At 40.0% G+C, this 57671-nt stretch carries 40 protein-coding genes, 7 tRNA genes and 12 pseudogenes (2 of these 59 cut by a window edge); 43 read left to right on the top strand and 16 right to left on the bottom strand.

Annotated elements, in window-relative coordinates; genetic code table 11:
• On the top strand, positions 1-483 hold the 3' portion of the coding sequence (locus NYR89_RS00270) for a TIGR01777 family oxidoreductase (RefSeq protein WP_279445858.1). Its footprint begins 408 nt before the window's first position; 483 of the gene's 891 nt are visible here — the last part of the coding sequence; the start codon falls outside the window, past its left edge; the stop codon is at positions 481-483.
• A 37-nt stretch (positions 484-520) separates the two neighbouring features.
• On the opposite strand, the pseudogene NYR89_RS00275 reads toward NYR89_RS00270, so the two are convergent.
• A pseudogene (locus NYR89_RS00275) lies at positions 521-1916 on the bottom strand (DegQ family serine endoprotease).
• Positions 1917-2174: 258 nt separating this feature from the next.
• On the opposite strand from NYR89_RS00275, the gene mlaF reads away from it, so the two are divergent.
• From mlaF to NYR89_RS00330, 11 genes and pseudogenes are all read left to right on the top strand, one after another.
• Positions 2175-2978, top strand: a complete 804-nt coding sequence (gene mlaF, locus NYR89_RS00280) for a phospholipid ABC transporter ATP-binding protein MlaF (RefSeq protein WP_279445859.1) — start codon at positions 2175-2177, stop codon at positions 2976-2978.
• Positions 2917-3747 carry a lipid asymmetry maintenance ABC transporter permease subunit MlaE gene (gene mlaE / locus NYR89_RS00285; protein WP_279445860.1) on the top strand — a complete coding sequence of 277 codons (831 nt, stop codon included), beginning with the start codon at positions 2917-2919 and terminating at the stop codon, positions 3745-3747. The genes mlaF and mlaE overlap by 62 nt, the downstream gene beginning before the upstream one ends.
• A gap of 18 nt (positions 3748-3765) precedes the next feature.
• Positions 3766-4290 carry an outer membrane lipid asymmetry maintenance protein MlaD gene (gene mlaD, locus NYR89_RS00290; RefSeq protein ID WP_279445861.1) on the top strand — a complete coding sequence of 175 codons (525 nt, stop codon included), beginning with the start codon at positions 3766-3768 and terminating at the stop codon, positions 4288-4290.
• A gap of 71 nt (positions 4291-4361) precedes the next feature.
• Positions 4362-5000 (top strand): phospholipid-binding protein MlaC, encoded by a 639-nt coding sequence (gene mlaC / locus NYR89_RS00295; protein WP_279445862.1) that lies wholly within the window; start codon positions 4362-4364, stop codon positions 4998-5000.
• A 10-nt stretch (positions 5001-5010) separates the two neighbouring features.
• Positions 5011-5369: pseudogene (locus NYR89_RS00300) on the top strand (STAS domain-containing protein).
• A 6-nt stretch (positions 5370-5375) separates the two neighbouring features.
• Positions 5376-5636, top strand: a complete 261-nt coding sequence (locus NYR89_RS00305) for a BolA family protein (protein ID WP_279445863.1) — start codon at positions 5376-5378, stop codon at positions 5634-5636.
• Between the two features lie 132 nt (positions 5637-5768).
• A pseudogene (murA, locus tag NYR89_RS00310) lies at positions 5769-7047 on the top strand (UDP-N-acetylglucosamine 1-carboxyvinyltransferase).
• 182 nt (positions 7048-7229) lie between these two features.
• Complete coding sequence (ettA, locus tag NYR89_RS00315) at positions 7230-8900, top strand: energy-dependent translational throttle protein EttA (RefSeq protein WP_279445864.1); 1671 nt, start codon at positions 7230-7232, stop codon at positions 8898-8900.
• Between the two features lie 86 nt (positions 8901-8986).
• Positions 8987-9760 carry a DNA polymerase III subunit epsilon gene (dnaQ, locus tag NYR89_RS00320; RefSeq protein ID WP_279445865.1) on the top strand — a complete coding sequence of 258 codons (774 nt, stop codon included), beginning with the start codon at positions 8987-8989 and terminating at the stop codon, positions 9758-9760.
• A 102-nt stretch (positions 9761-9862) separates the two neighbouring features.
• Positions 9863-9939, top strand: a tRNA-Asp gene (locus tag NYR89_RS00325).
• 41 nt (positions 9940-9980) lie between these two features.
• A tRNA-Asp gene (locus NYR89_RS00330) sits at positions 9981-10057 on the top strand.
• 63 nt (positions 10058-10120) lie between these two features.
• Here the strand turns inward: NYR89_RS00330 and NYR89_RS00335 are convergent.
• Positions 10121-10513: a SufE family protein gene (locus NYR89_RS00335; RefSeq protein ID WP_279445866.1), complete on the bottom strand. Its 393-nt coding sequence runs from the start codon at positions 10511-10513 to the stop codon at positions 10121-10123.
• A gap of 124 nt (positions 10514-10637) precedes the next feature.
• Here NYR89_RS00335 and clpP point away from each other — a divergent pair, with 124 nt between their 5' ends.
• The 4 genes and pseudogenes from clpP (at position 10638) to NYR89_RS00355 (ending at position 13729) form a co-directional block, all read left to right on the top strand.
• Positions 10638-11228, top strand: coding sequence for an ATP-dependent Clp endopeptidase proteolytic subunit ClpP (gene clpP, locus NYR89_RS00340; protein WP_279445867.1), 591 nt, complete (start codon positions 10638-10640; stop codon positions 11226-11228).
• Positions 11228-12487, top strand: coding sequence for an ATP-dependent protease ATP-binding subunit ClpX (clpX, locus tag NYR89_RS00345; RefSeq protein ID WP_279445868.1), 1260 nt, complete (start codon positions 11228-11230; stop codon positions 12485-12487). The genes clpP and clpX overlap by 1 nt, the downstream gene beginning before the upstream one ends.
• Positions 12488-12580: 93 nt before the next feature.
• Positions 12581-13560 (top strand): annotated as a pseudogene (lpxK, locus tag NYR89_RS00350) (tetraacyldisaccharide 4'-kinase).
• A gap of 1 nt (position 13561) precedes the next feature.
• Positions 13562-13729 carry a Trm112 family protein gene (locus NYR89_RS00355; RefSeq protein WP_279445869.1) on the top strand — a complete coding sequence of 56 codons (168 nt, stop codon included), beginning with the start codon at positions 13562-13564 and terminating at the stop codon, positions 13727-13729.
• Positions 13730-13865: 136 nt separating this feature from the next.
• Here the strand turns inward: NYR89_RS00355 and NYR89_RS00360 are convergent.
• A tRNA-Ala gene (locus NYR89_RS00360) sits at positions 13866-13941 on the bottom strand.
• 49 nt (positions 13942-13990) lie between these two features.
• Positions 13991-15431 (bottom strand): annotated as a pseudogene (gene gltX / locus NYR89_RS00365) (glutamate--tRNA ligase).
• Positions 15432-15554: 123 nt separating this feature from the next.
• Here gltX and NYR89_RS00370 point away from each other — a divergent pair.
• From NYR89_RS00370 to NYR89_RS00415, 10 genes are all read left to right on the top strand, one after another.
• On the top strand, positions 15555-18932 hold the full coding sequence (locus NYR89_RS00370; RefSeq protein ID WP_279445870.1) for an AAA domain-containing protein: 3378 nt from the start codon (positions 15555-15557) through the stop codon (positions 18930-18932).
• Between the two features lie 110 nt (positions 18933-19042).
• Positions 19043-19118: transfer RNA gene (locus NYR89_RS00375), tRNA-Val, on the top strand.
• Positions 19119-19165: 47 nt separating this feature from the next.
• Positions 19166-19241 (top strand) — tRNA-Val (locus NYR89_RS00380).
• Positions 19242-19290: 49 nt separating this feature from the next.
• Positions 19291-19366 (top strand) — tRNA-Val (locus NYR89_RS00385).
• 51 nt (positions 19367-19417) lie between these two features.
• Positions 19418-19493: transfer RNA gene (locus NYR89_RS00390), tRNA-Val, on the top strand.
• 245 nt (positions 19494-19738) lie between these two features.
• The gene (rlmN, locus tag NYR89_RS00395; protein WP_279445871.1) at positions 19739-20920 is read left to right on the top strand and encodes a dual-specificity RNA methyltransferase RlmN; all 1182 of its coding nucleotides are present in this window, start codon (positions 19739-19741) and stop codon (positions 20918-20920) included.
• Positions 20921-20973: 53 nt separating this feature from the next.
• Positions 20974-21522, top strand: a complete 549-nt coding sequence (gene pilW / locus NYR89_RS00400) for a type IV pilus biogenesis/stability protein PilW (protein ID WP_279445872.1) — start codon at positions 20974-20976, stop codon at positions 21520-21522.
• 75 nt (positions 21523-21597) lie between these two features.
• Complete coding sequence (locus tag NYR89_RS00405) at positions 21598-23937, top strand: Tex family protein (RefSeq protein WP_279445873.1); 2340 nt, start codon at positions 21598-21600, stop codon at positions 23935-23937.
• A gap of 665 nt (positions 23938-24602) precedes the next feature.
• The gene (locus tag NYR89_RS00410) at positions 24603-24890 is read left to right on the top strand and encodes a type II toxin-antitoxin system Phd/YefM family antitoxin (RefSeq protein ID WP_279445874.1); all 288 of its coding nucleotides are present in this window, start codon (positions 24603-24605) and stop codon (positions 24888-24890) included.
• Entirely contained in the window at positions 24890-25312 is a 423-nt protein-coding gene (locus NYR89_RS00415) for a type II toxin-antitoxin system VapC family toxin (protein WP_279445875.1), read from the top strand. The genes NYR89_RS00410 and NYR89_RS00415 overlap by 1 nt, the downstream gene beginning before the upstream one ends.
• 509 nt (positions 25313-25821) lie before the next feature.
• On the opposite strand, the gene NYR89_RS00420 is transcribed toward NYR89_RS00415, so the two are convergent.
• From NYR89_RS00420 to sppA, 4 genes and pseudogenes are all read right to left on the bottom strand, one after another.
• On the bottom strand, positions 25822-27102 hold the full coding sequence (locus NYR89_RS00420) for an NAD(P)/FAD-dependent oxidoreductase (protein WP_279446679.1): 1281 nt from the start codon (positions 27100-27102) through the stop codon (positions 25822-25824).
• A gap of 109 nt (positions 27103-27211) precedes the next feature.
• Complete coding sequence (locus NYR89_RS00425; protein WP_279445876.1) at positions 27212-27730, bottom strand: SprT family zinc-dependent metalloprotease; 519 nt, start codon at positions 27728-27730, stop codon at positions 27212-27214.
• Positions 27731-28500 (bottom strand): annotated as a pseudogene (locus NYR89_RS00430) (ribonuclease T2 family protein). It lies immediately after the preceding gene.
• Positions 28501-28620: 120 nt separating this feature from the next.
• On the bottom strand, positions 28621-30477 hold the full coding sequence (gene sppA / locus NYR89_RS00435; protein WP_279445877.1) for a signal peptide peptidase SppA: 1857 nt from the start codon (positions 30475-30477) through the stop codon (positions 28621-28623).
• A gap of 113 nt (positions 30478-30590) precedes the next feature.
• On the opposite strand from sppA, the pseudogene NYR89_RS00440 reads away from it, so the two are divergent.
• Positions 30591-31153 (top strand): annotated as a pseudogene (locus NYR89_RS00440) (NAD(P)H nitroreductase).
• Between the two features lie 26 nt (positions 31154-31179).
• Complete coding sequence (locus NYR89_RS00445) at positions 31180-32001, top strand: SDR family NAD(P)-dependent oxidoreductase (protein ID WP_279445878.1); 822 nt, start codon at positions 31180-31182, stop codon at positions 31999-32001.
• 148 nt (positions 32002-32149) lie between these two features.
• Here the strand turns inward: NYR89_RS00445 and NYR89_RS00450 are convergent.
• From NYR89_RS00450 to NYR89_RS00460, 3 genes and pseudogenes are all read right to left on the bottom strand, one after another.
• A pseudogene (locus tag NYR89_RS00450) lies at positions 32150-34301 on the bottom strand (heavy metal translocating P-type ATPase).
• Positions 34302-34406: 105 nt separating this feature from the next.
• Positions 34407-34607, bottom strand: a complete 201-nt coding sequence (locus NYR89_RS00455; RefSeq protein ID WP_279445879.1) for a heavy-metal-associated domain-containing protein — start codon at positions 34605-34607, stop codon at positions 34407-34409.
• A gap of 17 nt (positions 34608-34624) precedes the next feature.
• On the bottom strand, positions 34625-35077 hold the full coding sequence (locus tag NYR89_RS00460; protein WP_279445880.1) for a DUF411 domain-containing protein: 453 nt from the start codon (positions 35075-35077) through the stop codon (positions 34625-34627).
• Between the two features lie 85 nt (positions 35078-35162).
• Here NYR89_RS00460 and NYR89_RS00465 point away from each other — a divergent pair, with 85 nt between their 5' ends.
• The 10 genes and pseudogenes from NYR89_RS00465 to NYR89_RS00510 all read left to right on the top strand — a co-directional run bounded on the left by NYR89_RS00465 (position 35163) and on the right by NYR89_RS00510 (position 45967).
• Positions 35163-35546 carry a Cu(I)-responsive transcriptional regulator gene (locus tag NYR89_RS00465; RefSeq protein WP_279445881.1) on the top strand — a complete coding sequence of 128 codons (384 nt, stop codon included), beginning with the start codon at positions 35163-35165 and terminating at the stop codon, positions 35544-35546.
• A gap of 186 nt (positions 35547-35732) precedes the next feature.
• Positions 35733-36718: pseudogene (gene pstS / locus NYR89_RS00470) on the top strand (phosphate ABC transporter substrate-binding protein PstS).
• Positions 36719-36881: 163 nt separating this feature from the next.
• Positions 36882-37835 (top strand): phosphate ABC transporter permease subunit PstC, encoded by a 954-nt coding sequence (gene pstC / locus NYR89_RS00475; RefSeq protein WP_279445882.1) that lies wholly within the window; start codon positions 36882-36884, stop codon positions 37833-37835.
• Positions 37835-38684 (top strand): annotated as a pseudogene (pstA, locus tag NYR89_RS00480) (phosphate ABC transporter permease PstA). Before pstC ends, pstA begins: the two are co-directional and overlap by 1 nt.
• Positions 38685-38693: 9 nt before the next feature.
• Positions 38694-39473, top strand: coding sequence for a phosphate ABC transporter ATP-binding protein PstB (gene pstB / locus NYR89_RS00485; RefSeq protein ID WP_279445883.1), 780 nt, complete (start codon positions 38694-38696; stop codon positions 39471-39473).
• Positions 39474-39578: 105 nt separating this feature from the next.
• On the top strand, positions 39579-40271 hold the full coding sequence (gene phoB, locus NYR89_RS00490) for a phosphate regulon transcriptional regulator PhoB (RefSeq protein WP_279445884.1): 693 nt from the start codon (positions 39579-39581) through the stop codon (positions 40269-40271).
• Positions 40268-41557 carry a phosphate regulon sensor histidine kinase PhoR gene (gene phoR / locus NYR89_RS00495; RefSeq protein WP_279445885.1) on the top strand — a complete coding sequence of 430 codons (1290 nt, stop codon included), beginning with the start codon at positions 40268-40270 and terminating at the stop codon, positions 41555-41557. Before phoB ends, phoR begins: the two co-directional genes overlap by 4 nt.
• A gap of 76 nt (positions 41558-41633) precedes the next feature.
• Positions 41634-43547 carry a DNA topoisomerase IV subunit B gene (gene parE, locus NYR89_RS00500; RefSeq protein ID WP_279445886.1) on the top strand — a complete coding sequence of 638 codons (1914 nt, stop codon included), beginning with the start codon at positions 41634-41636 and terminating at the stop codon, positions 43545-43547.
• 186 nt (positions 43548-43733) lie between these two features.
• Positions 43734-45371, top strand: coding sequence for a glutamine hydrolyzing CTP synthase (pyrG, locus tag NYR89_RS00505; RefSeq protein ID WP_279445887.1), 1638 nt, complete (start codon positions 43734-43736; stop codon positions 45369-45371).
• A gap of 89 nt (positions 45372-45460) precedes the next feature.
• Entirely contained in the window at positions 45461-45967 is a 507-nt protein-coding gene (locus NYR89_RS00510; RefSeq protein WP_279445888.1) for a DUF2301 domain-containing membrane protein, read from the top strand.
• Positions 45968-46009: 42 nt separating this feature from the next.
• Here NYR89_RS00510 and leuD read toward each other — a convergent pair whose 3' ends face one another.
• Together leuD and leuC are read right to left on the bottom strand one after the other, a co-directional pair.
• Positions 46010-46612 carry a 3-isopropylmalate dehydratase small subunit gene (gene leuD / locus NYR89_RS00515; protein ID WP_279445889.1) on the bottom strand — a complete coding sequence of 201 codons (603 nt, stop codon included), beginning with the start codon at positions 46610-46612 and terminating at the stop codon, positions 46010-46012.
• Between the two features lie 10 nt (positions 46613-46622).
• A pseudogene (gene leuC / locus NYR89_RS00520) lies at positions 46623-48033 on the bottom strand (3-isopropylmalate dehydratase large subunit).
• A 395-nt stretch (positions 48034-48428) separates the two neighbouring features.
• Between leuC and NYR89_RS00525 the strand changes: the two are divergent.
• From NYR89_RS00525 to NYR89_RS00540, 4 genes and pseudogenes are all read left to right on the top strand, one after another.
• Positions 48429-49493, top strand: a complete 1065-nt coding sequence (locus NYR89_RS00525) for a CdaR family transcriptional regulator (protein WP_279446680.1) — start codon at positions 48429-48431, stop codon at positions 49491-49493.
• 125 nt (positions 49494-49618) lie between these two features.
• Entirely contained in the window at positions 49619-50881 is a 1263-nt protein-coding gene (locus NYR89_RS00530; RefSeq protein WP_279445891.1) for a GntP family permease, read from the top strand.
• A gap of 10 nt (positions 50882-50891) precedes the next feature.
• Positions 50892-52024 (top strand): annotated as a pseudogene (locus tag NYR89_RS00535) (glycerate kinase).
• A gap of 17 nt (positions 52025-52041) precedes the next feature.
• Entirely contained in the window at positions 52042-52314 is a 273-nt protein-coding gene (locus NYR89_RS00540) for an acylphosphatase (protein WP_279445892.1), read from the top strand.
• A gap of 70 nt (positions 52315-52384) precedes the next feature.
• Here the strand turns inward: NYR89_RS00540 and NYR89_RS00545 are convergent, their stop codons facing one another.
• The 3 genes from NYR89_RS00545 to dusA all read right to left on the bottom strand — a co-directional run bounded on the left by NYR89_RS00545 (position 52385) and on the right by dusA (position 56355).
• A complete protein-coding gene (locus tag NYR89_RS00545; RefSeq protein WP_279445893.1) occupies positions 52385-53935 on the bottom strand; it encodes a DUF2813 domain-containing protein in 1551 nt (516 codons plus the stop codon).
• 11 nt (positions 53936-53946) lie between these two features.
• Entirely contained in the window at positions 53947-55320 is a 1374-nt protein-coding gene (ppnN, locus tag NYR89_RS00550) for a nucleotide 5'-monophosphate nucleosidase PpnN (protein ID WP_279445894.1), read from the bottom strand.
• A gap of 63 nt (positions 55321-55383) precedes the next feature.
• Positions 55384-56355 (bottom strand): tRNA dihydrouridine(20/20a) synthase DusA, encoded by a 972-nt coding sequence (gene dusA / locus NYR89_RS00555; protein WP_279445895.1) that lies wholly within the window; start codon positions 56353-56355, stop codon positions 55384-55386.
• A 353-nt stretch (positions 56356-56708) separates the two neighbouring features.
• Here dusA and NYR89_RS00560 point away from each other — a divergent pair, with 353 nt between their 5' ends.
• Positions 56709-57671: the 5' portion of a ribonucleotide-diphosphate reductase subunit beta gene (locus tag NYR89_RS00560; protein ID WP_279445896.1), read on the top strand. Its footprint extends 18 nt past the window's final position; 963 of the gene's 981 nt are visible here — the first part of the coding sequence; its start codon is at positions 56709-56711; the stop codon falls past the right edge of the window.

Genomic DNA, 57671 nt, shown 5'->3' on the forward strand with positions numbered 1-57671 from the left:
TTTAGTGCGATGATTTGTGAGCAATGGGAGCAACAAGCGTTATTAGCAAGCAGTAAGACTCGAGTTTGTCTATTAAGAACTGGAATAGTCTTGGCGGAATATGGTGGTGCTTTAGCAAAAATGTTGCCTTTATATCGTTTAAATTTAGCTGGTAAATTAGGGAGTGGAAAGCAGTATTGGGCTTGGATTAGCTTGGAAGATCATATTCAAGCGGTCTTATTTTTATTAAAAAATGCAAAATGTCGCGGAGCATTTAACTTAGTTGCACCCAAGCCAATTACCAATAGTGAGTTTAATCGGAAATTAGCCACTTTCTTAAAGCGATATGCGATTTTTGCCGTACCAAGTTTTATGTTAAAGCTGTTACTTGGGGAACGTTCGCAATTATTATTGGATAATCAACCGCTTGTACCGAAAAAGTTGTTGGATGCCGGTTTTAAATTTAAATGTCCGAATTTGGATGTTTCGCAAATTCTGAAATAAAAAATCCCACCATTGGTGGGATTTTTTGCTTTCTACTTTATTGAAGGATTAAATAGAAGTTTGCGTTGCCACGTAAAATATTTAATGCAACGACAGAAGGTTTTGAATCTAACACTTCACGTAATTGATTAATATTTTCCACAGCGACACGGTTTACACCAACGATAATATCACCTTCTGCCAATCCTCTATTTTCAGCTAATGAACCTTTGGCAACCTTAGCAATTTCAACCCCTTTGATACGATCTTTATCAAAGTTGGTTAATTCTGCACCTTTTAGCCCCGGAATCAGATCTTTTACATTGGTTTGTGCTGTTTTACCTTGTTCTGCCTGTAAAGTCACTTTAGCTTTTTCTTGTTTACCATCACGCAAGTAGGTTAATTCAATCTCTTTGCCTACGCCTGAAGTGGCAACTTTTGCACGTAATTCGCTGAAGTCGCGGATTTTTTGACCGTTGATTTCAGTAATCACATCACCGGCTTTTAGTCCTGCTTTAGCAGCAGACGGAATCGGTCAATACTTCACTGATAAATGCACCTTGTTGTGCGTTGATATTAAATTCTTTAGCGAGATCTGCGTTGAGTTCACCGCCTTTAATACCTAACATACCACGTTTAACTTCGCCGTATTGAATAATTTGTTGTACTAAATTATTCGCCATATTCGCCGGAATCGCAAATGCAATACCTGCATTCCCACCGCTTGGAGAGATAATCGCGGTATTAATACCGATTAATTCACCGTTTAAGTTGATTAATGGACCGCCTGAGTTACCTTGGTTTACTGCCGCATCGGTTTGGATATAACTTTCGTAACCTTCGTCAATACTGCCGGTTGAACGTCCTAATGCCGAAATAATGCCTGAAGTTACTGTTTGCCCTAAACCGAATGGGTTACCGATTGCTACGCTGAAATCGCCGACACGTAATTTATCCGAATCGGCAAATTTTAATTCGGTTAAATCTTTCGGGTTTTCCATTTGCACTAATGCTACATCGGATAACGGATCTGCACCGATTAATTTTGCTTTAAATTCACGACCGTCTTCTAATTTGATGGTAATTTTATCTGCATCTTTGATCACGTGGTTATTGGTAATCACATAACCTTTTTCGGCATTAATAATCGCACCTGAACCTTGTCCACGGAAGTTACGTGGTGTGCTTCGTTCACCAAACATATCAGGGCCGAAGAAAAATTCAAATTCTTCGGGAATATCTCGACGATATTGTGTATTTTCTGTTTTTGTTTTTCCTTCAACTGCAATGCTGACCACTGCCGGACGCACTTTTTCGATCATCGGTGCAAGACTCGGTACTGCTTGTCCTTCAACAGCGGTGGGTAATGTTGCATTGACGATGCTAGGTGTAGCAAACATCCCTAGACCAAGAACGAAAGACGCTAAAATTGATTTTTTCATTGTTTTATTCATCATAAATCCTTTGTTTTCATGGTGATGTTAATTTCTCACAAACAAGTTCGTTGTTCGTGTTCGTTAAGACCAAATAATTTTGGGGCAGTTCATTCGAAAACAAGGAAAATTGGAAAAATAATGCTGATATATTGATTTATAAGAGTTAAATTCATCATTAAATTGTGCAAAATTTGTCAAATTTTAAAAATCCTTTGACTTTAAGTTTGAGTTAATAGAGTATTGCCAACCATTTTCTATTTAATAAAGAAACTTCTCATGCGTGATAATGAATACTTAGTTGAAGTAAAAAATCTTACCTTCAAACGAGGGGAAAGAGTTATTTATGACAACTTAAATCTGCGAGTGCAGAAAGGGAAAATTACAGCGATTATGGGGCCTTCCGGTATCGGTAAAACGACATTATTACGTTTAATAGGCGGTCAGATTTTACCGGAAATCGGCGAAATATTATTTGATGGTGAAGATGTGTGTACAGCCTCGAACAGTAGGTTATATGCGATTCGCCAACGTATGGGTATGTTATTTCAATCAGGTGCGTTATTTACTGATTTATCTACCTTCGATAATGTTGCTTTCCCTATTCGTGAACACACGAAATTACCTGAAAAATTAATTCGGAAATTAGTGTTAATGAAATTAGAATCGGTCGGCTTACGCGGTGCGGCAGATCTTATGCCGGCAGAACTCTCCGGTGGTATGGCTCGTCGAGCGGCACTTGCTCGAGCGATTGCACTTGATCCAGAATTAATTATGTATGATGAACCCTTTACCGGACAAGACCCGATTAGTATGGGGGTTATTGTTGAATTAATTAAAAAACTTAATCAGGCATTAAATTTAACCTCAATCGTCGTATCACATGATGTAACGGAAGTATTAAGTATTGCTGATTATGCTTATATCGTAGCGGATAAGAGAGTCATTGCGGAAGGTACGCCGGATGCTTTAAGAGCAAGTCAAGATCCGCAAGTCGTTCAATTCTTGGCAGGGAAAGCGGATGGTCCGGTGCGTTTCCATTATCCGGCTAAAGATTATACGGAGGAGCTGTTTAGTGATTAATTTTATCAGTGGTATCGGCTCTAGCGTTATCGGATTTATCCGAGCTTTTGGGCGAGCAACTTTTATGTTGCTGGGTGCTCTTGTCGGGAAACCGCAGTTCCGTAAGCATACACCGTTATTAATTAAGCAGTTATATGTGCTAGGTGTACAATCTTTATTGATTATTATGCTCTCTGGCTTGTTTATTGGTATGGTGCTGGGACTACAAGGCTATGTTGTATTGGTTGATTTTGTCGCGGAAACTAGTCTAGGAACCTTAGTTTCTTTATCTCTACTGCGAGAACTTGGTCCGGTTGTAACCGCATTATTATTTGCTGGTCGAGCCGGTTCGGCATTAACCGCCGAAATTGGTTTAATGAAAGCAACTGAGCAACTTTCCAGCCTTGAAATGATGGCGGTTGATCCGCTAAGACGAATTATCGCACCACGTTTTTGGGCAGGTGTGATTTCAATGCCGATTTTGGTCGCGATTTTTACCGCAATCGGGATTTGGGGCGGTTCACTTGTCGGTGTGGATTGGAAAGGCGTTGACGGTGGCAGTTTTTGGTCGGTGATGCAAAATTCGGTTGATGCCAGCGATTTAATTAACGGCTTTGTAAAAAGTATTATTTTTGCATTTGCTGTTGTATGGATTGCGTTATTTAACGGTTATGACTCAACGGCAACATCGGAAGGTATTAGCCAAGCGACCACACGTACGGTAGTTCACGCTTCATTAGTCGTGTTAGGACTGGATTTTATTTTAACCGCGATTATGTTCGGTGGTTAATTCACTAAGGAAAAGACAATGCGTCAATCAATTAAATATGAATTTTGGGTAGGCTTATTCGTATTACTCGGCTTAGCGGCTTTAGTATTTTTAGGCTTAAGAGTGGCTAATGTGCAAGGATTTACTTCTGAAAAAACTTATACCCTCTATGCAACTTTTGATAATATCGGTGGACTAAAGGTTCGTGCGCCGATTAAAGTCGGAGGAGTAGTTGTAGGGCGAGTTTCTGATATTAGTTTAGATGCTCAAACTTATACACCGAAAGTGTCACTTGCTGTTAATGAGGATTTTAATAAAATTCCTGACACAAGCTCACTTTCAATTAAAACTTCGGGTTTATTAGGCGAACAATATATTGCGTTAAATATCGGCTTTATGATGGAAGGCGAAACGGAATATATGAAAGAAGGCAGTAGCTTTGCTGATACAAATTCGGCAATGGTATTGGAAGATTTAATCGGTCAGTTCTTATACGGCGATAAAAAATCGGATAAAACTGACGGAGAAAATGCAGAAGGCAAAGAAGAGCCTAAAGCACAATAATTGCAAAGTGAAATTCACGGCGTAATATTTTATTTTAGGTGGGATGACCACCTTACATTTGGAGATTTTAAATGTTAAAAAATATCAAAAAAGCAATCGTAACTGGTTTTGTAGCATTAGCAACGTTATTTTCAGCACAAGCATTTGCAGAAACTAGTCCTTATGCGTTAACTCAACAAGCGACAGATAAATTATTTGGTGATATTAAAGCGAATCAAGGTAAAATTAAGTCAAATCCAGAATATTTACGTACTATCGTACGCAATGATTTAATGCCTCATGTACACGTAAAATATGCAGGTCAGTTAGTGTTAGGTAAAAACTTATCTTCGGCGACAGATGCTCAACGTGAAGCATTCTTTAACGCATTTGGTCAATTTGTTGAGCAATCATACGCACAAGTATTAACGCAATATACTGATCAACAAGTTCAAATTGAAAATGAAAAACCGACTGATGGTAAAACAATCGTAAGCATTCGTGTGAATTTAATTCAATCAAATGGTGCTCAACCGGTTAAATTAGACTTCAAATGGCGTAAAAACAGTAAGACCGGCGAATGGCAGGCTTACGATATGGCGACTGAAGGTGTAAGTATGGTAGCAACCAAACAAAACGAATGGAGTGGTGTATTACGTCAAAAAGGTATTGACGCTCTAACTGCTCAAGTTGCACAATCAGCAAAACAACCGATTACATTAAGTAAATAATTATAGTTTTATGAAGCCGCAAAAAACATTACAATGGGGCGTTCAGCAAAATAATGAAAGCTTATTTGTAAAATTATCCGGTGAATTAACTCGAGACACGTTGCTTCCGCTTTGGAAGCGGCGTGCTTCTTTTTATCGCCGAAAGGTAATCAACATATTTATTGGGATTTAAAAGAACTCGAACGTGTTGACTCAGCCGGATTTACATTACTTGCCGAATTACTCAATCATTATCAAAAACAAACGCCAAACTGTTTAATCAATGTGCCGGATGTTGTTAAAACGTTGGCAGAATTGTTTGATTTAACCTTATGGCTAAATACATTCTTAGTGTGTGAAAGTAAACACTGTGCTAAACCTCAAGGATAGGAATAGATGGAACCAAAACAACTTGAAGAAATTTTAAAAAATGCATTATCTCATGCCAGCGAAATTCATGCTCAAGGTGAAAATTCACATTATGGCGTAATCGTCGTTAGTGATGAACTTGCACAATTATCAAAAGTAAAACAACAGCAAGCAGTATACGCACCTTTAGGCGAATATTTTGCCACTAATGCAATCCACGCCTTAACGATCAAAGTGTTTTCAACCGAACAGTGGAAAAAAGAGCGTTTACTTAATCTAGCAGGTTAACTTTTTTACAATTAATGGATAATTGATAATGAATTAAAGCGGTTAAATTTTTTGTAAAATGCACCAAAAATCGCTTATCTTTCTTCATTATTGATTGTCCATTACTTATTTCTAAATTTCTAAGGATTTATAATGGAAAAATTTCGTGTTCACGGCCCTTTCACATTAAGCGGAACCGTTGATATTTCTGGTGCTAAAAATGCGAGCACTGCCAATTCTTTTCGCGACTATTTTGGCTACTGAACCTGTGACTTTAACGAATGTACCGGATCTTAAAGATGTGGATACGACCTTTAAAATCTTACGCAAATTAGGCGTAGTAGTTGAACGTGATGAAAACGGTGCGGTACAAATTGATGCAAGCAAAATTGATCACTATATTGCACCTTATGAATTAGTTAAAACCATGCGAGCTTCAATTTGGGCATTAGCACCGTTAGTTGCTCGTTTCCACGAAGGTCAAGTGTCACTACCGGGAGGCTGTACAATCGGTGCTCGTCCGGTGGATATGCATATTTCTGGTTTAGAAAAAATGGGTGCGGTTATCGAATTAGATGACGGCTATGTGAAAGCAACTTCAAACGGTCGTTTACACGGTGCACGTATTTATATGGATAAAGTGAGTGTCGGTGCGACTTTATCCGTGATGATGGCGGGTACATTGGCAGAAGGTACGACTGTAATTGAAAATGCGGCACGTGAACCTGAAATTGTTGATACAGCATTATTCTTAAATGCAATGGGAGCGAAAATCTCCGGAGCAGGTACGGATACGATTACGGTTGAAGGTGTAGAACGTTTAACCGGCTGTCAACATCGCATTGTTGCCGACCGTATTGAAACCGGTACATTCTTAGTCGCTGCGGCGGTGTCAGGGGGTAAAATTACTTGTCGTGGTACTAAAGCGGATACAATGGATGCCGTTATCGAGAAATTACGTGAAGCCGGTATGGAAGTAACCGTAACAGAAGATACCATTACTTTAGATTCAAAAGGTCAGCGCCCGAAAGCAGTAAATATTCGCACAATGCCGCACCCAGGATTCCCAACCGATATGCAGGCACAATTTACTTTGCTAAATGTTGTGGCAGAAGGTACAAGCCGTATTACCGAAACGATTTTTGAAAATCGCTTTATGCACATTCCTGAATTGAATCGTATGGGAGCCAAAGGTGAAATTGAAGGTAATACAGCGATTTGTCATGGCGTGGAAAAATTAAAACCGGCAGAAGTAATGGCAACAGACTTACGTGCATCAATCAGCTTAGTATTGGCAGGTTGTATTGCTTCCGGTGAAACTGTTGTTGATCGTATTTATCATATCGATCGTGGTTATGAACATATTGAAGAAAAATTACGTGGAATCGGTGCAAAAATTGAACGTTTTTCAGAACCGTTTACAGGTGAATAGTTTTTTATAAAATGGGAAAGGTCGCTTTATGCGACCTTTTTTATATCAAGAGGCATATATCGGTTTAAATATCTTACAGTAAGCGGTTGAATTTTGTGGATTATTTACAAATATAGGAATCCCTATATTTCGCCCCTGTTTTCAAGTAAAATAGATAAGATTTTTTCTATGAGGAATACATAATGTCAACTCAATTTGTTTATACGATGCATCGTGTCGGCAAAGTCGTGCCGCCGAAGCGTCATATTCTTAAGGATATTTCTTTAAGCTTTTTCCCGGGCGCAAAAATCGGGGTACTTGGTTTAAATGGTGCGGGTAAATCAACCTTATTACGTATCATGGCGGGCGTGGATAAAGAGTTTGAAGGTGAAGCTCGTCCACAACCGGGTATTAAAATCGGTTATTTACCGCAAGAGCCAAAATTAGATCCGCAACAAACCGTGCGTGAAGCAATTGAAGAAGCGGTTTCGGAAGTAAAAAATGCGTTAACGCGTTTAGATGAAGTTTATGCGTTATATGCGGATCCGGATGCAGATTTTGATAAGTTAGGCGCAGAGCAAGCTAACTTAGAAGCGATTATTCAAGCACATGACGGTCACAATCTTGATAACCAATTAGAGCGTGCGGCGGATGCGTTACGTTTACCGGAATGGGATGCGAAAATCGAACATTTATCGGGTGGTGAACGTCGTCGTGTGGCGCTTTGCCGTTTATTACTCGAAAAACCGGATATGTTATTGTTAGACGAACCGACTAACCACTTAGATGCGGAATCGGTAGCGTGGTTAGAACGCTTCTTACATGACTATGAAGGTACAGTCGTCGCAATTACCCACGACCGTTACTTCTTAGATAACGTAGCAGGCTGGATCTTAGAGCTTGACCGTGGTGAAGGTATTCCTTGGGAAGGCAACTATTCTTCTTGGTTAGAGCAAAAAGAGAAACGTTTAGAACAAGAAGCCGCGACTGAATCTGCACGACAAAAATCGATTGCGAAAGAGTTGGAATGGGTACGTCAAAACCCGAAAGGTCGCCAAGCGAAAAGTAAAGCGCGTATGGCTCGTTTTGATGAGCTTAATTCGGGTGAATATCAAAAACGTAACGAAACCAACGAACTCTTTATTCCGCCTGGTCCACGTTTAGGTGATAAAGTTATTGAGGTAAGTAACTTAAGCAAATCTTACGGCGACCGCACTTTAATTGATGATTTGTCATTCTCAATTCCAAAAGGTGCGATTGTAGGGATTATCGGTGCCAACGGTGCGGGTAAATCGACCTTATTCCGTATGCTTTCAGGTCAAGAACAGCCTGATTCAGGCTCAATCGTAATGGGTGAAACGGTAGTGTTAGCCTCTGTAGATCAGTTCCGTGATTCGATGGACGATAAGAAAACCGTATGGGAAGAAGTGTCGAACGGTCAAGATATTTTGAATATTGGTAATTTTGAAATTCCAAGCCGTGCTTACGTTGGTCGTTTCAACTTTAAAGGTGTGGATCAGCAAAAACGTGTCGGTGAGTTATCCGGTGGTGAACGTGGTCGTTTACACTTGGCGAAACTTCTACAACGTGGCGGTAACGTATTATTATTAGACGAACCAACCAATGATTTGGACGTTGAAACTTTACGTGCGTTAGAAAATGCGATCTTAGAATTCCCAGGCTGTGCAATGGTTATCTCGCACGACCGTTGGTTCTTAGACCGTATCGCAACTCACATCTTGGATTACGGTGATGAAGGTAAAGTGACCTTCTACGAAGGTAACTTCTCTGATTACGAAGAGTGGAAGAAGAAAACTTTAGGTGATGCGGCAACGCAACCTCACCGTATCAAATATAAACGTATTGCGAAGTAATACTTGAATAAGCGGTCGGATTTTGTTGGGAATTTGCAAATTTCCCTTGAAATTCGACCGCTTGCATCTTTTGATTAGGCAATAAAATGAGTGAACAACCGATAGTAAGACAGGTGGTGCTGGATACCGAAACAACCGGTATGAGTTTTAGTGGACCACCACAAATTGGGCATAATATTATTGAAATCGGTGCGGTCGAAGTGATTAACCGTCGCTTAACCGAACGTACTTTTCACGTCTATGTTAAACCGCCGCGAGAAGTGGAAGAAGAAGCGATTAAAGTTCACGGCATTACCAATGAGTTTTTGCAAGATAAGCCTGTGTTTGCCGAAGTTGCGGACGAATTTATTGAATTTATTAAAGGTGCAGAGCTAATCATTCATAATGCCCCCTTCGATGTGGCGTTTATGGATCAAGAGTTTTCTTATTTAGAAAACCCTCCGCCAAAGACGGCTGAAATGTGCAGTGTGACCGATAGTCTTGCGGTTGCTCGAAAAATGTATCCGGGCAAGCGTAATAACTTAGATGCATTATGCGATCGTTTAGGCATTGATAACAGTAAACGTGTGCTTCACGGGGCGTTACTGGATGCGGAGATTCTGGCGGATGTATTCCTGATGATGACCGGCGGACAGCTGGCGTTATTAGGTGAAGATGATGCGACCGTTAATCACGAAAGTGTTGCGGATCTTGGTTTAGGTACGATAACGAAGTTTGAAACAAGCGGTTTAGTTGTGTTGCAATTGACTGAAGAAGAACAGAGCGCACACGAAGAATATCTCAAACTGATTGATAAGAAATCCAAAGGGAATTGTATTTGGACACGTCCGAATGAATCAGAATCGGAGCAAATTCACTAATTACTTGATTTATTTGATTTTAAAATAAGCAAATAAATGTGTTTTGTGAAAAATAATTTGACGCTCGCAGTATAAATCCGTATTATGCGTTTCACCAGTTGCGGAGTGGTAGTTCAGCTGGTTAGAATACCTGCCTGTCACGCAGGGGGTCGCGGGTTCGAGTCCCGTCCATTCCGCCAATTAATTTTTAATTATTGAATTTAATTCGATAATACCGTGTGGAGCGGTAGTTCAGCTGGTTAGAATACCTGCCTGTCACGCAGGGGGTCGCGGGTTCGAGTCCCGTCCGTTCCGCCACTTTTTCAAGAAAAAAGCCTCTGAGAAATCAGAGGCTTTTTTCATTCTGTTTAATTAAGCGTTTTATTCACTTTGGCATAAACGTAAAATTTCTGCCTGAATTTGTCGTAAGCCATTAAGGCGAGTGCTGGTCAAATTTTGAGAAATTTTTAATGTGTCAAAAAGTGCAGTAATTGAGAAAGTTTGTAATTCATTGAGCGATTTCTCATTTAATGCAATCACAATAATCGCCAAAATTCCTTGCATTAAACGGGCATCACTATAAGCACGAACTTTACGAGGTGTTATTTGAAATTCAAACCATAAGCGGCTTTCACAGCCGTGAATTTCAGGTAATTGTGCTAACTCTTCTGCGGTTGGTTTAGCTAACTGGCGGCTTAATTGAATTAGCAAGCGGTATCTTTCTTCCCAAGATTTACAAAACTCAAATTTTTGGTAAATATCTTCTAACGTCATATTTTTCTTGATTAAAGCTAAATTTTGCAAAAGATTTTAACAATCTGACCGCTTATTGTTAATGATTTTCTTAAAATTTGATAGAATTATACGTATTTTTCAGATTTCGGATAAGGAACCCAAAATGGCAGTAATCCCAATGGTGGTTGAACAAACCTCAAAAGGCGAAAGATCATACGATATTTATTCACGTTTACTTAAAGAACGTATTATTTTTTTAAACGGTGAAGTTGAAGACCATATGGCAAACTTGATCGTAGCACAGCTTCTTTTCTTAGAATCGGAAGATCCTGAAAAAGATATTTATTTATATATCAATTCACCAGGTGGTGTAGTAACGGCAGGTTTAGCAATTTACGACACAATGAACTTTATTAAACCGGATGTTGCAACACTTTGTACCGGACAGGCTTGTTCAATGGGGGCTTTCTTATTATCCGGTGGTGCAAAGGGTAAGCGTTTTGCTTTACCGCACGCACGAGTAATGATCCATCAACCGCTAGGTGGTTATCGCGGACAGGCAACCGATATTCAAATTCATGCACAAGAAATTTTAAAATTAAAAGAAACTTTAACGCAACGTATGGCTGAACATAGCGGTCAGCCGTTTGAAAAAGTTGCGGCAGATACCGAACGTGATAATTTTATGTCAGCATTTGAAGCGGCTGAATACGGTTTAATTGATAAAGTTTTAACACACAGAGATACAAAATAATGGCAAATTTTGAGAAAGAACCACATTGTAGTTTTTGTGGCAAAAGACGTACCGAAGTTGATCAGCTTGTTGAAGGTACGGAAGGTTATATCTGTAATCACTGTATTGAAGAGTCTTACGCATTGTTAAACGGTGAGGAAGAACCGTTAATTGATGAAAAACAAGACGAAGAGAAATTCTTTGAAAATGTACCGACTCCACACGAAATTCATGCACATTTAGATGAGTATGTTATCGGTCAAGAACATGCGAAAAAAGTGTTGTCTGTAGCGGTTTATAACCACTATAAACGTTTACGCAATGCACTTTCGGACCATAAAGAAACGAATGGCGTAGAGTTAGGTAAAAGTAATATTTTATTAATCGGTCCGACCGGTAGCGGTAAAACTTTATTGGCGGAAACCTTAGCCCGCCGTCTAAATGTACCGTTTGCAGTCGCAGATGCGACTACGTTGACGCAAGCCGGTTATGTCGGTGAAGACGTAGAAAACGTAATTCAAAAATTATTGATGAAATGTGATTTTGATGCGGAACAAGCTGAGCGTGGTATCGTTTTTATTGATGAGATCGACAAAATTACGCGTAAATCGGAAAGCCCGTCAATTACTCGTGACGTATCCGGCGAAGGTGTACAACAGGCGTTATTAAAATTAATTGAAGGCACGGTGGCGAATATCAATCCGCAAGGTAGCCGTAAACATCCGAAAGGTGAAACGATTCCGGTTGATACATCGAAAATCTTATTTATTTGCGGCGGTGCATTTGCCGGTTTAGACAAGATTGTGGAAGCTCGTACCAACAAACAAGGTGGCATCGGCTTTGGTGCAGAATTGAAAAAAGACAAGGATCGTGAGGATTTAACTGAATTATTTAAACAAGTTGAACCAGAAGATCTCGTTAAATTCGGGTTAATTCCGGAGCTTATCGGTCGATTACCGGTTGTGACTCCGCTACAAGAGCTGGATGAAGAAGCGTTAATTCAAATTTTAACCGAACCGAAAAATGCGATTATCAAGCAATATCAAGCATTATTCCAAATGGAAGGCGTTGAGCTGAAATTTACCAAAGATGCGTTAATTGCGATTGCTCAGAAATCCATTGTACGTAAAACCGGTGCGCGTGGCTTGCGTTCGATTGTTGAGAATCTGCTATTGGATACAATGTATCATCTACCAACACTTAAAGCAGAGAAAAATGTGCAGAAAGTGACGGTTGGTAAAGGTTGTGTTGAAAACGGCGATAAGCCGAAAGTGGAGTAAGCATAGCTAAAATGGACAATGTTTTTCATTGTCCATTTGTTTTATCTGTAGGCATAGCCGTTACGCAAACGATAGTATCTTTAAAGAAATTATATGAATATTTGGCAATCTACATCAATTATTACTTGGTCGCTTGTGCCGTTTTCATTGCTATTTTGGCTGATTAGTCAAATCCGCTTGTTTTTGTTTCGCAAAAAAATCTTAAAATCTTACCGCTCTCCGGTACCGGTGTTAGTGGTCGGTAATATTTCGGTGGGGGGAACGGAAAAACGCCTGTGGTTGTTTGGTTAGTGGAACAGCTACAACAGCATGGCGTTAAAGTCGGTGTGATTTCTCGTGGATATGGCGGCAAAAGCAAAGACTTTCCTCAGCTAGTTACCAAACAGAGTTCAGCGGAGATGGTGGGTGATGAGCCGGTGTTGATTGTGCAACGAACTGGTGTGCCGTTGGCAATTTCGCCAAATCGTCAGCAAAGTATTGAATTATTACTGAGTCAATTTGAGCTGGATTTAATTGTTACCGATGACGGCTTGCAACATTATGCCTTACAGCGAGATATCGAATGGGTTGTGGTTGATGGCGTGCGCCGTTTTGGTAACGGTTTTGTTTTGCCTGCCGGCGGCCTGCGTGAGTCGCCAAGCCGTTTGCAAACGGTACAGGCGATTATTTGTAATGGCGGAGTGGCTCTGCCGAATGAACATTTAATGACGCTCGAGCCTGAATTTGCCGTTAATCTAAGAACGGGCGAGCAAAAGCCAATAACTGATTTTATCGGGCAAGAATGTGTGGCGATTGCCGGAATCGGGCATCCTCCCCGATTTTTTAATATGCTCGAAAATTTAGGTATTAAATTACTTAAAACACAAGGTTTTGCCGATCACCAAGCATTTGAAGCAAGTCAACTTAAAGCGCTTGCATCCGAACAAATTCCGTTACTGATGACAGAAAAAGATGCGGTAAAATGCCGAACTTTTGCCCAGTCAAATTGGTGGTATATACCTGTTTCTGCAAAATTTTCGCTGGAATCGACCGCTTGTTTACTTGAACCGATTTTAAAACGATTAGGAAAATAATATGAACGAAAAACTTATCAATAATCTTGCTTGTCCGGTAACGAATACCAAACTGGAATGGGATAAAGACAATAATCGCTTGATTAGCCGTGAAGCGAAATTAGTTTATCCAATTGAAAACGGTATTCCAGTTTTATTGCCAGAAGCGGGTAAAAAGCTTGAAGACTAAATGTTTGGAAAATTTATAGGACAAGCGGTCAACTTTTACGGATTTTTTGCAAAAAATCGCTGAAATTTAACCGCTTACTTTGAGAGCAGAAAATAAAAAACGCTAAGTCAAATGACTTAGCGTTTTTTGAATTTAGTGGTGGAGATAATCGGGATCGAACCGACGACCTCTTGAATGCCATTCAAGCGCTCTCCCAACTGAGCTATATCCCCAAAAAGTGGCAACATAATAAATGCCACCACTTTAGCTGTCAATAGGAAATTATGCTTGTGCTTGAATAAATTCAATCGCTTTTTGAATACGGGCTAAAGTACGCTCACGTCCGACTAATTTGGCAGTAATATCCATTGATGGCGATTGACCTGCTCCTGTTACGGCTAAACGGAACGGCATCCCCACTTTACCCATACCGATTTCTAAATCAGCCGCAGTTGCATTCATCGCATCATGAATCGCTTCTACGTTCCAATCGGTTAAAGCGGTTAATTTTTCCAATAATTTTGCAAGTGGCGCAACTGCTTCTGGTTTGAAGTTTTTCGCCGCAGCTTTTTCATCATAACCGTCAAATTCTTGATAGAAATAACGGCTTGCAGTAGCTAACTCTTTTAAGGTTTTCGCACGTTCGCTTAATACTGGGATGATTTCTTCTAACGCCGGGCCGTTTGACGTGTCGATAGCTTGAGCATTCATATGCCACGCTAAATATTTCGCTACGTGTTCAGCCGGTAAGCTACGCATATAGTGTTGGTTTAACCATTGTAATTTATCGGTATTGAAAGCACTTGCCGATTTACTTACTGAGTGAATGTCGAATAATTCGATCATTTCTTCACGGCTGAAAATTTCTTGGTCGCCGTGACCCCAGCCTAAACGTACTAAATAGTTAATTAATGCTTCCGGTAAATAACCGTCATCACGGTATTGCATAACACTTACCGCACCGTGGCGTTTTGATAATTTCTGACCGTCATCACCATTAATCATTGATACGTGAGCATAAGTCGGAATTGGTGCACCTAATGCTTTTAAAATATTGATTTGGCGAGGCGTGTTGTTGATATGGTCTTCGCCACGTACAACGTGCGTAATACCCATATCCCAGTCATCTACCACTACGCAGAAGTTGTAAGTCGGTGAACCGTCTGTGCGGCGAATAATTAAATCGTCTAATTCGCTATTGCTGATTTCGATACGACCACGTACCGCATCGTCAAACACAACTGAACCTTCTTGTGGGTTTTTAAAACGCACAACGTGTGGTTCATCTGCCGAATGTTCGTGATTGGCTAAGCAATGGCGATCGTAACGAGGTTTTTCTTTATTTGCTTCTTGTTCGTGACGTAAGTTTTCTAAACGTTCTTTTGAACAGTAGCAACGGTACGCTAAACCTTGCTCGATCATTTGATCGATAACTTGGTTATAACGATCAAAACGTTTTGTTTGATAGTATGGACCGTGTTCCCAAGCGAGGTTTAACCATTCCATACCTTCAAGAATTGCTTGCGGTTGCTTCCGGTGTTGAACGCTCTAAGTCGGTATCTTCGATACGTAATACAAATTCACCGTTAAAGTGTTTTGCATATAACCAAGAATATAAAGCGGTACGTGCACCACCCACGTGTAAATAACCGGTCGGGCTTGGTGCAAAACGGGTACGCACTTTTACATTTGGATCTAAAGGGAAAAGAGTTTCGATATTCATTATTTTATGCCTATTAAATTTTGTAAAAATAAGGGAAAAACTATAGCTATTCTACCTTTTTTATAGATCCGCGTAAATCCTTGAAAATACAGAGCTTAAAAGTTAGAATTCTGATAAGGAATGATGAAATTACTATATTTAAATACATGTATGCTAACAAATGCACAACTCGCAATTTTAGATTTTTGGCATAAAATCGAATTTTTCTTACCTTTTGATTTACAACGGGAATTGCTTGATAATTCCTCTATTCCGTATAAAACTGCTTTTTGCACAAATGAACTTCAACAGCTTTCTCCAGAACAGATATGGACGATTCCAGACTTAAAGGCAGATGAAGAGCCATTGAGTTATGCTGTATTTTTAGGTATTTATGATAAAAATGAACTGAGCCAGCAACTTGAACGAATTATTGGCACTCAAGATTATCATAGCCTTAATGAGCGATTACAATCAATTAAGCCCAGTGCCAGTTGTGTTGCTAAGATAAGATTAAATGAGAAAGGTGGCTTAGATTACAATAGCATTAAAGTTGATCTTTCTACTACACCGTGGGCAATTTCTAAAATCAAGCAGGTCGGCTTAGATTCATTAAGTTTTGAATCATTTGAGCAAGATCTCAATCAATTACAGCAAGAAATCAAGAATTTTGCTTTGGAAAAGCTGAATCAAGAAGAGAATGATTCTGCACCATTAACAGGTAAGGATTTACTTACTTTATATGAAATTCTTGTCGCTTGGGTCGATTTTAAATCAGAAAATACGGCATTACCTCTTATTTATATTCAGAAAAATAAAGGTAAGAAAAAAGATAAGAGTAATAAACAAAAAGCAAATCGCCAGGAGGCTAAATCTTTTTCGGAAGAAAAAGATATTGAAGTTGATATTTCTATCTTAAATAGTTTTTATGCGAAAGACATTGCTGATGTGATACGTTCACATAAACAGCAAGTCAGTCCGGTCTTAAATTCCTACCTTTCAACAACTTCTCGAAAAATAGACTTATATCATCAAGGCATTTCGATAATCCTTGAACATCTACAACCTAAATATTTTAATTCAGGACGTTGGCTTGAAAATAGTCAATATAATATGAGCTTAATGCAACAATTTGCGATCAATACTATTTTTAAGCAACAAGATGAACAGGTGCTGTTTTCTGTTAATGGTCCACCGGGAACAGGAAAAACAACATTATTGAAAGAGATTTTTGCAGAAAATATTGTACGTCGTGCAGAAAAACTCTCTGAGTATAAAACAGTAAGAAATAGCTTTAAAAAAACGCCGCTAAAAATTGAATTTAATAAACAAACACTTTATGTGTATCCTCTGCAAGATGATCTTACCGGATTTGAAATGGTCGTGACTTCTTCTAATAATGCGGCGGTACAAAATATTTCAAAGGAATTGCCTCAAATCAAGTCATTAGGAAAAGAAGAATGGCGTGATGAGGTTGGTCATCCTACTTTTACTTATTTGCAACCGATAGCGCAAAATATCATTTCTTATCAAGAGAAAAATGATAAAGCTAGTTATAGCGAGCTTCCAATCGAACAATCTCCATGGGGGCTTATTTCTTGTAGTTTGGGTAATAGTAAAAATCGTAGAGCCTTTGTTAATTCATTTATGAATGCTAATCCGGATGCGAAAGGATATGATCCAATTCGTCATCAAGGCATTATGCAATGGAAAAATAACCAAAATATTCTGAGTTTTACTCAAGCAAAGAAAATATTTGTTGCAAAAAATAAACAAGTAAAGAAGAGAATTATTCAATTACAGAAATATGCGGAATCGCTAGAAGTAAAAGATAGGGGAGATTTTGAGCGTCTATTGCAATCGTTGCAATTACAGCAACAGAAAATGATTTCCGAGCTTGAAGTAAACCACACTGATCTCGTTAAAAATCAGCAAAAATTGACCGCTTGTAAACAGCTTATTGAGAACTTGAAAGAACAAAAAGCATTATTATATGCTGAAACTAATGTGAATTGGCTAATTAAGTTTTTTAAGAAAGAGAAATTGGCTAATAAAAGACAGGATTTAACTCAATTATTGGAGCAAGAAAAGCAGTATTTATCTGAACAAAAATGTTTGATTAACGACATTTCAATGATTGAATCTGAATGTAAATCACAAGAACAAAAAATTGAGCAATTAAAGCTAGAGATAATCAATTTAAATGAGAAAAAAAGAGAGTGTGAGGATAATTTAGCGAGCCTTTCAAAGCAATTTAGCCAAGTGGAATTTACGTTTGATAAAAAAGCCCTCAATGAAGATAGTTGGCAAATTAAAAGTTTATGGAATGATCCTCAATTAAATTTACTTCGTTCCGAATTGTTTCAATCCGCGTTGCAGTTACATGAGGCTTGGTTAAAAGATGCTCTTACGATGGAAAAAGGCATTTCTCATAATATTTTTGCAATTAATAATTTGCTTTCGGGACAAGCCTACTTGGTCGGAAATAAGCTAGCACAGGAAGAAGCGACCAAAATCATCTGGCAAACACTTTTTATGATTGTCCCTGTTGTATCAACGACATTTGCTTCTTTTCGTTCTCAATTTAGGCATTTACAAGCAAATAGCTTAGGGTGGGTCTTTGTAGACGAAGCTGGGCAAGCTGTTCCTCAAGCCGCTGTCGGAGCATTGTGGCGAGCTAAACGGGCTGTTATTGTTGGGGATCCGCTTCAAATAGAGCCTGTTTTTACAACGCCGGTTGATTTTACTGAGCGTTTAGCGGAAACCTCTTATTTGCCGTTAGAATTTAATGTAAAACCTCATCAAACATCTGTACAACTTTTAGCAGATAAGGCAAATCCTTTCGGTACTGAAATATCCGGATTGTGGGTCGGAAGCCCTCTACGTGTACATCGCCGTTGCTGTGAGCCAATGTTTTCTATTGCAAATATAATCGCCTATGAAGGAAAAATGATTTACGGCAATGGCAAGCATAAATTTCCGCCTCAAAGTTCGCTTGATTTAGGGAAAAGTGCTTGGATTAACATTACACCAAATGAAACAGTTACTAATCAACGGGAAAGAGAAATTGCATTTGTGAAGAAATTACTTTTGCGTTTAATGTATCGCTTACAAGATGTTCCTCCAGTCTATATCATTACACCATTTCGAAAACTGAAAGAAGAATTACAATGTGAAATTAGAAAGCTGAAACAATGGGAACAAATTAAAGTAAGCGGGTATGAGTGGGTAAAAGAAAATGTAGGGACGGTACATACGTTTCAAGGTAAAGAAAATCAAATTGTACTATTTGTGCTTGGTTGTGATGAACAAAATATTCAATCTGCTACGGCATTAGTTTCTAAACCCAATTTGATTAATGTTGCCGCTACTCGAGCAAAGCATAGATTTTTTATTGTGGGAAATCACCAGCTTTGGACAGCTCAGTATCCATTATTCGCTCAGACATTTTCGCTCTTAGATAACCAATTAGTTTCAGCAGAGCAGATATTTGAACAGGCAGAAAAACTGATACAGGAATAATATCTGTACAATATAAGGATTATATGTTCGTTTTTACATCAAATGAGTGTTTTTCCTAAAAAAGGAATTGACGCACGGAATATAATCCTTATAATGCCTCTCCACAACACGGGCGATTAGCTCAGTTGGGAGAGCACCTCCCTTACAAGGAGGGGGTCACTGGTTCGAGACCGGTATCGCCCACCACTTTCCAATAAGTGTTTCGTGTTGATTACAATCTAATAATTGAAAACGGGCGATTAGCTCAGTTGGGAGAGCACCTCCCTTACAAGGAGGGGGTCACTGGTTCGAGACCGGTATCGCCCACCACTTTTCAACAAGTGTTCCGTTTTCAATTCCCTTTGATGAAATCTCAAGTGGGCGATTAGCTCAGTTGGGAGAGCACCTCCCTTACAAGGAGGGGGTCACTGGTTCGAGACCGGTATCGCCCACCACTTTAGATTCTCATCATAAACTTCAAGTTATAGTAAAACGCTATATCATGAGGGCGATTAGCTCAGTTGGGAGAGCACCTCCCTTACAAGGAGGGGGTCACTGGTTCGAGACCGGTATCGCCCACCACTACTTCTTATCTTATTCTTTAATTCATCATTAAATAATATTTAAAATTTTCTTTTTTATCTTTGCATTTCATCATTTTTTTGCGATCTAGATCGCAAACATCAAATTAAAAACTTTCTATTTCGTTTAAAAATCACTAGCCTTAATATTGATTGACGAGTAAAATTTGCGGTCTTTTTTATTTTATCAACCTGCAAAACTAATCCTTTTGCCGTAAAGCGTGTAATAACGAGGCTTTTACTCTTATGTCAGAACAAATCCAAACTTGTGCAAGTGAAATTCAAGTAACGAATGTCGCCGCACAGCACCCTAAATCAGAAAAAATTAACTTAATGAATTTAACTCGCAAGGAAATGCGTGAGTTATTTGCCGAAATGGGAGAAAAACCGTTTCGTGCCGATCAATTAATGAAATGGATTTACCATTTTGGTGAAGATAATTTCGATAATATGAGCAATATTAATAAAGTATTGCGTGAAAAATTAAAACAAATTGCAGAAATTAAAGCACCAGAAGTATCTGTTGAACAACGTTCAAGTGACGGCACAATCAAATGGGCGATGCAGGTAGGTGATCAGCAAATTGAAACCGTGTATATTCCGGAAGCGGATCGTGCGACTTTGTGTGTTTCTTCACAAGTTGGTTGCGCATTAGCCTGTAAATTCTGTTCAACCGCTCAGCAAGGCTTTAACCGTAACTTAACCGTTTCGGAAATTATCGGTCAGGTATGGCGAGCTTCAAAAATCATTGGTAACTTCGGGGTAACTGGCGTGCGTCCGATTACCAACGTGGTGATGATGGGGATGGGTGAACCGTTACTTAATTTAAATAACGTGATTCCGGCAATGGAAATTATGTTAGATGATTTTGCTTACGGTTTATCTAAACGTCGTGTAACGCTTTCAACTGCGGGTGTAGTACCGGCACTTGATATTATGCGTGAAAAAATTGACGTAGCATTAGCGATTTCATTGCATGCGCCGAACGATGAATTGCGTGATGAAATTATGCCTATTAATAAAAAGTATAATATCAAAATGTTGATGGATTCGGTGCATAAATACCTTGAAGTATCGAATGCGAACCACGGTAAAGTGACGATTGAATACGTGTTATTAGATCACGTTAATGACGGTACGGAACACGCGCATCAGTTAGCCGAAGTATTAAAAAATACGCCGTGTAAGATCAACCTGATTCCATGGAATCCATTCCCGGAAGCACCTTACGGTAAGAGCTCAAATAGCCGTGTGGATCGTTTCCAAAAAACGTTAATGGAATACGGTTTTACGGTCATTGTACGTAAAACGCGTGGTGACGATATTGATGCCGCTTGCGGTCAGCTTGCCGGTGATGTCATCGACCGAACCAAACGTACCATGGAAAAACGTAAGTTTGGCAAAGGTATTGCGGTACAAAACCATTAATCAATTTCTCTCTAGCAACTCAAGCGAAGGGAGTATATCTTGAGGAGAACAATATGAACCTTGCAAAATTTTTGCGAAATTTGACCGCTTGTATGCTGTTATCTGTGCTGTTCGGTTGTTCTTCTCATTTTCCAACCTCTCAAACCACTTTTAATCGTTCGGAAGCGGTTAAAGCACGTATCAATTTAGCCTTAGCGTATCTCGATCAACATGATTTACCCAAAGCGAAAGAGAATATTGATAAAGCGCTAAGCCACGATCAAAACGATTACTTACCTCATTCTGTTTTAGCTTATTACTATCAGCAAATCGGTGATCAAGCTCACGCCGAGCAAGCTTATCAGCAAGCATTGAAATTAAGTGATAATCGTCCGGATGTCTTAAATAATTACGGCACGTTTTTGTGTAAACAAGCTAAGTTCAGTCAGGCGTACCAACAATTTGAACAAGCGGTGCAAAGCGAGCTACCTTACTATCATCAAGCCGATAGCCTCGAAAATATTGTGTTATGTGCCAAACAAGAGCCGAATTTAGCTAAAGTAAACGAAGCGTTAAGCCAATTAGAAAAGCTGGATAAAGCAAGAGCGGCGGTACTGCGCTAGCTCGAACTTTTATTTTTGGGCATTGTCTTTTTTTACTGTTAAAATAAAGCGAATTTTATTTGTTAGGAAAACGCAATGTCAGAGCTCAATACACAGATTAGCCAGATTATTGCCACAGAACTTTCTGTTGGCTCACATCAAATTCTCGCTACAATCAAATTACTCGATGAGGGTAATACCATTCCATTTATCGCTCGTTATCGTAAAGAAGTCACCGGTGGCTTAGACGACACTCAATTACGTCATTTTGAAACACGTTTAATTTATTTGCGTGAGTTGGACGATCGCCGTCAAACGATCCTTAAGTCAATTGAAGATCAAGGTAAATTGACTGATGAATTACGTGCCAAAATTGAAACGACCGAAAGTAAAACCGAATTAGAAGATCTTTATCTGCCTTATAAGCCGAAACGCCGTACTCGTGGGCAAATTGCGATTGAGGCGGGGCTTGAGCCGTTGGCAGATAGCTTATGGAATGATCCGAACCAATCACCGGAAGTGTTAGCTGAATCTTTTATTGATGCGGAAAAAGGTGTAACGGATGTTAAATCTGCGTTAGACGGTGCGCGTTATATTCTGATGGAGCGTTTTTCAGAAGATGCCGAATTACTTGCAAAATTACGCCAATATTTAACCGCTTACGCAACGTTGGAATCAAAAGTGATTGAAGGCAAGGAAGAAGAAGGCGAAAAATTCCGCGATTATTTTGCGCATAGTGAGCCGTTTAAAACCGTACCTTCTCACCGTGCCTTAGCAATGTTCCGAGGCAGAAACGAAGGCGTATTATCGCTTTCGTTAAATGCAGATCCTGAAGCGGAAGAAGGCGCTCGAACAAGCCATTGCGAAGAAATTATTCGCCAGCATTTAGGTGTGATATTCAATCAACAACCGGCAGACAAATGGCGTGAACAAGTGATTGCTTGGACGTGGAAAATTAAAGCGGCACTTCATTTGGAAACCGAATTAATGGGCGCATTGCGTGAGAAAGCGGAAGAAGAAGCAATTGACGTATTTGCTCGCAATCTGTCTGCGTTATTAATGGCGGCACCGGCAGGCACAAAAAATACCATGGGCTTAGACCCGGGCTTACGAACCGGTGTGAAAGTGGCAGTGGTAGATAATACCGGTAAATTATTGGCGACCGACACCATTTATCCGCATACAACAGGCAAAGCGGCGGCGGAAGTTTCGCTGTATAAATTAATTAAGCAAGATAATGTTGAGCTGATTGCGATTGGTAACGGCACGGCTTCGCGTGAAACAGAACGTTTTGCGAAGGATGTGTTAAAACAGATCAAAGAAAGCAAACCGGATATGTTGATTCCGCAAACCGTGGTGGTCAGTGAAGCAGGTGCTTCGGTTTATTCCGCTTCCGAATTAGCGGCAAATGAATTCCCTGAGTTAGATGTTTCATTACGTGGTGCAGTATCGATTGCTCGCCGTTTACAAGATCCGCTCGCGGAATTGGTAAAAATTGAACCGAAAGCGATTGGTGTTGGGCAGTATCAACACGATGTTAACCAGTCACAGCTGGCTCGCAAACTGGATGCAGTGGTTGAAGATTGTGTAAATGCGGTTGGGGTGGATCTTAATACCGCTTCCGCACCGTTATTGGCTCGTGTTGCCGGTATGAGCAAAACATTAGCGCAAAATATCGTGGCGTTTCGTGATGAAAACGGACGTTTTAACGCACGTTCCGACCTGAAAAAAGTGCCTCGTTTAGGGCCGAAAGCCTTTGAACAGTGTGCCGGTTTTATGCGAATTGTCGGCGGTAAAAATGCGCTAGATGCTTCGAGTGTGCATCCGGAGGCTTATCCGGTGGTGGAAAAAATTCTCCAAGCAACCGATTCGACTCTTGCTGAATTAATGGGCAATGCGACTCGTATTCATCAGTTGAATGCAAAAGATTTTGTGGACGAACAATTCGGTTTACCGACTGTAAACGATATTTTCAAAGAACTGGAAAAACCAGGACGCGATCCTCGTGGTGAATTTAAAAGCGCAACCTTTATGGACGGTGTAGAAGATATTAAGGATCTTAAAGTTGGGATGATCTTAGAAGGGACGGTAACCAATGTGGCAAACTTCGGTGCTTTTGTGGATATTGGTGTACATCAAGACGGTTTAGTGCATATTTCAATGCTATCGAACAGCTTTGTGGAAGATCCGCATAAAGTGGTGAAAGTTGGCGATTTAGTGAAAGTGAAAGTGTTAGAAGTGGATGTACAGCGTAAACGTATTGCGTTAACTATGCGTTTAGAAGACAAGCCGACCGATAAACCGACAATCGGTCGAAATCCGCAAGAAAATCGCAAAAATAGTGAAAAATCAGACCGCTTATCAAGCAATAAACCACAACGTAATCAGTTCGCTAACAATGCGTTTGCCGATGCGTTGAAAGGTTGGAAGAAGTAATTCTCCTCCTCTCTCTGCTTGTTTTCGCTAAACAGCTTCAACAAGCTGTCTCTTTCCCACAAGGGGAGAGTGTGAAATATAGCTTAAATAAAACCACGGAACACACCGATTACACTGAATAAATTTCCGAGTGGTCTGTGTTTTCCGTGGTTATTTTTTGGCAAAATTTTGTGGAAATATGACCGCTTGTAAGAGGCGAAAGTAAGATATTGCTCAAATAAAACCACGGAACACATCGATTACACCGGATAAAATTTCCGAGTAATCTGTGTATTCTGTGGTTAATTTTTTGCAAAGTTTTGTGGAAATATGACCGCTTGTAAGAGGCGAAAGTAAGATATTGCTCAAATAAAACCACGGGACACACCGATTACACTGAATAAAATTTCCTAGTAGTCTGCGTGTTCCGTGGTTAATTTTCTGCAAAATTTTGTGGAAATATGACCGCTTGTAAGAGGCGAAAGTAAGATATTGCTCAAATAAAACCACGGAACACACCGATTACACTGAATAAAATTTCCGAGTAGTCTGTGTCTTCCGTGGTTAATTTTTGGCAATATCTTTTCGATATAAGACCGCTTTTAATGAGATGTTATTGGTTTTGTACTTTTATTGAACAGTAAAAGGTAGTAATATAGTGACAATTTTGATATTAAGGAGGCGATATGGCAGTAATTAGTTCCAAAGAATTTAACCAACGTGCCAGTGCGGTATTAAAAATTGCTGAAACCGAGCCGGTGTATATTACTAAATGGGGCAAGGTGGTTAGTGTGTTGGCAAGTTATGCTCATTATCAAGCTCAAACGAAATCACAAAGTTTAGCGGAGGCTTTTAGCAGTACGGCATCAACAGCAACATTAAGTGAGGAAGCGGAACAGCAATTTGAGCAAACTTTGCAACAAGTACGCCAACAAATCAAAATAAGAGTACCGGATTTATCGGAGTGGGAATAATGTATTTATTAGATACCAATATTGTTTCCGAACTACGTAAGATGGAAAGCGGAAAAGTCGATGCTAATGTGGTGAAATGGTTTCAACAAGTCAATTTAACCGATGCTTATTTAAGTGTTATCACTCTCTTTGAAATTAAGTTAGGTATTTTGCAACTTAAACGCAAAGATATTCAACAAGCTAAACTTTTACAAAGTTGGTTTGAACAAAAACTCCTGCCTAATTTTGAAAATAGAATTTTACCGCTTGATACGAAAGTTATGATGACTTGTGCAGAGTTTCATATTCCGGATAAAAAGCCCTTAAATGATTCTTATATAGCCGCTACGGCTAAAGCACATAGATTTAAAATTGTGACGAGAAATGTGAAAGATTTTAAAGGATGTGGGGTAGAGGTACTGAATCCATTTATTGAGTATTAAATAAAACCACGGAAAACACAGATTACACAGAATAAAATTTCCGAGTAATCGGTGTTTTTCGTGGTTACTTTTTTGCTAAATACTTCAACAAACTGTTTATCTCCCATAAAGGGAGGGTATTAAATATAGATTAAATGAAACGACGGAACAAACTGATTACACTGAATAAAATTTCCGAGTAATCGGTGTTTTTCGTGGTTACTTTTTTGCTAAATACTTCAACAAACTGTTTATCTCCCATAAAGGGAGGGTATTAAATATAGATTAAATGAAACGACGGAACAAACTGATTACACTGAATAAAATTTCCGAGTAATCGGTGTTTTTCGTGGTTACTTTTTTGCTAAATACTTCAACAAACTGTTTATCTCCCATAAAGGGAGGGTATTAAATATAGATTAAATGAAACGACGGAACACACTGATTACACCGAATAAATTTCCGAGTAGTCCGTGTGTTCCGTGGTTAATTTTTGCAAAATTTTACGGAAATATAACCGCTTGTTTTGCCTAGTGTAACTTCATTGACGGTCTGAGGAAGCGGTTAATTTGACCGACTAATAAAATCAGACCGGTTTTTACCCAGCCGTGTAAAGCGACTTGGTGCATACGGTATAACGAGAGGTAAGCAAGGCGTGCTATTTTACCTTCGATAAACATATCGCCGCTCATTAAGTTGCCCATCAAGTTACCGACCGTACCGAAGTGAGAGAACGAAAGTAGAGAGCCTTTATCATTGAATTTAAACGGTTTTTGTTCTTTACCTTCAAGTACCGCCACAATGTTTTTACCGCATTGTGTCGCCATTTGGTGTGCGGCTTGTGCACGTGGCGGAATCGCTTTGCCATCTTGGATAAGCGATGCACAGTCACCGATAACATATACCGAGTCATCTACCGTTGTTTGTAAGGTATCTTTGATTTCAATTTGGTTTAGACGGTTTGTTTCAAAGCCGAATTCTTTTACAAAATCAGGCGCTTTAACACCGGCGACCCAAACCATTAAGTTAGCTTCAATTTTGTCCCCGTCTTTGGTGATTAAGCCATCTTCTACTGCTTCGGTAATCATGGTATTTAAGCGAACGTCCACACCAGCTTTACGCAATTCAGCGAGGGCTGAAGCCGATACTTTTTCGGTTAATGCAGGAATTAAGCGAGAGCCAGCTTCAACTAAGGTGACTTTTAGACTCGCTCGATTCAATTTACCAAAGCCGTATGAGTTTAAGTGTTTTACCGCATTATAAAGTTCTGCAGAAAGCTCAATACCGGTTGCACCACCACCGACGATCGCAATTTTTACATCTTGATCTTCACTGTGAGAGAACTGTAGGAATAATTCCATCATACGTTTTTGGAATTGCTTCGCCTGTTCCGAACCGTCTAAGAAAATACAGTTTTCCGCCACACCTTTTGTATTGAAATCATTCGATTTACTACCGATAGCAATTACTAATTTATCGTAAGTAATATGACGTTCTTCGACTAGCAGTTGATTTTGTTCGTTATAAATCGGTGCAAGTGTCACTTCTTTTTTATCACGATTTACTGCAGTGAGCGTGCCTTGTTGAAATTCAAAAGCGTGATTTTTAGCATGCGCACGGTAACTCAGTGCATCAGTGCCTTCGTCTAAAGAACCGGTTGCTACTTCGTGTAGTAGTGGCTTCCAAAGATGAGTTGTATTGCGATCGATAAGAATAACTTTTGCTTTATTCTTACTGCCTAATTTATTGCCTAGGTAGGTAGCAAGCTCTAAACCGCCAGCACCTCCACCGACAACGACGATGGTTTCCATTGTCATAAAATGCTCCAAATGATAATAAATTAATAATATTTAAAATTGAGCTAATTTTAGGCACTTATGGAATAAAGTCCAGTCCCTTTTAACGTTATTTTAACGCTTGTTACAAATTGTCGTTAAATATAAGGACTTGTTTACACTGCTTACAGAGGTAACGGCGACCATCTCGTACGATGGCATTATGACGACGTAAAGAAAGTAGATGCGTTTGACAACCGCATTGATAGGAAAATTGTTTGCCGACCACATTTTGTGTATCAAAACAATGGTAGGTTTCCGCCGGTACACCGAAAACGTGTTCCATCATCATTTTCCACTCTTTACCGTGTGGTTGAACTCGCCCGAATTGTTGATAAACCAAAGCGTGAGCAAGTTCATGCGGAACAACCTGCTGAATAAAAGATTGCCCGTTTTCCACCAATAAAACAGGATTGAAGCGAATTTCGTTACGTTGCAGATAAGCAACGCCGGCTTTTACACCACGCACGGCATAGCTGACCGTCGGTGGTGTAAAAGTTTTATTGAAGTGAGTATTAGCTTGCTCCAAATTGCGTTTTAGCTGACGCTGAACCTGCATTTTGAGCTGACGCATGAGAGCGGGATTTGCAACTGATTCCGTCATTTATTTCGGGCAGTCCATTGGTTGCCATTGTTTATCGTAGCAAACGTAGAGTTCGGTTTTGCTTGCACCTAAATAAACGCCGCGTAGCTGTGGATTATGTTTACGCATCCATTGGAATAAATCATTGCGGCGTAAATTTTTTGCCGGTAGTTTCAGGCTGTGAAACAACTCTTTTTGTTTGGCAAAATAGCTTTCCGCACTATCGAAAGCACAGCTACCGTGTTTTTCCCATTCGCCTTGTAATAATGCGGACCCGGTGATTCTGGTAGATATTGCTCAATAATTTTTGTGGAAACTTCCGGTAAATCACCTTGGCAATAGCGAGGATGATCATCAACCGAACGTGCTTTAGCATTTTGTGGCCATAAACCGTGAATCACCCAGCCGAAGTTCTGACTGCCGGCGCACTGATAAGCTAAACGTTGCGGTACATCACCTTGGTTTTTATTGCGTTGTGATTCACAAAAAGCCGGTGACCAAGAAAGTGCTAACATATAGTAATCAACTGGTGCTTGCTTATTTTGCCCGATTTTATCTTCATCCATTTTGGAATCATAATTCATCGCAAGTGCCGCTTGAGTTGCTGAAGCAGATTGTGCCTGCGGTGCTTTTGCAATCGGTGTATCGGTTTCCGTTGCGTAGTCGTTTTGTTGCCGCTGTGGCTGTGGTTGTTTAACTGGTTCTGACTTATTACTTTGATTGCCGAAAAAATAAGAGATTGTCGCAATAATCAGTAATACGGCTAATTTTATAAGATGTTTTTGGTTCATATTGGAGAGATTTGAATCATAAGAAAGGGCGTTACTATAAACAAAAAAGAGAAGTGAGGAAAGAAAAAATAAGCGGTTAGATTTGCGAAAAAATTTGCAAATTTAACCGCTTGTAACAAGCTATTTTATTGTGCCACAGCTAAGGCAATATAAATAGGTGTGTTTAGGATCATTGAATTTTTGTAGCAATTCTAATGATTGTTGAGCTTGAGAGGCAATCGGTAAGCCTAATAATGAACCGAATTGTAATTTCAAGTTCGAGCCATTTAAGAATGAACCTAGCAAGCTATCATCGCTGTCAATAAACCATTGTGCTCTAAAGTGCTCGATTGCGGCTTCGCCTTTCTCTTTACGTTGTTGATTGACTAATTCGGTGATAACCTCATAAGCGGTGTCAAAATCGCCTAATTGATCAACTAAACCGTGTTTTAACGCATCTTCACCCGACCAAACTTGCCCTTGTGCAATTTTATCCACATCTGGTTTAGGCATTTTACGTCCACGGCTGACCAGTTCTAGGAATCGGTCATAGCCGTTTTCAATGCTGATTTGAATCACCTCCGCTTGTTCTTTCGGCAACGTTTTTAACGGGCTAGAAGAAGCAAATGGTGAAAGTGAAATACCGTCTTCGGTGACACCTAAATTTTTAGCGGTTTTTTCAAAGCTGGTGGCTAAGCCGAAAATTCCGATTGAACCGGTAATGGTAGTCGGGCTGGCGATAATTTTATCGCTGGTCGCCGAAATCCAATAACCGCCTGAAGCCGCCATACCGCCCATTGATGTCACAACCGGTTTACCGGCAAGTTGAATCGCTTCTAATTCTTGGCGAATAATTTCCGAAGCCATTGCGCCGCCGCCGGGGCTATTGACACGTAAAATCACACCATCAACACTTTTATCTTCACGAGCCTTACGTAGCAGTTTAACAATCGTATCGCTACCTGCTGAACTTTGATCACTTTCACCGGAAATGATTTGCCCTTCGACATTGATAATTGCAATTTTATGTGTGGCGGAAACATCAAAGCGATCATTAAGTTCCTGAGCATAATCGAAGTAATCGATTTGGTTATAGTTACCCTCTTTATCTTTACCGAATAGTTTGACTAATTCCTGTTGAATTTCAGCATTAGTTGCAATTTCGGTCACGAGTTTTTGGCTTAACGCATATTGGGCATCATCGCCTTTTAGTTGACGATATTTAGCGATATAGGTTTGACTGTCCGGTAATACCTGTTCAATCGGAATATTTCGATTGTGAGCAATGTCTTTGCGGATATTATTCCATACCGAATTTAGCCACAGTTGTGCATTTTGTTTTGCTTCCTCTGACATATCATCACGGATAAAGGGTTCTACTGCTGATTTGTATGTACCAACACGGAAAATATGTGGCACGGCTTCGATTTTATCGAGTAAGGTTTTGAAATAGATATTGCTATAACTGAGCGAGTGAATATCGATAAAACCGGCTTTATTCAGATAGATTTTATCGGCAAAACTAGCTAAATAATATTGTGATTGGCTATATTGTTCGCCAATCGCAATCACCGGTTTTCCGGATTGTTTAAAGGTTTTAATTTGAGAACCGATAAATTTTAGTGAAGCACTATCGCCACCTTGGAAATAGCCTAAATCTAGCACTAATCCGGTAATTCGTTCATCTTTCATTGCCTTATTAATGGCACGGGCAACATCAAAAGTAGAAATTTTAATTGGCTCGCCATTACCTAACTCAGATTGAACCAAACGATGTAAATCACTGTATTCATCGTGGTTATCGGCTAAATATCCGTCTAAATTAAGGGTTAACGCCCCTTTTTCGATAAATTGTACGGTTTTTTGAGTTTTAGATTCTTGCTGGATTAAAGCGGTAATCGCAAAGCATACCAGTACAAAAATGATAAAAAATAGGCTTAATACCAATTCTCGAATACAACGAAAAATCTGATAAAGCCCTTTGAAAATTTTTAACATATTAGTCCTAATTAAAGTAAAAATTTTATGGCGTAAAACTACCATAAAATGGGCTTAGACTTAATAAAATATGTTATTCTTAACACAATTTTTTAGATAAATTGCAATAAATTATGGATATTTTAGATTTCTTACAACGTCGTCGTTCAAATAAAAAATTTGGTGAAATAGCCCCGAATGCAGAACAATTGGAAAATATTATCAAAGCGGCATTACGTGCACCGGATCACGGCAAAATGAAGCCTTATCATTTTGTGGTGATCGAAAAAAGCGGAATGTCAAAATTGCATCAATGTTTAGTTGCTGCCACGCTGAGTTTAATATGGACGAAAAAAATACGGCAAAAGCAGATAAACTGGCTAATCAAGCACCAATGATAATTGGTGTGGTGGCAAAAATTGATCACGAATCGCCTAAAGTACCGGCGTGGGAGCAAATCGTGACAGCCGGTTGTGCGACTTATGCGATGCAATTAGCCGCAAATGCACAAGGTTTTGAAACGGTTTGGATCAGCAAAAAATGGGTGGAGGGATCGCTATTACGTGAAACCTTCGGTTGCTGTGCCGGTGATAAAGTGATCGGTCTATTGTTAGTCGGATCTCCGAAAGAAGATGACGGTATTTCGCTAGCTAAAGAAGCGGAAGCGACAGAAGGTTTTGTGAGCGTGATTCGTTAATAGTGGCGAAACATATCGAGGAAAGTATGAAAACGATTCTAATCACCGGTTGTTCTTCCGGTATCGGTTATGCCACCGCTAAATTGTTGAAAAAAAACGGCTGGCGAGTGATCGCCAGTTGCAGAAAACAGGTGGATATTGACCGCTTGCGAGCGGAAGGCTTTGAATGTATTCAGCTTGATGTGCAAGATTCGGCACAAATAGCGGAAGCGTTTGAATATATAAAAGCGAACGGTGGCTTAGATGCAGTATTCTGCAATGCAGGGCAAGGGCAACCGGGCTGTGTGGAAGATTTACCGCGTGAAGCATTACGTGAGTTATTTGAAATCAATGTATTTGGCGTGTGGGAAGTGATGAATCATGCACTTAAAATTTTCCGAGCGCAGAATCACGGACGTATTTTATTGACCAGTAGTATTTTAGGCTTTGCCGCAATGCACTTTCGAGGGGCTTATAATGCCTCTAAATTTGCAGTAGAAGGCATGGCGGATACGTTACGTCACGAATTACACGGCTCGAATATTTATGTTAGTTTGATTGAGCCGGGCCCGATTTTAAGCGATTTTCGTTCAAATTCTTTGGATAAACTCACCAAATATATTGATGTGGAAAATACCGCTAAAACCGCATTTAACCAAAAACAATATCAGCGTTTGGCAACTAAAAAGAATGATAATCCGTTTGCTAAACCGGCATCAGCCGTGGCGGAAGCCTGTCTAAAAGCCTTAAGTGATAGTAAACCGAAAGCTCGCTATCAAGTCACATTTCCAACTAAATTGTTTTGGTGGCTAAGACGTATTTTACCGACTACATGGTTTGATTTTGTGTGCCGTAAGTCCGGTGGCTAGTAACATAATAAAACCATGGAATACACGGATTACACTGAAAAGCCTAGTACGGCAGAGTCGTACTAGGTTAAGCATAATTCAGCCCTGCTAGGGCTGGAAGTTAGAGCAAATATAGATCCACATATGGCTTTGTGCATGGGGGAACTAGCTACTTCAACAATCTCTGACTATTCAGTACTACGGTGATAGAAGACATTGTCATCGCAACGGCGGCGATCATTGGGTTGAGTAGCCAGCCGGTAAACGGGTAAAGCACGCCAGCGACAAGCGGAATAGCAATCACGTTATACATAAAGGCACCGAGCAAACTTTGCTTCATATTACGTAATACCTGTTTGGCAAACGGCAGAATTTGTAGAACTGGTGCTAAGCCGTGTTGCATTAGCGAAAGATCGGCGGTTTCGACCGCAATATCCGAACCGTTGTGCATTGCGATCCCCACATTAGCCTGAGCAAGAGCCGGTGCATCGTTAATCCCGTCCCCAATCATTGCTACTTTCTTGCTTTGAGCTTGTAATTCACGAATTTTATCCGCTTTTTGTTCCGGTAAAACTTCTGCGATCACGCCGTCTAAACCGAGTTGTTGTGCAAAATATTCAGCAGTTGATTGGCGGTCACCGGTCAGCATTAAGCATTGATAACCTTCCGCTTTAAATTTTTCGATCATCGCTTTGGATTCATTACGTAATTGATCTTCCACCGATAAAATACCGGCTAATTGATCATTTACCGCTACAAAAATTTTGGTAGCTCGAGAAGCGGTTAAATTTCCGGAAAAATTAACAAATTTCGCATTACCGACCTTGATTTGATCTTCGCCTAAGTTGGCAATAATCCCTGCACCTTTGACCACTTGCACATTAGTCACTTCACAGGCGGTCTGATTTTCAGCAAATTTTACAACCGCTTTAGCAATTGGGTGAGAGGCGTGGACTTCTAAACTTTTTGCAAGCTGTAGTACACGATTCGGCTCAAAACCATTAAAGGTTTGGATATCCGAAACCGTCATTTCACCGGTAGTGAGTGTGCCGGTTTTATCGAACACCAGTGTGTCGATTTCGGAGCCAGCTTGTAGAGCTTCGATATTACGTACTAACACACCAAATTCGGCGGCACGAGCCACACCGGCAATGGTAGAAAGTGGAATTGCTAAGCCGAGCGCACAAGGGCAAGCGATAATTAACACGGTGGTAAAAATAGAGAGTGCAAACGAAAAGTCTTTGCCTAAAAATAACCAAATTAAACCGCTTATCAACGCAATCGAAACTACAACCGGTACAAAAACACTGGCAACTTTATCGACAAACTGTGCGAGCGGCGGTTTACTTGATTGCGCGTGGCGTACAGCATTGATCACTCGGGCAAGAGCGGTTTGGCTACCGACTTGTTCGGCAATATAGATGCCTGCACCGTCTTGAATCAGCGTTCCGGCACGCACTTTATCGCCGACCTTTTTCTCAATCGGTAACGCTTCGCCGGTCAGCATTGATTCATCCACCCAAATTGAACCGCTTTCTAATCTGCCGTCCACCGCAAGGCGGTCGCCGGTGAGTGCTTGCACACGCATTTCCGGTTTGATGCCTTTTACCGGAATCGTTTGAGTTGCATTATGTTGATCAAAAATGACCGCTTGTTGCGGAGCGAGATCGAGTAATTTTTCTAAAGCGAGTGAGGAACGCTGTTTCGCTTTTAATTCAAGAAATTTGCCAAGATTTATAAAGCCGATAATCATCACGCTGGCTTCATAGTAAACGTGTGCTTGCGGTTGGGGGAAAAGTGTTAGCCAAAATGAGTAGAGCCAAGCGACACCGGTACTGAGAGCGACTAAAGTGTCCATGGTGGATGCTTTATTTTTTAAGCTGATCCACGCACCGACAAAGAAATCTTTACCGGCAAAATACATGGTAAATAAACTGACGGTCATGGTGATAAACCAATAAATTAAATTGGTTGAATTTGGGAGCATACCGATAACCAACCCCAATGCCACCAAACCGAAACCGACAATTAAGGCGACTACAAATTGCCATTTTTTATGGCTTAAGATGCGCTTGCGTTTGCACTTGTTGTTTGGCTCGACGTTCTTGTTCACTTTCTAAAATTTCCGCACCGAAACCGATTTTTTCGACCGCTTGTACCATCGCTTGCGGATCCGCTTCGCCCTGTACAAATGCAGTTTGATCGGCAAGATTGACCGAAGCAAAAGTGACACCTTCCACTTTCATCAAGATTTTTTCAACCCGACGTACGCAAGCGGCACAGTGCATTCCGTCAATTAAAAGTTGTTGTTCTTTAGCCATATCTTTTCTTTCCGGTAAGTTTAACCACGGAATGGTAGTTTTATATTTTTTGTTCCCCTCTTTACTAAAGAGGGGATTTTCTTTGAATATCAATAATTATAAGGATTAAATAACTTCCGCTTCAAAACCAATATCATCAACAGCGGCAATAAGAACTTCTGCGTTAGCAGAACCTTCTACAATCGCTTGTTGTGGTTCTAAAGTTACGGTCGCTTTGGTTACACCTTCTACGGCATTAAGCGCTTTTTCCACGCTTTTTACGCAGTTTCCGCAATGTAAGCCGTCAAGTTTGAGTGTAATTGACATTTTGTTTCTCCTAATGATTAGTTGTATGAATTGAAAATCGTAGTTGTGCCGTCTTTTTTGAGTAACAGCACATTATATTTATCTTTATGACCCATATGTTTCGGCTGATCCATACCCGGCGAACCAAGCGGCATTTCCGGTACGATTAAACCTACCGCATCAGCCGGTTTTTCTTTGAGTAAACGTTCAATATCCTGTGCCGGCACGTGGCCTTCAATCAGATAACCGTCCACCATTGCACTATGACAGGCTTGTAATTTCGGCTGTAATTGCAATTTGCTATGTACATGGTGATTACCAGTATCATTTGCGGTGACGTTAAAACCGTGCTGTTTTAAATGATCAATCCAAAAGTTACAGCAACCGCAAGTCGGACTCTTCCATACTTCAATATTATTGACTGCATAAGCAAAAGAAGAAGTTGCAAACATTGCACAAAGTGAAACGGTTTTTAACAGATGAAATTTCATAGTTACCTCATAAAAAAGAATGACGAATACTGAATTTCTTTATATGCTAATCCTTAACCCTAGGTTAAAGTCAAGAGGTAACAGAATGAATATCAGTCAAGCGACCAAGCATACCGAATTATCGGCAAAACAAATTCGTGATTATGAAAAAGCGGGTTTATTGCCGCAAGCCACTCGTTCAAGTAGCGGCTATCGAGTTTATTCGGCGGATTTGGAACGTTTACACTTTATCAGTAATGCACGTAAGGTTGGATTTTCTTTAGTGCAGATCAGCGAATTATTAAAACTAAATGATGATCCGCATCGTACCAGCCGCGAAGTAAAGAAACTTACCGAGCAACATATTGAAGAACTTCAGCAGAAAATTGCTGATTTACAACAAATGCTGACATTATTAAAAAGTTGGAGTAAGTCTTGCTGTGGCAATGATAGCCCGGAATGCTCGATATTAAGCGGTCTAAAACGCTAAATTTTTTGCAAATTGCTAGTTTTATTTATTTTTAAATTGTCATCAAACCGTCATATTGTTTTTTTAGAATGCACATAGACCAAATAATCTGTTCTAAACAGCTATTCAAACATCTACGAGGAGAGCAATATGTTATTGGTAAAAGCGGCGAAAAAATGTGTAGTGATTGGGCTTTCATTAGGCGTAATGGCATCAAGTTATGCGGAAACGATTACCGGTGCTGGCGCTTCATTCCCCTATCCTATTTATGCGAAATGGGCTTCACTTTATGAAAAAGAAACGGGCAATAAAGTAAATTATCAATCTATCGGTTCCGGTGGCGGTCAGCAACAAATCATTGCAAAAACGATTGACTTCGGTGCATCGGACGACCCGATGAAAGCGGAATTATTGGAGCAACATAAATTATTACAATTCCCGGCGATTATCGGCGGTACGGTTCCGGTAGTGAACTTACCGGAATTTAAAGCCGGCGAGTTAAAATTATCCGGTACGGTATTAGCAGATATTTTCCTTGGTAAAATTACCAAATGGAATGACCCAGCGATTAAAGCGTTAAATGAATCGTTAAATTTACCGGAGAAAAACATTATTGTGGTACGCCGTTCGGATGGTTCGGGTACAACATTCGGTTGGACCAACTATTTATCGAAAGTATCACCGGAATGGAAAGCAAAAGTTGGCGAAGGTAAATCGGTTAAATGGCCGACTGGTCACGGCGGTAAAGGCAATGAAGGCGTTGCCGCTTATGTGAAACAATTGAAGTATTCTATCGGTTATGTCGAATATGCTTATGCAAAACAAAATAATTTAGCTTGGGCTTCATTGCAAAATTTGGCAGGGAAATTCGTACAACCGTCCCGTGACAGCTTTATGGCGGTACTGCAAATGCACAGTGGGATAAAGCGAAAGGTATGGGCATTATGCTGACTAATGAAAGTGGCGAAAATTCGTGGCCAGTTACCGCGGCAAGTTTTATCTTGATTCATCAGCAAGCGGATAACCCGACCGCAACCAAAGCAGTATTTGATTTCTTTGATTGGGCATTTGAAAAAGGTAAAAATGCGGCATCAGAGTTAGACTACGTACCGTTACCGGATGAAGTGGTTGCGAAAATCAAACAAAAATGGCAAAACGAAGTAAAAGATAAAGACGGTAAAGCGGTTCGCTAATCGTTAAATAATCTAATAGGCGGTTGAATTTGAAGTGTTTTTTGCAAACATTGGATTCGACCGCTTTATTTTTTATTTAGGTTATCTATGACAAGGTTGTCATAAAACTGTCATATTCTTTTTTTAAAATAAGCACCAAGATAAAGACATTGGAGTTTATTTTATGCCAAATCTTAATAAACCGACCTGCTTAAATCATCCTTTAATTGAAGGTTTATTTAGGCATACAACGCAATTTTTTGCGTGGCTTGTATTTGCGATGTTGGTCGCGATTTTAATCTCATTGATTATTGGCAGTTGGGAATCGTTAACCCGTTTCGGATTCAGCTTTTTATGGACCAATGATTGGGATCCGAACAATGATAGTTATGGTGCAATTGTTCCGGTTATCGGCACTTTAATTTCTGCATTTATCGCTTTACTTATCGCCGTGCCGATTTCTTTCGGGATTGCTGTATTTTTAACCGAGCTTGCACCGGAATGGCTAAAGCGTCCGATTAGCGTTGCGGTTGAAATGCTAGTCGCTATTCCTTCCATTATCTACGGTATGTGGGGCTTATTTGTCTTCGTACCACTTTTCCAAGAACATATCCAACCGATTTTAATTGAAGTGCTAGGCGATTTGCCATTGGTTGGTGTACTGTTTTCCGGCGCACCGTTCGGCATCGGCTTATTTACCGCTGGGCTTGTGTTGGCAATTATGATTATTCCTTATATCGCTTCAATGATGCGAGAAGTATTTGGTGTAGTACCACCAATGTTAAAAGAAAGTGCATACGGTTTGGGGTCGACTACTTGGGAAGTGGTTTGGAAAATTATTTTGCCTTACACCAAAGCTGGTGTGGTCGGCAGTATGATGTTAGGGCTAGGGCGTGCATTGGGTGAAACCATGGCGGTTACGTTTGTGATTGGTAACGCATTTAACCTACCTGACTCATTATTCTCTCCATCTGCTTCGATTGCCTCTGCGATTGCGAATGAATTTAATGAAGCGACCGGCTTACAAAAATCGGCATTAATGGAATTAGGCTTAATCTTATTCTTAATTACTACGGTGGTACTCAGTATTTCTCGTTTAATGATTTTAAGAATGAGCAAAAAAGAGGGAAATAAATAATGCATCGTAATAAAAATGGGCGTTTTTACCGCCGTAAATGTGTCAACAAAGTAATGCTCACCGTCTCTTTCTTTGCGGTTGGATTCGGGCTGTTTTGGCTAGGCTGGATTTTATTTACTTTAATTCAAAAAGGAATTCCGGAACTTTCATTGACCCTGTTTACCTTACCGACTCCGGCACCAAATGAAGTAGGCGGTTTAAGTAATGCGATTATCGGCTCATTAATGATGTTGTTGTTCGGCACACTAATCGGCACGCCAATTGGCATTTTAGCTGGGACTTACTTAGCCGAATACGGACGTTACAGTAAATTGGCGAAAGTCACACGCTTTTTGAATGACATTTTACTTTCAGCACCATCAATTATTATCGGGTTGTTTATCTATGCGATTTATGTATCGCACGTGAAACACTATTCAGGCTGGGCGGGTTCTTTTGCTTTAGCATTGTTAGTGATTCCAGTGGTGGTACGTACCACCGACAGTATGTTAAATCTGATTCCAAATAACTTGCGTGAAGCGGCGGTGGCATTAGGTTGTCCGCAATGGCGAATGATTACCATGGTTTGTTATAAAGCGACGTTCGGGGATTATTACCGGTGTGTTACTTGCCGTTGCCCGTATTTCGGGAGAAACCGCACCGCTTCTATTTACCGCACTTTCAAATCAATTTAGCTCGTGGGATATGAATGGACCAATGGCAAACTTACCGGTGGTGATTTATCAATATGCGGCGAGTCCGTTCCAAGATTGGAATAACCTTGCTTGGGCAGGTGCGACATTAATTACTGGGTTTGTGCTATGCCTTAATATTTTGACCCGTATCTTTTTTAATCAAAAACAACGATAAGGAAATGCAATGAGTAACGAATTAATTTCACTACCAGATACCAAAATTGCGATTAATCATTTAGATTTTTTCTATGGCGATTTCCACGCTTTAAAAAACATTAATTTACGCATTGCGAAAAATAAAGTGACGGCTTTTATCGGCCCTTCCGGCTGTGGTAAATCGACTTTATTACGAACTTTAAACCGAATGTTCGAACAATATCCGAATCAAAAAGCACAAGGGGAAATCTTGTTTGAAGGTGAAAATTTGCTAACCACTGAAACCGATATTGCCTTAATTCGAGCTAGAATCGGTATGGTGTTCCAAAAACCGACACCGTTCCCAATGTCGATTTATGACAATGTGGCATTTGGTATCCGTTTATTTGAAAAATTACCGAAATCGGAATTAAATGATCGTGTAGAATGGGCATTAACTAAAGCGGCGTTATGGAACGAAGTAAAAAACAAATTACATCAAAGTGGCGACAGTTTATCCGGCGGTCAGCAACAACGTTTGTGCATTGCCCGTGGTATTGCGGTCAAACCGGAAGTTTTGTTGTTAGATGAACCTTGCTCGGCACTTGATCCGATCTCCACCATGAAAATTGAAGAATTGATTTGTGAATTAAAACACGATTACACGGTGGCGATTGTGACCCACAATATGCAACAGGCGGCACGCTGTTCGGATTATACCGCTTATATGTATTTAGGTGAGTTAGTCGAGTTTGGCGAAACCAAGCACATCTTTGATAAACCGAAATTCCAGCGTACCGAAGATTATATCCGAGGTCGAATGGGTTAAATTTAGCTTGAATTGAGCTAGGCAAGCGGTTAATTTCTGCTGAAATTTTGCAAATTTTTTGTCAAATTTGACCGCTTATTCATAGCAAAAGGTTAGGAGCAGAAGATGAATGAGAAAATTCTGATTGTCGAAGATGAAAGAGCGATTCGAGAGATGATCGCCTTGTTTTTACTACAACAAAATTATCAGGTAATTGAAGCGGAAGACTATCAGAGTGCAGTAAAAAAATTAGATGAAAAACCAAAACTGATTTTGCTGGATTGGATGTTGCCGGGGCGTTCCGGTATCCAGTTTATTCAATATCTCAAAAAGTCGGACGACACTGCTCAAATTCCTATCTTAATGCTCACCGCACGTAGCTCGGAAGATGATTGCATTACTTGCCTTAATACTGGTGCGGACGATTATGTCACCAAACCGTTTTCTCCTAAAGTGTTGATCGCTCGCATCGAAGCCTTACTTAGACGTACTTATCAAAATAATGATGTGATTAATCTTGATGATCTGATTTTAGACCAAAATGCTAAACGGGTTACCTTCCAGAAAAAAGAGATTAGTTTAAGCAGTACCGAATATAAATTATTACACTTCTTTATGACCCACCCGGAAAAAGTTTATAGTCGAGAACAATTATTGGATTTTGTGTGGGGCAATGATATTTATGTGGAAGACAGAACGGTCGATTCTTATATTCGCCGTTTAAGAAAAAGTTTAGAGCCTTATGGCTTTGAACGTTATGTGCAAACGGTGCGAGGCTCTGGCTATCGTTTTTCCAATCACTTTCAGGATCATCAATGAGAATCCATTTTTTCTGTAAAAATTTTATAGTCGAAACCCTATTAGCATTAGGCATCGCCTATTTTTGTAGCTTATTTGCTTGGGATTTTGTGACTTGGGCAATAACGTTATTGGTTATGTTATTGGGCTGGCATAATTATAATGAACACCGCTTATTAAATTTAATTGATCCGAACCGTAAACGAAGCCGTAAGGTGCTAACCACGTGGGAACACGTGTCACAAACGGTCGCTTTTTATCAAAGACGTAACAGACGGGAAAAAGTGAAAACCTTACGTCTGCTTTCTAAATTAAATAAAAATATTCAATATTTACCGGACGGTATCATCATTTGTAATCATCTTGGCGATATTATTTGGTGTAATAATGCTTCTCAGGAAATTTTGAGTTTTTACTGGAATAAGAAAGTCGAAAAAAGCGTGTTTAATGTGATTTTTTATGAGGAATTTAAGAAGTATTTTCATAAAAATAAGAAAAAAAGACCGCTTGTTCTGATGACGACCGATGAGCGTTATATCGAATTTCATATAAATGACTACGATAGCGAGAGCTATTTAATTATTGCTCGCGATGTAACACAAGTTATTCGTTTATTACATTCCAGACAGACGTTTTTGAATAATATGAATCACGAATTGCGTACGCCACTGACCGTATTGAGAGGTTATTTGGAATTACTGGAAGCCCAAGCTGAAACCGAATTACAGCAAAAAAGCATTCAGACAATGCAATCCCAAGCTAAACGTATGGGAAATTTGTTGGATCAGCTGAATTTATTGGCAAAAATTGAAACCTCTTCCAGTAAAGAACATTACGTGGTTGAAATGTCATCAATGATTTTAGCCTTGCAGAAAAATGCGGATTTTTTGAATCAAAGTAAGCAACAAATCATTTTCAATATTACTCCGAATATTACTGTGTTGGGCGATGAAAACCAGCTACAAAGTGCGGTTTCCAACTTAATTTATAATGCGGTCAAACACGCTGGTGATGGTGCGACGATTGAAGTAAATTGGCATTGGTGTAATGAAGGAGCGGAATTTAGTGTTACAGATAATGGTGTCGGCATCGAGGAAACACACTTACCGCATTTAACCGAGCGTTTTTATCGAGTGGACGAATCACGCAGTAATCAAACTGGTGGCGCTGACTTAGGTTTAGCGATTGTTAAATATGCGTTGGAGCAAGACGGCTCTCAATTACAGGTAAAAAGTGAATTTGGTAAAGGCAGTCGGTTTAGTTTTCTTATTAAAAAATCTCTGCTTGGTGAAACAAAAAATCACTAGAACAGCATTTTTTACTCAACAAATGAGGCATTTGCCAGTAAAATGCCTGTTTTTATGTCCATAAAGAGAGCCAGTCATGTCTGATAAACGCTACGGTGCTGATGAAATTACCGTTTTAAAAGATCTTGAACCCGTCCAACTTCGTCCCGGAATGTACACCGACACCACACGTCCGAACCATTTAGGGCAGGAAGTTATCGATAATAGTGTCGATGAAGCGTTATCCGGCTACGCCTCTCAAATTGATGTGATTCTCCATGCGGATAATTCGTTGGAAGTGATTGATAACGGCCGAGGAATGCCGGTTGATATTCACTCTACCGAAAAAATTTCCGGCGTGGAATTAATTCTCACAAAGCTACACGCAGGCGGTAAGTTTTCCAATAAAAACTATACGTTCTCAGGCGGTTTACACGGGGTGGGGATCTCAGTAGTAAACGCTCTCTCACAGCGTGTAGAAATCAAAATTAAACGTAACGGTGAAATTTATACGATTGCCTTTGAAAATGGGGTAAAAGTTGAAGAGTTGACTGTCATTGGCAGTTGCCCGAAAAAACAAACTGGTACTACCGTTCGTTTCTATCCAAATCCAAAATATTTTGATTCGCCGAGATTTTCGGTCAGCCGTTTACGCCACTTATTACGTGCCAAAGCGGTACTTTGCCCGAAATTAACCATCAACTTTGTTGACTATATCAATAACAATAGCGAAACGTGGTATTACGAAGACGGTTTATCCGACTATTTAAGCGAGGCATTAAAAGAGTTTGAATGTTTGCCAAATCCGCCGTTTATTGGCGATGTCTCCGCTGAAACCGAAGCGGTAAGTTGGGCGTTAACGTGGTTGCCGGAAGGGGGCGAGTTATTAGCTGAAAGTTATGTTAACTTAATTCCGACCGCACAAGGCGGTACGCACGTAAACGGTTTACGTAACGGCTTATTAAAAGCAATGGTGGAGTTTTGTGAAATACATAATTTATTGCCGAAGAGTGTCAAATTAACTGCGGATGACGTGTGGAATCGTTGTGCTTATGTGCTTTCGTTAAAAATTCAAGAACCGCAATTTGCAGGGCAAACTAAAGAACGCCTTTCCTCTCGTCAGGCTTCCAGTTATGTGGATAGTACGATTAAAGATGCGTTCAGTTTATGGCTCAATCAAAACGTACAAACCGGTAAATTGATTGCTGAAATGGCGATTTCCTCGGCACAAAGTCGTTTGCGTGCGGCGAAAAAAGTGGTGCGTAAAAAATTAGTGAGCGGTCCGGCGTTGCCGGGTAAATTAGCCGATTGTACTTCTCAAGATTTAAGTCGTACCGAACTGTTCTTAGTGGAAGGGGATTCTGCAGGCGGTTCTGCAAAACAAGCACGTGATAAAGATTATCAAGCGATTTTGCCGTTACGAGGCAAAATTCTGAATACCTGGGAAGTGTCTTCCGATCAAGTGCTGGCTTCTCAAGAAGTTCACGATATTGCGGTAGCACTTGGGATCGATCCGGACAATGATAATTTAGATGAATTGCGTTACGGTAAGGTATGTATTCTTGCCGATGCGGATTCGGACGGTTTACATATTGCGACTTTATTATGTGCATTATTCTTGCGTCATTTCCCGAATTTAGTCAAAAATGGTCACGTTTATGTGGCAATGCCACCGCTTTATCGGATTGATATCGGTAAAGACGAAGTACATTACGCCCTTGATGAAGCGGAAAAAGAAGCGATTTTAGCTCGCCTAGCTAAGAAAAAAGGTAAACCGAACGTACAGCGTTTTAAAGGTTTAGGCGAGATGAACCCAAGCCAATTACGTGAAACAACAATGGATCCGAGTACGCGTCGTTTAGTGCAACTGACATTGGATGAGTTGGATACAACCGAAGAAAACGAGCCGAATACCTTTGAAATTATGGATATGTTACTGGCGAAGAAACGTGCGGAAGACCGTAAGCAATGGCTACAAAATCGTGGCGATGAAGCGGAATTAAGCGTTTAATTCATTATAAAAGTAAGCGGTCGAATGTTTGTTGCAAATCATATATAAAATTTGACCGCTTGTTGATTTTTCCGATAGCACAAAAATACCTTTTACTGTATACTACGCTCCCGTCCTGATAGTTTTATTTTACTATCCATTCCGAATTTTCTTATCTATTTAACTGATTATCAAAGGCAGATCAAAATGGCAACGAATTATATTTTCGTGACGGGCGGTGTTGTTTCATCTTTAGGCAAAGGTATTGTCAGCGCATCTCTCGCATCAATTCTCGAAGCTCGTGGTTTAAATGTAACCATTATGAAGCTGGATCCTTATATCAACGTTGACCCGGGTACAATGAGCCCAACGCAACACGGTGAAGTTTTCGTCACGCAAGACGGCGCGGAAACTGACTTAGACTTAGGTCACTATGAGCGTTTTATCCGTTCTAAAATGAGCAAAGCGAATAACTTTACCAGCGGTAAAATTTACTCTGAAGTATTACGCAAAGAACGTCGCGGCGATTATTTAGGTGCGACAATCCAAGTGATTCCGCATATCACCAATGAAATTAAAGAACGTGTGATCGAAGGCGGTAAAGGTCGTGATGTGGTTATCGTGGAAGTCGGCGGTACAGTAGGCGATATCGAATCGTTACCGTTCTTAGAAGCGTTACGTCAGCTAGCGGTGGATGTCGGTCGTGAAAAAACGTTATTTATGCACTTAACTTTAGTGCCGTATATTCCGACTGCGGGTGAAGTGAAAACTAAACCGACTCAACACTCAGTGAAAGAATTACTTTCAATCGGTATTCAACCGGACGTGTTAATTTGTCGTTCGGATCGAGCGATTCCAAGCAACGAGCGTAAAAAAATCGCATTATTCTGTAATGTACCGGAACGTGCGGTTATTTCATTAAAAGACGTGGATTCGATTTACCGTATTCCTGAATTACTTAAATCACAAGGCTTAGATAGCTTCGTTTGCGATCGTTTTCGTTTAGATTGTCCGGAAGCGGATTTAAGCGAATGGGAACAAGTACTTTATCGCCAAGCTAACCCAACCGGTGAAGTGACCATCGGTATGGTGGGTAAATATGTTGAATTACCGGATGCGTATAAATCAGTAAACGAAGCGTTAAAACACGCCGGTTTAACCAATCGCTTAACGGTAAATATCAAGTATATTGATTCACAAGATATTGAAACTAAAGGTGTTGAATTACTCCATGGCTTAGATGCGATTTTAGTGCCGGGAGGTTTCGGTTACCGTGGTGTGGAAGGTAAAATCCGTACTGCACAATATGCACGTGAGAACAAAATTCCTTATTTAGGTATTTGTTTAGGTATGCAGATCGCATTAATCGAATATGCACGTAACGTAGCAGGTTTAACCCAAGCAAATTCATCTGAGTTTGATAAAGATTGCCCACAACCGGTAGTTGGCTTGATTACCGAATGGCAAGATGAGTCAGGTAATGTGGAAACACGCTCTGACGATTCGGATTTAGGCGGTACAATGCGTTTAGGTGCGCAACAATGCCACTTAATCGAAGGTACTAAAGCACGTGAAGTTTATGGTGCGGAAACCATTGTTGAGCGCCATCGTCACCGTTATGAAGTTAACAATACTTTATTACCACAAATCGAAGCGGCAGGCTTAAAAGTGAGTGGCTTATCGGCAGACCGTAAATTAGTGGAAATTATTGAAGTGCCGAATCACCCATGGTTTGTGGCGGCACAATTCCATCCGGAATTTACTTCAACACCACGTGATGGTCATCCGTTATTTGCCGGTTTCGTAAAAGCGGCGAAAGACTATCAAGATAGTCACAAAGCGTAAGCTGTAAGGCTTTTCTTTATCAAGCGGTCAATTTCTTGCAAAATTTTGCGAAAAATTGACCGCTTGTTATTTATAAAAAGGAGTAAAAAATGGCTGATCCACATATTCAATCACCTATGGATTTTTGGGATTATCTAACTGTTATTATTTATCGTCTAGGCTTTGTGGTAGCAAGTATGATGGTGTTACTGTTACCCTATCAAACTGAACTGGCTTCATCCGGTTTATTTATTGCCGGAGCGATGCTAGCCTCTTCACTTCATCTTTATTTAAAGCAATTTCGTTTTATTTTTCAATTTGTTGCATGGATAGGCTTACTTTGCCAAATCTTTGGTTTTCCAATGCTTGCATTGGGAGCGATGCTATTAGTGATTGGTGGTTTGAGTTATAAAGAATATTTTTGTTTTAGGGTATTCGGCTTAAATTTTCAACCGCTTCTCGTAGCGGTACTTTGGTTGGCATTATTGTTGGAGCAGGTATTATTATACCAAGTGGTTAGTACGATAAGCGGAGTATTATTAGTGGTACTTAGTATTCAAAAATGGCGAATGCCGTTACATTTTGATATTGGCGATAAGACTAAGTTTCAGATTTAAGTAATAAAAAAACGGCATTTAAGCCGTTTTTTATATGTAATATTAACGCAAAAATGCCGGAATCTTGCTTTCGTAAGTCGCGATTGCATCTTCGTGTTGTAGGGTTAAGCCGATATTATCTAACCCATTTAATAAACAGTGACGGCGGAATTCGTCTAATTCAAAATGGTAAACTTTGTCACCTACCGTTACCGTCATTGCTTCTAAATCAATATGGATTTGTTTGCCTTCATTCGCCCATACCCATTGGAAGATTTCTTCCACTTCCTCTTCGCTTAAGCGAATTGGGAGCATATGATTGTTTAAGCTATTGTTATAGAAAATATCTGCAAAGCTTGGTGCAATCATCACTTTGAAACCATAATCGGCTAACGCCCAAGGTGCGTGTTCACGAGAAGAACCACAGCCTAAATTTTTACGAGCCAGTAAAATAGTTGCCCCTTGATATTGTGGGAAATTTAACACAAAATCCGGATTTAATTGGGTTTCTTCCGCATCTAAATAACGCCATTCGTGGAATAAATGCTTACCGAAGCCGACACGAGTAATCGCTTGTAAGAACTGTTTTGGAATGATTGCGTCAGTATCCACATTCGCCGCATCAAGCGGAACGACCAAACCTGAGTGTTGTTTTAATCCTGCCATTTTTTTATCCTTAATTTAATTCCACGTGACGAATATCGACAAATTTACCAAACATTGTCTGCTGCATTGCCATTGCTGGGCTAACTAAGTGGGTACGACCGTTACGACCTTGGCGACCTTCAAAGTTACGGTTAGAGGTTGAAGCACAACGTTCCCATTCGCCTAAACGGTCATCGTTCATACCTAAACACATTGAGCGACCCGGATTACGCCATTCTGCACCGGCTTCGATAAAGATCTTATCTAGGCCTTCTTTTTCCGCCTGTTCTTTCACTAAACCTGAACCTGGAACAACTAATACACGTTTTACGTTATCTGCTTTTTTACGGCCTTTCATTACTGCTCGCTGCCGCACGTAAATCTTCGATACGAGAGTTAGTGCAAGAACCGATAAATACTTGATCCACTGGGATATCTTTCATATCGGTGTTGGCTTCTAAACCGATGTATGCCAATGCTTTTTCTGCCGAGGCTTTTGTGACCGGATCTGCCATTTCTTGTGGGTTTGGCACAATTTGGTCAATACCGATTACTTGACCCGGGTTGGTTCCCCAAGTCACTTGCGGTGCAATATCTTTCGCTTCCAATGTGACGACCGCATCAAAGACTGCATCATCGTCTGATTTTAAGGTTTGCCAATATTCAATGGCATCATCCCAATCTTTGCCTTTTGGTGCGTGCGGACGACCTTTCAAGTAAGCGAATGTGGTTTCATCCGGTGCAACTAGACCGGCTTTTGCACCAAATTCGATTGCCATATTACATACCGTCATACGACCTTCCATGGATAAATCACGGATCGCTTCACCGCAGAACTCCACCACATAACCAGTACCACCTGCCATAGTAGTTTTGCCGATAATCGCTAATACAATATCTTTGGCGGTAATACCCGAGTTTACTTTACCACGCACTTCCACTTTCATACTTTTCGCACGTGCTTGTTTTAAGGTTTGCGTTGCAAGTACGTGTTCCACTTCAGAAGTACCGATACCGAAAGCTAATGCACCAAATGCACCGTGTGTGGCAGTATGCGAGTCACCGCATACAATGGTCATACCAGGTAAGGTTAAGCCTTGCTCCGGTCCCATTACGTGGACAATACCCTGTTCTTTGGTTTGCATATCGAATAACGAAATACCGCTTGCTTCACAGTTTTTGGCTAATTCTAAAACTTGGATTTTCGCCTGACCTTCTAGTTTATTAACATCTCGTACTTGGGTTGAAATGCTGTGATCCATTGTACCGAAAGTTTTTCCAATTTGGCGTACTTGGCGACCAGCTACACGTAAACCGTCAAACGCTTGTGGGCTAGTAACTTCGTGGATTAAATGGCGGTTAATATAAAGAATCGGCGTTTCACCTGCGCCTTCATATACCACGTGTGCGTCAAATAGTTTTTCGTATAGTGTTTTTGCCATAATATTGTCCAACTCTAAAATGAATATTGTGAATGCAATTAATTTTGAATTAAGTGCGGTTACATTTGTTACTTTTTGTGTAAAGCAACCGCTGGTGTAAAGGAATATAACCGTTAACTATTTGAATGTAAAATGCTATTTTTATAAAAAATGGCGTGTTTTATGCTGTTTAAGAAGCTGGAAAATGCTTGTTTTTGCTATAAGGTAGAATATTATTCTAAAGTTTTAGGAATATATAGACGCTTATCTATGCTTTATTCCACTTTATAGCGTGATGCCCTAAATCATTTTTCTTTTGATTTAGTTACAATAAAAGGTAATTCCTATCATTAGAGGATCATAAAACCATGTTAAAACTTGATATTCCTACCGCACAAGCGATTGTAAAACGTACTATGCAGATTATTCCTAATTCCGTGAATGTTATGGATGAGAATGGAATAATTATCGCATCGGGCAATCCCTCTCGTTTAGGCGAGCGTCATACTGGAGCCATTATCGTACTACGTAATAAACAGGCGGTTGAAATTGATGAACATCTTGTAAAGCAGTGGAATTATGAGGCAAGAGAGGGATTTAATTTACCAATTTCTTATTTGGGAAATATTATCGGGGTTATCGGTATCTCCGGTAAACCTAATGAGGTGCGTCAGTATGGTGAGTTAGTCAAAATGGCAGCGGAACTCATTGTAGAGCAGTCAGTATTACTCGCTCAGGAACGTTGGCAACAGCGTTATAAAGAAGAATTTATTCGTCAACTTTTGCGAGGTAATTTAAGCGAAGCAGAAGTTAAGCAACAAGCGGTCTTTTTTCAATTAGATTTTTGTCACGCACCGATAACCTTGATGGTTAAGATAAACCAGCCGGATTCTGAAAAACTGCAACGCTTGCTTAACCATATAGAAGCAAATACAAGACATCTTGCACTTGCCGTAGTTGATTTAGATAAATTGGTTGTTTTGATGAGCGAAGATGAATTTAACCATCTCTATAAAGAACGGAATTTATTGTCATTATTACCGGATATTACGCGTAATACTGAATATAAAATTGTTGTTGGAGCAAAAGTAGACTACTTTCATCAAGTTCATTTTTCGTATCAAACTGCATTACATACCTTAGCCTATGCCGAAAAAATGCGATTAAAAAAACAAATACTGCTTTTTTCAGATTATAAATTACCGGCGCTCTTAGCTGATTTTGCTCAAACTTGGCAATGTAGCGAATTATTGTCGCCGTTTAATGCTCTCTTTGCACAAGATAACAAAGCGGTTTTATTTAAGAGTTTGCAACAATATTTTTTGTCAAATTGTGATCTTGCTCACGCTTCTGAGAAACTATTTATTCATCCAAATACATTACGTTATCGCTTAGAAAAGATTGAAGAAATTACTTCCTTATCTTTCAATAAGATAGAAGATAAATTTATGCTTTATTTAGGTGCATCATTGCTTAAATAATTTGTATGAAATAACAAAAATATAGAGTAAATAAGTTTATTTTTTGTTATTTTTACTAAAGACTTTTCGTGTTAAATATTGATAATACACATTATTCTTTTTTAATGAACGTATAGGTGTTTATTATGGTAACAGTAACAGCAATTGGAGCAGTCGTTGCCCTTTCTGTGGCAATTGTTCTTATCTTGAAAAAAGTGCCGCCGGCATATGGTATGTTAATCGGGGCATTGGTCGGCGGTTTAATCGGTGGGGCGGATCTGTCGCAAACCGTGAGCTTAATGATCGGCGGTGCACAAGGAATTACTACTGCGGTAATGCGTATCTTAGTCGCGGGTGTATTAGCCGGTGTGTTAATTGAATCCGGTGCGGCAAGTACCATTGCAGAAACCATCGTGAAAAAATTAGGCGAAACCCGTGCATTACTTGCTTTAGTGCTTTCCACTATGATTTTAACTGCTGTTGGGGTATTTGTGGATGTGGCAGTTATTACTGTTTCACCAATCGCATTAGCGTTAGCGAAACGTGGTAATTTATCCAAACCGGCAATCTTATTGGCAATGATTGGTGGTGGTAAAGCCGGTAATTTAATGTCACCGAATCCAAATGCGATTGCGGCTTCAGACGCTTTTCATTTACCACTCACGTCTGTAATGGTCGCAGGCATCATTCCGGCAATTTTCGGTATTATTCTGACTTATTTTTTAGCAAAACGCCTGATCAATAAAGGTTCAAAAGTGGCGGATAACGAAGTTTCTGCAAATAATCTGCAAAATTTACCCGCTTTCCTACCGGCAATTGCGGCACCGCTTTGTGCGATTATCTTATTAGCATTACGCCCTATTGCGGATATTAAAATTGATCCGCTTATCGCATTACCGCTTGGCGGTTTAGTCGGTGCGTTGGCAATGGGCAAATTAAAACAAGTGAATCAATTTGCCACTTCAGGCTTATTAAAAATGTCACCAGTTGCTGTGATGTTATTAGGTACGGGAGCATTAGCCGGTATTATTGCCAATTCGGGTTTAAAAGATGTGTTAATTGAAGCGCTTACCGCTTCAGGCTTACCGTCTTATTTACTTGCACCGATTTCAGGGGCGTTAATGTCACTGGCAACCGCTTCAACTACAGCCGGTACCGTAGTAGCGTCAAACGTATTTAGTGCAACCTTAATTGAATTAGGTGTAAGTGCATTGGCTGGTGCGGCAATGATTCACGCCGGTGCGACCGTATTTGACCATATGCCGCACGGTTCTTTCTTCCACGCCACCGGCGGAAGCGTCAATATGGATATGAAAGAACGCTTAAAATTAATTCCGTATGAAACAGCGGTCGGTTTAATTATGACTATCGTTTCAACCTTGGTATTTGGTGTGTTTAAATTATTCTAAGAGGTAAAATATGAAAATTGTTATTGCTCCCGATTCATTTAAAGAAAGTCTTACTGCACTTGAAGTAGCGCAATCGATCGAAGGCGGTTTCAGACGTATTTTCCCTGATGCACAATACATCAAAGTACCGATGGCGGACGGCGGTGAAGGTTCGGTTCAGTCATTAATTGATGCGACTAAAGGTGAGCTGTTAGAAGTTGAAGTGACTGCGCCGCTCGGTAATAAAGTGACAGGCTTTTTAGGCATTTCGGGCGACAAACAGACCGCTTTTATTGAAATGGCGGCTTCCGGTTTACATCTTGTGCCTTTTGAACAACGTAATCCGCTTAAAACTACCAGTTTCGGTACCGGTGAATTAATCAAAAAAGCGTTAGATTTGGGCGTGAAGAAAATTCTGTTGGGTATTGGCGGTAGTGCGACCAATGACGGCGGTGTCGGTATGTTGCAAGCGCTCGGCGCTTCTTTCAAAAATGCCGCAGGTGAGGAAATCGGTTTTGGGGGCGAACAGCTACAACAAATCAGTCAGATTTCGTTAGAAAATTTAGAGCCTCGTTTACAAAGTGTTGAGTTTGAAGTGGCGTGTGACGTAAATAACCCGTTATGCGGCATGAGCATGGTGCTTCGGCAGTGTTTGGCCCACAAAAAGGTGCAACGCCGGAGATGGTTCAAACCTTGGATAATGCTTTGGCGCATTTTGCGGATATCGCATTAGCTCAACAAGGGATTGCGATTGCTAATCATGCCGGCGCAGGTGCGGCAGGCGGTATGGGCGGCGGTTTATTATTACTGCCGAATGTGCGACTTAAAGCAGGTGTACAAATCATTATCGAAGCGACTCGTCTGGCGGAACATATTCAAGATGCGGATTTAGTGATTACCGGCGAGGGGCGTATGGACGCACAAAGTATTGCCGGCAAAACACCGGTGGGTGTGGCAAAAACGGCAAAACAATTTGATGTGCCTGTGATTGCGATTGTCGGTTGCTTACGAGAAGATTACAATGTGGTTTATCAGCACGGCATTGATGCGGTATTCCCGATTATTCGTCAATTAAATTCACTCGAAGAAACCTTAAAACAAGGACGAGAAAACTTGGAGTCTAGCGCAGAAAATGTCGCACGTTTAATTAAATTGAAAATGTAGAAATTGGCGGAGGGCTTATGCAACAGAAACAGTTTATTGTGACCGGACATGTACAAGGTGTCGGTTTTCGATTCTTCACGCTACAAGAGGCAGGAAAAATCGGCATTAAAGGTTATGTGAAAAATCGCCCTGAAGGCTCGGTGGAAGTGGTTGCAATGGGGAGTGAAGCGCAAATGGCGCTGTTCAGAAACTGGCTACAAAAAGGCCCTCCGACATCTGCTGTGCGTAATTTAATTGAACAAAGTTATCAAGGCTCGGAACAATTCGAACGCTTTGAAATTCGACGCTAGCCATGGCGGATTTGGAATCAGACAAGCGGTTAAATTTGCAAAAAATCTTGTAAATTTAACCGCTTGTTATTTATTGCTCTTTGATAAGTTGCAAAACTTTAATGAATAGTTTTCTAAATAAACGAGGAATCGCTTGGTTGCCTCTTTGTTTAATTTCAGTTGAAATCGCAATCGCTAAATCCGGTTTTGAGGTGTACTGAATCGCTCGTTTAATAATGGTTTTGGTCGGGTATTTATGATCTCTCGGTTGCCAACGGGCAAGACGTACAAATACTTCTTTTAATCCTTCATGATAGAAAAAATGCTCAATATCTTGGCGTGGAATGACGGTTAGATGTTTGCTTGGATGTTCATCTTCCTGCAACATACTCTTGGCAATATCGGCATATTTTTCACCCGCTTGATCGCCATCGGTCAACACATACCATTCAATGCCCATTGCCTTGGCGTATTTAATTAACGGGCGTAAGCCGCATTGGGCAAATTCCACAATCCGAATCCCTTCCATTTCCAAGTTAATATCCAGTAAATTCGCCAGTTCAGTTAGAATCCAAACTTCCGTTTCTCCTTCGACTAAAATCCATGCTCGAGAAAATAAAGCTAAACCTCGATTGTAGTGAATATGAAAGGTCAGTTTACGTAGGTCTTCTTTGCCCAACGAACTGTGTGCAAGCGAATATGCTTCGGTATGATCTCGATAACGTACTAAACGGCTAATTTCTCGTAGCGGCACTTGAGAAAGTAATTCCATCGAATTGGTGGTGGTAATGCGTTGTACCGGTAAATAATTTACCAATTCCCAAAAGATCGCAATCATACGAGGATGTAAACGTGCTTCGAGATCTTCAAATAAGATAATTGGCGTTTTGATTTGTTTATGTTTTTGATGAAGTACGAATAATGATGAAAGCTGAGTACGAACTTGTTGAATGAGCTGAGGATCTTGATTTTGTTTTAGATGTTGGCAAAGCGCTTTAACTTGATTCCATAGCTGAGCCGTATCAAGCGTAGTATCGACTGAGTGTATATCATTGTTAAAGAAGTAATATTTTAACAATAGCGAGAGTGCTGTTAATTCATCCGATAATGCGTGCTGTGTAACATTATTGGACTGAGAGAGTGCGGCTAAGTTAGCAAATGGATTTAATTGTACATCACGAAAACGATATACTGGCGTTTGATTGATAATAATACGGACAATTTGCTCGAGATTATCAATATTTAATGCTGTGCCGTGACTATCTAAAAATTGATATATTGTTTGTACACCTTGTTCAGTCAATATACCGGTAACTTGTAAATATACTTTTTGTAACCCTTCCTCTGCTAAGTGCAGTATATCTCGATATTGCAACTCATTTTGTGCAGAAGCATCGGATGCTTCTTCACAAAAGGTAAAACACAATTTAATCGGTTGTATTTGTTGCTGGTTTTTGAGATGGAAGTCGTCTTCTTGAAACTGATACAGTTCATCTTTTAAATTGAAAATATAGCTAAGTGCATCCAACAAACTGGATTTCCCCCACGCATTTTCGCCGATAAGTACCATATTAGGACGTAGTGCAAGAGAAAGGTAGTTTATACCTCGAAAGCTGGAAATCTCAATTTGTTGTAAATACATCTATGAATCTCCTATTTATTCGGTACGATTTGATAGCAAGGTGTATAGGCTTCGCCGGTCGGTAATTTCATTCTATGCTGAGTAATGAAGGTTTGTAACAAGCGGTCGATTTTATCCAATAATTTGTGATCACCTTGTAATTGGAACGGGCCGAATTGCTCTATCAAATCTTGAGTAGCAGGTTTAATATTACCAGCAACAATACCGGAGAATGCTCGCCGTAAGTTAGCCGCTAATTGTTCGGTTGGTTGCTCAAAATGCAAATTTAAATGACTCATATTATGATGAGTCGGCTCAAATGGATGCGTAAATTCTTCCGCAATATGTAAAGACCAGTTAAAACTATATGAATCGGCAAGCTCAAGACGTTGTTGTTTAATCTCTTTCATTGATTTTGCCATTTTTTGTGCTACCAATGTTGGATCATCAATAATAATCTCATACATTTGTTGTGCCTCTTCACCTAATGTTTCTCCGATAAATTGATCGATAGCGGTAAAATAAGCGGCACTTTCTTTTGGTGCGGTAAGAATGACCGGCAGTTTTTGTGCTTTATTTGCCGGATTGAGCTTGATGCCGAGAATATAGAGCAATTCTTCCAATGTTCCGGGGCCGCCGGGGAAGATCACAATACCATGTCCCATTCGTACAAATGCCTCTAAACGCTTTTCAATATCCGGCATAATGATTAATTCCGTTACGATCGGATTGGGGGGCTCGGAAGCAATAATAGACGGCTCGGTAATTCCGATAAAACGACTATGCTTATAACGTTGATTCGCGTGACCGATTGTTGCCCCTTTCATCGGTGCTTCCATTACACCCGTGCCGCAACCGGTAACGATATTGAATTGACGTAATCCGAGTTCAGTGCCGACCGCACGGCAATATTGATATTCGGTTTGATTAATCGAATGTCCACCCCAGCACACAATTAGGTTCGGATCCGAACCGATTTCTAATGCTTTAGCGTTACGTAAAATGGAAAAGACAAGATTGGTAATGTATTTATTATTGTCTTGTGGAGAAGCGTGTTGCCCAATATATTGATAAAGTGCATTTACAAATACAATATCTCGTAATACCGCAAATAAATGATATTGAATATTTACAATCATTTTTCCGTCTACAAAAGCGGACTCTGGCGGATTATGTAATTCAAGCGACACCCCTTTTTCTTTGGTCAGCAGATTGATTTCAAAGTTAGGATATTGATTGAGTAACGCACGACTGTCATCAGTGATTGCACCGGAATTAAGTACGGCGAGTGAACAATTGCGATAAAGAGAATAGAGATTGCCTTGGGCTTTTTTGGTAAGTAATTCCATCTCTAGGTGAGATAGTTGGTCTAAGCTACCTTTGGGATTGACGCAATGAACGTTCATAAATTTTCCCTTAAATCCAAATAAAAACATTATCTGAATTTAAGGGAGAAATAGCAAATTTAATTATTCCTGCACGAAGCTGAGTGCTTGTTCAACCACTTCAACGCCAGCCCCTTGTTTAGTGGCGTTTTCGCTTAAATGACGACGCCATTGACGTGCACCTTTACAGTTTTGGAACGCACCTAACATATGGCGAACGATGTGGTTTAAATAAACCCCTTTTTGCGTTTGTGCTTCAATATAAGGCAACATCTTTTCCACCGCTTCACGGGCGGTAACAAGCGGTCGATTTTCACCGAAAATTTGCGAATCGATTTCACCTAATAATGACGGATTCTGATAGGCTTCACGCCCCACCATTACGCCATCGACAAATGCCAAATGCTGTTTGATTTCCTCAACAGTTTTAATACCGCCGTTAATTGAAATATTTAAATGCGGAAAATCACGTTTTAACTGATAAACACGCTCATAATCAAGCGGTGGAATTTCACGATTTTGTTTCGGACTTAAACCGGACAACCATGCTTTGCGAGCATGAACGATAAAATCGTTACTATACGGCTGTACTTTCTCAATAAAATCACACAAAAATGCGTAACTATCCAAGTCATCGATACCGATACGATGTTTAACCGTCACCGGAATTTGCACCGCATCTTGCATTGCTTTGATACAGTTGGCAACCAAATCGGCTTTTGCCATTAAACAAGCGCCGAACATCCCGTTTTGCACACGGTCGGAAGGACAGCCGACATTTAAATTGATTTCCGTATAGCCGCGTTCTTCAACTAATTTGGCACAATGCGCAAGCTGTGCCGGATCGCTACCGCCGAGTTGTAACGCAACCGGATTTTCACTCGGATCGTATTCAAGCAGATCGTATTTGGCGTGAATGATCGCCGGTGCGGTGATCATTTCGGTATAAAGCAAAGCGTGTTGGCTAAATTGGCGATGAAAATAGCGACAATGGCGAGTAGTCCAATCCAGCATTGGTGCAACGGAAAAACGTCCGCGGTAAAATTGATTTTGCATAAAGTTGTTCACGAATAAAAATAACAAGCGGTGTCATTTAGCTGATCTTTTGTAAAATTTTCGCTAAATTTAACCGCTTATAAAAGGATAAAAATTTCCTTCATCATACTATAAAACGCTTGTAAATTCACGGTTTTATCGGGCTTATCGGGCATTTGGTTATAATTAGAACAATACAATATCTAGTAAATTTTTATTAAGAAAACACTAGATATTGATTTATAAATTAACAAAAAATTTTTTCTTTATAAATCAAAAGACTAACTAAAAAGCGCGTTTGTCAAGACTTGTGATTGCAAAAAAATTTCCCTAAAATCGCCGCCTATTGTTACCTTACTTTGAGCTAGAGAATTATGTCAAAAAGAAATCTCTTTGAAAGACGCTTGAATATCAAGCCGTATGAATATCCTGAATTATTAGAATTTAAAGATGCGATTCGCCATTCCTATTGGCTACATACAGAGTTTAATTTTACTGGTGATATTCAGAACTATCGTATTGATATCAATGATCATGAACGTCACGTTTTAACACGAGCGATGTTGGCGATTTCTCAAGTTGAAGTAAATGTAAAACGTTTTTGGGGAGAGTTATATCGTTACTTCCCGAAACCGGAAATGGATGATGTCGGCGGTACATTCGCAGAGTCGGAAGTTCGTCACAAAGATGCATACTCGTTTTTATTAGAAAAATTAGGCTTAAACGAAATGTTTAGCCAAATCCAAGACATTGAGCCGTTAATGAACCGTATTCGTTATATGGAATCGTTCATGAAAGATAAAGATGCGGGTAAAGGTGAATTTGTGCTTTCACTCGTTTTATTCTCTCTTTTCGTAGAACATATTTCATTATTCGGTCAGTTCTTAATTATGATGTCGTTCAATAAGCATAAAAACCTCTTTAAAGGGATTTCTAATGCGGTTGAAGCAACATCAAAAGAAGAAGAAATTCATGGTAAATTCGGTATTGCGTTATACGAAATTTTACGCGATGAACACAGTGAGCTTTTCACTCCGGAATTTTTTGAAGAATTAAAGACCCTATCTACTCAAGCATTTGAGGCGGAATGTGGCATTTTAGATTGGATTTTTGAAGAAGGCGATTTAAGCTTTATTAGTCGTGAAGCGGTAGAAAACTATATTCGTAGCCGTTATAACAACTCGTTAATGACGCTAGGTTTAGAGCCTCCATACGATGTAAATCCTGAATTACTAAAAGAAACTGAGTGGTTTGATATTGAAATCCTGTCAACGAAAGAAACAGATTTCTTTAACAAACGTAGTACTGATTACAGCAAAAAAATGAAGCAGATTACC

The organism is Actinobacillus arthritidis, assembly GCF_029774155.1.
GTDB lineage: Bacteria > Pseudomonadota > Gammaproteobacteria > Enterobacterales > Pasteurellaceae > Actinobacillus > Actinobacillus arthritidis.

Bases quoted from the DNA above. Each gene is read 5' to 3' on its own strand.
- ppnN (WP_279445894.1), bottom strand. From the start codon at position 55,320: ATGAACGTTCATTGCGTCAATCCCAAAGGTAGCTTAGACCAACTATCT.
- mlaC (WP_279445862.1), top strand. From the start codon at position 4,362: ATGTTAAAAAATATCAAAAAAGCAATCGTAACTGGTTTTGTAGCATTA.
- NYR89_RS00525 (WP_279446680.1), top strand. From the start codon at position 48,429: ATGCAGATTATTCCTAATTCCGTGAATGTTATGGATGAGAATGGAATA.
- NYR89_RS00405 (WP_279445873.1), top strand. From the start codon at position 21,598: ATGTCAGAGCTCAATACACAGATTAGCCAGATTATTGCCACAGAACTT.
- sppA (WP_279445877.1), bottom strand. From the start codon at position 30,477: ATGTTAAAAATTTTCAAAGGGCTTTATCAGATTTTTCGTTGTATTCGA.
- NYR89_RS00335 (WP_279445866.1), bottom strand. From the start codon at position 10,513: ATGACGTTAGAAGATATTTACCAAAAATTTGAGTTTTGTAAATCTTGG.
- NYR89_RS00540 (WP_279445892.1), top strand. From the start codon at position 52,042: ATGCAACAGAAACAGTTTATTGTGACCGGACATGTACAAGGTGTCGGT.
- phoB (WP_279445884.1), top strand. From the start codon at position 39,579: ATGAATGAGAAAATTCTGATTGTCGAAGATGAAAGAGCGATTCGAGAG.
- mlaD (WP_279445861.1), top strand. From the start codon at position 3,766: ATGCGTCAATCAATTAAATATGAATTTTGGGTAGGCTTATTCGTATTA.
- NYR89_RS00460 (WP_279445880.1), bottom strand. From the start codon at position 35,077: ATGAAATTTCATCTGTTAAAAACCGTTTCACTTTGTGCAATGTTTGCA.
- ettA (WP_279445864.1), top strand. From the start codon at position 7,230: ATGTCAACTCAATTTGTTTATACGATGCATCGTGTCGGCAAAGTCGTG.
- NYR89_RS00415 (WP_279445875.1), top strand. From the start codon at position 24,890: ATGTATTTATTAGATACCAATATTGTTTCCGAACTACGTAAGATGGAA.
- mlaF (WP_279445859.1), top strand. From the start codon at position 2,175: ATGCGTGATAATGAATACTTAGTTGAAGTAAAAAATCTTACCTTCAAA.
- NYR89_RS00545 (WP_279445893.1), bottom strand. From the start codon at position 53,935: ATGTATTTACAACAAATTGAGATTTCCAGCTTTCGAGGTATAAACTAC.
- NYR89_RS00455 (WP_279445879.1), bottom strand. From the start codon at position 34,607: ATGTCAATTACACTCAAACTTGACGGCTTACATTGCGGAAACTGCGTA.
- NYR89_RS00305 (WP_279445863.1), top strand. From the start codon at position 5,376: ATGGAACCAAAACAACTTGAAGAAATTTTAAAAAATGCATTATCTCAT.
- mlaE (WP_279445860.1), top strand. From the start codon at position 2,917: ATGGTCCGGTGCGTTTCCATTATCCGGCTAAAGATTATACGGAGGAGC.
- dnaQ (WP_279445865.1), top strand. From the start codon at position 8,987: ATGAGTGAACAACCGATAGTAAGACAGGTGGTGCTGGATACCGAAACA.
- NYR89_RS00425 (WP_279445876.1), bottom strand. From the start codon at position 27,730: ATGACGGAATCAGTTGCAAATCCCGCTCTCATGCGTCAGCTCAAAATG.
- rlmN (WP_279445871.1), top strand. From the start codon at position 19,739: ATGTCAGAACAAATCCAAACTTGTGCAAGTGAAATTCAAGTAACGAAT.
- pyrG (WP_279445887.1), top strand. From the start codon at position 43,734: ATGGCAACGAATTATATTTTCGTGACGGGCGGTGTTGTTTCATCTTTA.
- dusA (WP_279445895.1), bottom strand. From the start codon at position 56,355: ATGCAAAATCAATTTTACCGCGGACGTTTTTCCGTTGCACCAATGCTG.
- NYR89_RS00370 (WP_279445870.1), top strand. From the start codon at position 15,555: ATGAAATTACTATATTTAAATACATGTATGCTAACAAATGCACAACTC.
- NYR89_RS00420 (WP_279446679.1), bottom strand. From the start codon at position 27,102: ATGGAAACCATCGTCGTTGTCGGTGGAGGTGCTGGCGGTTTAGAGCTT.
- clpP (WP_279445867.1), top strand. From the start codon at position 10,638: ATGGCAGTAATCCCAATGGTGGTTGAACAAACCTCAAAAGGCGAAAGA.
- NYR89_RS00530 (WP_279445891.1), top strand. From the start codon at position 49,619: ATGGTAACAGTAACAGCAATTGGAGCAGTCGTTGCCCTTTCTGTGGCA.
- leuD (WP_279445889.1), bottom strand. From the start codon at position 46,612: ATGGCAGGATTAAAACAACACTCAGGTTTGGTCGTTCCGCTTGATGCG.
- NYR89_RS00510 (WP_279445888.1), top strand. From the start codon at position 45,461: ATGGCTGATCCACATATTCAATCACCTATGGATTTTTGGGATTATCTA.
- phoR (WP_279445885.1), top strand. From the start codon at position 40,268: ATGAGAATCCATTTTTTCTGTAAAAATTTTATAGTCGAAACCCTATTA.
- NYR89_RS00445 (WP_279445878.1), top strand. From the start codon at position 31,180: ATGAAAACGATTCTAATCACCGGTTGTTCTTCCGGTATCGGTTATGCC.
- NYR89_RS00465 (WP_279445881.1), top strand. From the start codon at position 35,163: ATGAATATCAGTCAAGCGACCAAGCATACCGAATTATCGGCAAAACAA.
- pstC (WP_279445882.1), top strand. From the start codon at position 36,882: ATGCCAAATCTTAATAAACCGACCTGCTTAAATCATCCTTTAATTGAA.
- clpX (WP_279445868.1), top strand. From the start codon at position 11,228: ATGGCAAATTTTGAGAAAGAACCACATTGTAGTTTTTGTGGCAAAAGA.
- pstB (WP_279445883.1), top strand. From the start codon at position 38,694: ATGAGTAACGAATTAATTTCACTACCAGATACCAAAATTGCGATTAAT.
- NYR89_RS00410 (WP_279445874.1), top strand. From the start codon at position 24,603: ATGGCAGTAATTAGTTCCAAAGAATTTAACCAACGTGCCAGTGCGGTA.
- pilW (WP_279445872.1), top strand. From the start codon at position 20,974: ATGAACCTTGCAAAATTTTTGCGAAATTTGACCGCTTGTATGCTGTTA.
- NYR89_RS00355 (WP_279445869.1), top strand. From the start codon at position 13,562: ATGAACGAAAAACTTATCAATAATCTTGCTTGTCCGGTAACGAATACC.
- parE (WP_279445886.1), top strand. From the start codon at position 41,634: ATGTCTGATAAACGCTACGGTGCTGATGAAATTACCGTTTTAAAAGAT.